Annotated in this window: 48 protein-coding genes and 2 pseudogenes (1 of these 50 running past the window's edge); 20 read left to right on the top strand and 30 right to left on the bottom strand. The window is 70.3% G+C overall.

Annotated features, from left to right (window positions below; translation table 11 throughout):
* The 6 genes in view from FCK90_RS10840 to FCK90_RS10815 are tightly spaced (at most 1 nt apart) and all read right to left on the bottom strand, a layout consistent with a single transcriptional unit that may run on beyond the window.
* A protein-coding gene (locus FCK90_RS10840; RefSeq protein WP_158034316.1) for an ABC transporter transmembrane domain-containing protein crosses the window boundary here: on the bottom strand, window positions 1-1029 show its 5' portion. It extends 675 nt beyond the left edge of the window; 1029 of the gene's 1704 nt are visible here — the first part of the coding sequence; it begins with the start codon at window positions 1027-1029; the stop codon falls past the left edge of the window.
* A complete protein-coding gene (locus FCK90_RS10835; RefSeq protein WP_158034315.1) occupies window positions 1019-3019 on the bottom strand; it encodes a siderophore-interacting protein in 2001 nt (666 codons plus the stop codon). The genes FCK90_RS10840 and FCK90_RS10835 overlap by 11 nt, the downstream gene beginning before the upstream one ends.
* Before the next feature lies 1 nt (window position 3020).
* Window positions 3021-3893 (bottom strand): ABC transporter ATP-binding protein, encoded by an 873-nt coding sequence (locus FCK90_RS10830; RefSeq protein WP_158034314.1) that lies wholly within the window; start codon window positions 3891-3893, stop codon window positions 3021-3023.
* The gene (locus FCK90_RS10825) at window positions 3890-5002 is read right to left on the bottom strand and encodes a FecCD family ABC transporter permease (protein ID WP_246180177.1); all 1113 of its coding nucleotides are present in this window, start codon (window positions 5000-5002) and stop codon (window positions 3890-3892) included. The genes FCK90_RS10830 and FCK90_RS10825 overlap by 4 nt, the downstream gene beginning before the upstream one ends.
* The gene (locus FCK90_RS10820) at window positions 4999-6063 is read right to left on the bottom strand and encodes a FecCD family ABC transporter permease (RefSeq protein WP_158034313.1); all 1065 of its coding nucleotides are present in this window, start codon (window positions 6061-6063) and stop codon (window positions 4999-5001) included. The genes FCK90_RS10825 and FCK90_RS10820 overlap by 4 nt, the downstream gene beginning before the upstream one ends.
* Window positions 6063-7181 carry an ABC transporter substrate-binding protein gene (locus tag FCK90_RS10815; RefSeq protein WP_158034312.1) on the bottom strand — a complete coding sequence of 373 codons (1119 nt, stop codon included), beginning with the start codon at window positions 7179-7181 and terminating at the stop codon, window positions 6063-6065. The genes FCK90_RS10820 and FCK90_RS10815 overlap by 1 nt, the downstream gene beginning before the upstream one ends.
* Before the next feature lie 126 nt (window positions 7182-7307).
* Here FCK90_RS10815 and FCK90_RS10810 point away from each other — a divergent pair, with 126 nt between their 5' ends.
* Complete coding sequence (locus FCK90_RS10810) at window positions 7308-8117, top strand: AraC family transcriptional regulator (RefSeq protein WP_181954291.1); 810 nt, start codon at window positions 7308-7310, stop codon at window positions 8115-8117.
* 85 nt (window positions 8118-8202) lie between these two features.
* Here FCK90_RS10810 and FCK90_RS10805 read toward each other — a convergent pair whose 3' ends face one another.
* Window positions 8203-8985, bottom strand: coding sequence for a helix-turn-helix domain-containing protein (locus tag FCK90_RS10805; protein ID WP_158034310.1), 783 nt, complete (start codon window positions 8983-8985; stop codon window positions 8203-8205).
* 225 nt (window positions 8986-9210) lie between these two features.
* Between FCK90_RS10805 and FCK90_RS10800 the strand changes: the two genes are divergently transcribed.
* The 8 genes and pseudogenes from FCK90_RS10800 to uraH all read left to right on the top strand — a co-directional run bounded on the left by FCK90_RS10800 (window position 9211) and on the right by uraH (window position 15977).
* On the top strand, window positions 9211-10236 hold the full coding sequence (locus FCK90_RS10800; protein ID WP_158034309.1) for an ABC transporter substrate-binding protein: 1026 nt from the start codon (window positions 9211-9213) through the stop codon (window positions 10234-10236).
* Window positions 10237-10402: 166 nt separating this feature from the next.
* Window positions 10403-10636 (top strand): annotated as a pseudogene (locus tag FCK90_RS15885) (siderophore-interacting protein); the annotation flags it as partial.
* Window positions 10637-10654: 18 nt separating this feature from the next.
* Window positions 10655-11992: an SIP domain-containing protein gene (locus tag FCK90_RS10795; RefSeq protein ID WP_281347451.1), complete on the top strand. Its 1338-nt coding sequence runs from the start codon at window positions 10655-10657 to the stop codon at window positions 11990-11992.
* A pseudogene (locus tag FCK90_RS10790) lies at window positions 11989-13053 on the top strand (FecCD family ABC transporter permease). The gene FCK90_RS10795 and the pseudogene FCK90_RS10790 overlap by 4 nt, the downstream one beginning before the upstream one ends.
* Window positions 13050-14081, top strand: coding sequence for a FecCD family ABC transporter permease (locus FCK90_RS10785; RefSeq protein WP_220433320.1), 1032 nt, complete (start codon window positions 13050-13052; stop codon window positions 14079-14081). The pseudogene FCK90_RS10790 and the gene FCK90_RS10785 overlap by 4 nt, the downstream one beginning before the upstream one ends.
* Window positions 14082-14088: 7 nt before the next feature.
* The gene (locus tag FCK90_RS10780; protein WP_425481700.1) at window positions 14089-14946 is read left to right on the top strand and encodes an ABC transporter ATP-binding protein; all 858 of its coding nucleotides are present in this window, start codon (window positions 14089-14091) and stop codon (window positions 14944-14946) included.
* Window positions 14947-15027: 81 nt separating this feature from the next.
* Window positions 15028-15531, top strand: coding sequence for a 2-oxo-4-hydroxy-4-carboxy-5-ureidoimidazoline decarboxylase (uraD, locus tag FCK90_RS10775; protein WP_158034307.1), 504 nt, complete (start codon window positions 15028-15030; stop codon window positions 15529-15531).
* 122 nt (window positions 15532-15653) lie between these two features.
* Window positions 15654-15977 carry a hydroxyisourate hydrolase gene (uraH, locus tag FCK90_RS10770; protein ID WP_158034306.1) on the top strand — a complete coding sequence of 108 codons (324 nt, stop codon included), beginning with the start codon at window positions 15654-15656 and terminating at the stop codon, window positions 15975-15977.
* Window positions 15978-16043: 66 nt separating this feature from the next.
* On the opposite strand, the gene FCK90_RS10765 is transcribed toward uraH, so the two are convergent.
* Entirely contained in the window at window positions 16044-16694 is a 651-nt protein-coding gene (locus FCK90_RS10765) for a helix-turn-helix domain-containing protein (protein ID WP_158034305.1), read from the bottom strand.
* A 140-nt stretch (window positions 16695-16834) separates the two neighbouring features.
* Between FCK90_RS10765 and pucL the strand changes: the two genes are divergently transcribed.
* Window positions 16835-17752: a factor-independent urate hydroxylase gene (pucL, locus tag FCK90_RS10760; RefSeq protein ID WP_158034304.1), complete on the top strand. Its 918-nt coding sequence runs from the start codon at window positions 16835-16837 to the stop codon at window positions 17750-17752.
* A 43-nt stretch (window positions 17753-17795) separates the two neighbouring features.
* Complete coding sequence (locus FCK90_RS10755; RefSeq protein ID WP_158034303.1) at window positions 17796-19316, top strand: nucleobase:cation symporter-2 family protein; 1521 nt, start codon at window positions 17796-17798, stop codon at window positions 19314-19316.
* Between the two features lie 160 nt (window positions 19317-19476).
* On the opposite strand, the gene FCK90_RS10750 is transcribed toward FCK90_RS10755, so the two are convergent.
* The 7 genes from FCK90_RS10750 to galU form a co-directional block, all read right to left on the bottom strand.
* On the bottom strand, window positions 19477-21681 hold the full coding sequence (locus FCK90_RS10750; RefSeq protein WP_246180175.1) for a heavy metal translocating P-type ATPase: 2205 nt from the start codon (window positions 21679-21681) through the stop codon (window positions 19477-19479).
* Window positions 21682-21769: 88 nt separating this feature from the next.
* Window positions 21770-22240 (bottom strand): RpiB/LacA/LacB family sugar-phosphate isomerase, encoded by a 471-nt coding sequence (locus FCK90_RS10745; protein ID WP_158034302.1) that lies wholly within the window; start codon window positions 22238-22240, stop codon window positions 21770-21772.
* Window positions 22241-22330: 90 nt separating this feature from the next.
* Window positions 22331-23779 (bottom strand): TIGR01777 family oxidoreductase, encoded by a 1449-nt coding sequence (locus tag FCK90_RS10740; RefSeq protein ID WP_158034301.1) that lies wholly within the window; start codon window positions 23777-23779, stop codon window positions 22331-22333.
* Window positions 23780-23794: 15 nt separating this feature from the next.
* Window positions 23795-25660 carry a CYTH and CHAD domain-containing protein gene (locus FCK90_RS10735; RefSeq protein ID WP_158034300.1) on the bottom strand — a complete coding sequence of 622 codons (1866 nt, stop codon included), beginning with the start codon at window positions 25658-25660 and terminating at the stop codon, window positions 23795-23797.
* 20 nt (window positions 25661-25680) lie between these two features.
* Window positions 25681-26505, bottom strand: coding sequence for a hypothetical protein (locus FCK90_RS10730; protein WP_158034299.1), 825 nt, complete (start codon window positions 26503-26505; stop codon window positions 25681-25683).
* Window positions 26506-26719: 214 nt separating this feature from the next.
* A complete protein-coding gene (locus FCK90_RS10725; protein WP_281347450.1) occupies window positions 26720-27343 on the bottom strand; it encodes a GNAT family N-acetyltransferase in 624 nt (207 codons plus the stop codon).
* 20 nt (window positions 27344-27363) lie between these two features.
* A complete protein-coding gene (gene galU, locus FCK90_RS10720; RefSeq protein WP_158034298.1) occupies window positions 27364-28278 on the bottom strand; it encodes a UTP--glucose-1-phosphate uridylyltransferase GalU in 915 nt (304 codons plus the stop codon).
* Between the two features lie 214 nt (window positions 28279-28492).
* On the opposite strand from galU, the gene FCK90_RS10715 reads away from it, so the two are divergent.
* The 3 genes from FCK90_RS10715 to FCK90_RS10705 all read left to right on the top strand — a co-directional run bounded on the left by FCK90_RS10715 (window position 28493) and on the right by FCK90_RS10705 (window position 30596).
* The gene (locus FCK90_RS10715; protein ID WP_158034297.1) at window positions 28493-29086 is read left to right on the top strand and encodes a 5-formyltetrahydrofolate cyclo-ligase; all 594 of its coding nucleotides are present in this window, start codon (window positions 28493-28495) and stop codon (window positions 29084-29086) included.
* Between the two features lie 106 nt (window positions 29087-29192).
* On the top strand, window positions 29193-29543 hold the full coding sequence (locus FCK90_RS10710; protein WP_158034296.1) for an FmdB family zinc ribbon protein: 351 nt from the start codon (window positions 29193-29195) through the stop codon (window positions 29541-29543).
* A 336-nt stretch (window positions 29544-29879) separates the two neighbouring features.
* Complete coding sequence (locus tag FCK90_RS10705; RefSeq protein WP_181954290.1) at window positions 29880-30596, top strand: SAF domain-containing protein; 717 nt, start codon at window positions 29880-29882, stop codon at window positions 30594-30596.
* A 258-nt stretch (window positions 30597-30854) separates the two neighbouring features.
* Here the strand turns inward: FCK90_RS10705 and FCK90_RS10700 are convergent, their stop codons facing one another.
* The 9 genes from FCK90_RS10700 to groES form a co-directional block, all read right to left on the bottom strand.
* Complete coding sequence (locus FCK90_RS10700) at window positions 30855-34994, bottom strand: hypothetical protein (protein WP_181954289.1); 4140 nt, start codon at window positions 34992-34994, stop codon at window positions 30855-30857.
* 156 nt (window positions 34995-35150) lie between these two features.
* Window positions 35151-36713: a glutamine-hydrolyzing GMP synthase gene (guaA, locus tag FCK90_RS10695; protein ID WP_246180207.1), complete on the bottom strand. Its 1563-nt coding sequence runs from the start codon at window positions 36711-36713 to the stop codon at window positions 35151-35153.
* A 126-nt stretch (window positions 36714-36839) separates the two neighbouring features.
* A complete protein-coding gene (locus tag FCK90_RS10690) occupies window positions 36840-37442 on the bottom strand; it encodes a DUF3817 domain-containing protein (protein ID WP_158034293.1) in 603 nt (200 codons plus the stop codon).
* Window positions 37439-38422 (bottom strand): SURF1 family cytochrome oxidase biogenesis protein, encoded by a 984-nt coding sequence (locus tag FCK90_RS10685; RefSeq protein ID WP_158034292.1) that lies wholly within the window; start codon window positions 38420-38422, stop codon window positions 37439-37441. The genes FCK90_RS10690 and FCK90_RS10685 overlap by 4 nt, the downstream gene beginning before the upstream one ends.
* 92 nt (window positions 38423-38514) lie before the next feature.
* Window positions 38515-39636, bottom strand: a complete 1122-nt coding sequence (locus FCK90_RS10680; RefSeq protein ID WP_158034291.1) for a GuaB3 family IMP dehydrogenase-related protein — start codon at window positions 39634-39636, stop codon at window positions 38515-38517.
* Window positions 39637-39656: 20 nt separating this feature from the next.
* Complete coding sequence (gene guaB, locus FCK90_RS10675) at window positions 39657-41183, bottom strand: IMP dehydrogenase (protein ID WP_158034290.1); 1527 nt, start codon at window positions 41181-41183, stop codon at window positions 39657-39659.
* 104 nt (window positions 41184-41287) lie between these two features.
* Window positions 41288-43438, bottom strand: coding sequence for an acyltransferase family protein (locus tag FCK90_RS10670; RefSeq protein ID WP_158034289.1), 2151 nt, complete (start codon window positions 43436-43438; stop codon window positions 41288-41290).
* 157 nt (window positions 43439-43595) lie between these two features.
* Window positions 43596-45197 carry a chaperonin GroEL gene (groL, locus tag FCK90_RS10665; RefSeq protein WP_158034288.1) on the bottom strand — a complete coding sequence of 534 codons (1602 nt, stop codon included), beginning with the start codon at window positions 45195-45197 and terminating at the stop codon, window positions 43596-43598.
* A gap of 5 nt (window positions 45198-45202) precedes the next feature.
* Window positions 45203-45499, bottom strand: coding sequence for a co-chaperone GroES (gene groES, locus FCK90_RS10660; RefSeq protein WP_158034287.1), 297 nt, complete (start codon window positions 45497-45499; stop codon window positions 45203-45205).
* Window positions 45500-45928: 429 nt separating this feature from the next.
* On the opposite strand from groES, the gene FCK90_RS10655 reads away from it, so the two are divergent.
* The 5 genes from FCK90_RS10655 (at window position 45929) to FCK90_RS10635 (ending at window position 51248) form a co-directional block, all read left to right on the top strand.
* Window positions 45929-46915 (top strand): siderophore ABC transporter substrate-binding protein, encoded by a 987-nt coding sequence (locus tag FCK90_RS10655; RefSeq protein ID WP_158034286.1) that lies wholly within the window; start codon window positions 45929-45931, stop codon window positions 46913-46915.
* A 108-nt stretch (window positions 46916-47023) separates the two neighbouring features.
* Window positions 47024-48019: an ABC transporter permease gene (locus tag FCK90_RS10650; protein WP_158034285.1), complete on the top strand. Its 996-nt coding sequence runs from the start codon at window positions 47024-47026 to the stop codon at window positions 48017-48019.
* 22 nt (window positions 48020-48041) lie between these two features.
* Window positions 48042-49079 (top strand): iron chelate uptake ABC transporter family permease subunit, encoded by a 1038-nt coding sequence (locus FCK90_RS10645; protein WP_246180205.1) that lies wholly within the window; start codon window positions 48042-48044, stop codon window positions 49077-49079.
* Window positions 49076-49831 (top strand): iron ABC transporter ATP-binding protein, encoded by a 756-nt coding sequence (locus FCK90_RS10640; RefSeq protein ID WP_158034283.1) that lies wholly within the window; start codon window positions 49076-49078, stop codon window positions 49829-49831. Before FCK90_RS10645 ends, FCK90_RS10640 begins: the two co-directional genes overlap by 4 nt.
* Before the next feature lie 55 nt (window positions 49832-49886).
* A complete protein-coding gene (locus FCK90_RS10635) occupies window positions 49887-51248 on the top strand; it encodes a THUMP-like domain-containing protein (protein WP_158034282.1) in 1362 nt (453 codons plus the stop codon).
* A 22-nt stretch (window positions 51249-51270) separates the two neighbouring features.
* On the opposite strand, the gene FCK90_RS10630 is transcribed toward FCK90_RS10635, so the two are convergent.
* Window positions 51271-52677 carry a glycoside hydrolase family 3 protein gene (locus FCK90_RS10630; protein ID WP_181954287.1) on the bottom strand — a complete coding sequence of 469 codons (1407 nt, stop codon included), beginning with the start codon at window positions 52675-52677 and terminating at the stop codon, window positions 51271-51273.
* 120 nt (window positions 52678-52797) lie between these two features.
* Here FCK90_RS10630 and FCK90_RS10625 point away from each other — a divergent pair, with 120 nt between their 5' ends.
* Entirely contained in the window at window positions 52798-53943 is a 1146-nt protein-coding gene (locus tag FCK90_RS10625) for a glutamate--cysteine ligase (protein WP_158034280.1), read from the top strand.
* A gap of 48 nt (window positions 53944-53991) precedes the next feature.
* Here FCK90_RS10625 and tsaD read toward each other — a convergent pair whose 3' ends face one another.
* The 5 genes from tsaD to FCK90_RS10600 all read right to left on the bottom strand — a co-directional run bounded on the left by tsaD (window position 53992) and on the right by FCK90_RS10600 (window position 57622).
* Entirely contained in the window at window positions 53992-55131 is a 1140-nt protein-coding gene (tsaD, locus tag FCK90_RS10620; RefSeq protein WP_246180174.1) for a tRNA (adenosine(37)-N6)-threonylcarbamoyltransferase complex transferase subunit TsaD, read from the bottom strand.
* Entirely contained in the window at window positions 55121-55639 is a 519-nt protein-coding gene (rimI, locus tag FCK90_RS10615) for a ribosomal protein S18-alanine N-acetyltransferase (RefSeq protein WP_158034278.1), read from the bottom strand. Before rimI ends, tsaD begins: the two co-directional genes overlap by 11 nt.
* Window positions 55636-56388, bottom strand: a complete 753-nt coding sequence (gene tsaB / locus FCK90_RS10610; protein WP_158034277.1) for a tRNA (adenosine(37)-N6)-threonylcarbamoyltransferase complex dimerization subunit type 1 TsaB — start codon at window positions 56386-56388, stop codon at window positions 55636-55638. Before tsaB ends, rimI begins: the two co-directional genes overlap by 4 nt.
* Window positions 56389-56521: 133 nt before the next feature.
* Window positions 56522-56791, bottom strand: coding sequence for a hypothetical protein (locus tag FCK90_RS10605; RefSeq protein ID WP_158034276.1), 270 nt, complete (start codon window positions 56789-56791; stop codon window positions 56522-56524).
* A gap of 9 nt (window positions 56792-56800) precedes the next feature.
* A complete protein-coding gene (locus FCK90_RS10600) occupies window positions 56801-57622 on the bottom strand; it encodes a 5'/3'-nucleotidase SurE (RefSeq protein WP_158034275.1) in 822 nt (273 codons plus the stop codon).
* Window positions 57623-57671 lie beyond the last annotated feature (49 nt).

Genomic DNA, 57671 nt, shown 5'->3' with positions numbered 1-57671 from the left:
GCCGATCACGCTCACGCTCAGCCCGGCGACGGTCGCCAGCGCGCCAACGCTGACCTCCCCCCGAAGACCCAGCACGGCCGCCACCGCCACCACCAGGGCGGCGAACAGGGCGCTGACGCCGGAGACCACGCCGTCGAACCGCGCCTCGGTGGACCGCGCCGCCAAGGTGGTGCGCAGGGTTTTACGGGAGACGGCGCCGTATCGTTCGGCCGCCGCGCGCTCCGCGTGCAGCCCGCGCAGCGTGCGCATTCCCTCGAGGGTGTCCGAGGCCGATCCCGCGACTTCCCCCAGGGCCGCCAGTTCGGCGGCGGACCGGCGTTCGAGCGCTTTGCTCATCAGGTTCAGCAGGGCCAGCATGACCGGCGCGCCCACCAGCACCGTGATCCCCAGCGCCGGGTGGAGGAACCAGAGGATCACCGTGGTGGTGAGCAGCGCCACCGCTTCGCCGGGCGGGTAGACCATCACGAACAGCACCCGGCAGGCTCGGGACACATCGGCCGTGACCCTGGAGAGCACCTCCCCGGGCAGCCGGCCGCCGTTGCCGACCGCCAGGGTGCGCGAGATCACCTGCTGGCTCAGTTCGTGCTGGGCGCGCTGCACCCCGTACCAGCCGATCCGCCCGCCGAAGCGCAGGGTCGAGATCATGATCACGTACAGGCCCGCGAAGACGGCCAGCATGATCGCGAGCGCACCCCAGACCTGCTCTGCGGGCGCACCGTCCAGCGCCGGAGCGAAGACCCGGTCCACGACCGCGCCGATGGCCACGGGGATGAAGGTGGAGGCCAGTTTGCCGACGGCGGTCAGCGTGGCGCCCACGCCGACCCACCGGAGACTGGCCCGGCAGATCTGCCGCAGCAGCCCGGCCGGGGTCGCGCGCGGATCGAAGCGCAGCCGCATGGTCGCCGGCGGTGCGGCCGGGGCCTCGAACCAGCCGTACCTGCGCCTGCTCTCCCCTCCTCCCGTCCAAGTGTCGTTCTCCTCCGTCGGTGTCTTCTCCGTCAGTGTCTTCCGCCCCGGTTCAGCTGACATCTCGGTCCAGGGCCTCCGGCGCGGTGCCGTCCCCTGCTGGGTCGGACAGGGAGACGCCGATCGGCGGGTTCTCGTCGGAGGCCCCGGGGCCGGGCCGCAGCAGGTAGAGGGATCCGCCCCAGCCGACCATCCGCGTGCCCGCCAGGTGCAGCCCGGAGACCTCCGCGAACAGGCCCCTGAGCTCGTCGTCGGTTCTGGCCCCGCCTCCGGTCAGGGCGTAGTCGATCAGGTCGTGCTCGAGATCGTGCTCGTCGATGTCCGCCGGGTCCAGGGGACGTTCGAAGACGTAGACCGTTCCCGTCTCCGGCTCCTGGCGCACGCTGCCCGCGGCGCCGGCCAGGATGTGCCGGGCATCCGCGTCGCCCGAGTTCCTGAGCACCCCTGCCAGCAGGACGGCGGAGTACCGTTCCGCCAGCGGTTCGAACAGGCTGGCCACGGCCGTGCCGACGCGTTCGTGCGCGGGGTGGTTCACCGCGTACTGCTCGAGCTCGTCGGGGGTGCCCAGTACGGTGACCCGCACGGCCGGATCGGCTCCGGCCAGGGTATGGGCCAGCTCCCCGGCGGCCGGCCCCGCCACCGCCACCGTGGGCAGCTGCGCCAACGGCAGGGCCCCGGCCAGCGTCGCGGCGATGTACCCGGCGAACTCCTCGGCGTCCGCGATCCGGGAGGCCTGCAGCGCCGGGGTCTGCTCGACGTATTCGCGGTGAGTGGCGCCGTAGTGCCGGACGTGGCCCTCCCCCGTGCCGCGCACGGCATCGAGCAGGGACAGGCAGGCGGCCACCTCCGCATAGGCGTGATAGCCGTCCAGATCGAGTTCCTGCTGGACGTGCTCCTCCTCGAGGATCTGGCCGACGGCGCCCAACCGGTACCGCGTGGTCGTATCGGCCGGCATGCCCTCGTGCCGGTCCGGTGTCCCCTCGGCCTCCAGTACCTCGAGGGCGGCCAGGTAGCGCAGCAATCTGGCCAGCCCGTCCTCGGGCACGCCCAGGGCAGAGGCCAGCTCGGCCGGGGACTTCGCGGCGCCGTCGAAGGCCTCGGCCAGCCCCAGGGTCACGGCGGTCCGGATCGCGAAACCCGGCACGATCTCGGCGAGCTCGTGCAGCCGTTCGGCGGCGCTCTCGGCGTCGGAGTCCTCGGGCAGCTCCGGGTCCTCGGAGGAGGCGGCGACCGCCTGACGACGCCAGTACCCGGTGACCTCGACCTGCTCCCGGTCCAGGCCCCGTTCCCTCTTGAGCCACCGGCGGATGGGCGCCAGGGTCAGCGCTTCCCCGGCCACCCAGGCGAAGGGTGTGCCCTCCCACCAGTCGGCGGCGACGATTGCGTCCTGGAGCAGCGTGGTGGTGCCCGGCTCCGCACCGTCGCGGCTGAGCCAGGTCAGCTCCACGCCGTCGGGGACGGGAAGCTCCGGCTGGCGGTGCGAGTCCTCCGCCACCTCGATGAACACCTGGCCCCGGGCTCCCGCGGGCCACTCCTCGAGCCAGCGCCCGATGGCCGGCAGGGCGGTCTCATCCCCGGCCACCAGGGTCCAGTCCGCCCCTTGAGGGTGGGTCGAGGAGGACTTCGGGCCGGCGATCGGGATGACGTCACCGGGCTGGGCGCGGCGCGCCCAGGTGGTCGCCGCCCCCAGGCCGTGGACCACGAAGTCGACGTGCAGCTCACCGTGCTCCCCGACGGCGGGATCCCAGCGGCGGGCCGTGTAGGTGCGGAAGACCAGGTGCTCGTCGCGCGGCCAGATCACCCGCCCCTCTCCCTGCTCCGGGAACAACGGGGTCTCACGGGAGGGGTGGGTGAAGAACAGCTTGAACTCGTCGTCGAACCCGTCGGAACGGAAGGCGTTGACCGGCAGCCCGTTCGGGGCGGTGTGCGCCTTCATCCCCGGTCCGCCCAGGGTGATCCTGCGCATCCCGGGCGTCACGTCGGTCACGCGGAGCACTTCGACCTCGCGGACGGTGATGGGGAAGATCTCTGTGTGCCGGAGGCTCTGGGCCATGTCAGTACTCCTGTGAATCGTCGGCGAGGGCCCCGGCTTCTGCCGGCGGGTCCTCGGGGGCGAGGGGGAAGACGGCGGGTGTACCCGTCACCGGGTCCGGTACCACCAGGCAGCGCAGCCCGAACACCTCCTCGATCAGCCCGGCCGTGAACACCTCGGCGGGCGTGCCCGTGGCCACCACCTGGCCGTCCTTCATGACGATCAGGGTCGAGGCGTAGCGGGCGGCCTGGTTGAGGTCGTGCAGCACGGCCACGACGGTCCGTCCCTGCGCGTGCAGCCTGCGGAAGAGCTCGAGCAGCTCGTACTGGTGGGCGATGTCCAGGAAGGTGGTGGGCTCGTCCAGCAGCATGATGGGGGTCTGCTGGGCCAGCAGCATGGCCACCCACACCCGTTGTCGCTGCCCGCCGGAGAGCTCGTCCACGAGCCTCCCGGACAGTTCCGTGGTGCCGGTGGCCTCGAGCGCGGCGGCCACGGCGTCGCGGTCCTGCGCGCTCCACTGCCGGAACAGGCCTTGATGGGGGAACCGGCCGCGGGCCACCAGGTCGGCCACGCGGATCCCGTCCGGGGCCAGGGAGGTCGGCGGCAGCAGGCCCATTCTGCGAGCCACCTCCTTGGCCCCGTAGGACTGGACGTCGGCGCCGTCCAGGACCACGCGGCCGGAGGAAGGGGCCAGGATCCGGGAGATGGTGCGCAGCAGCGTGGACTTCCCGCAGGCGTTGGGGCCGATGATCGCGGTGAAGGAGCGTTCGGGAACCGCCACGGAGAGGTGCTCGGAGATCACCCGGGTGTCGTAGGCGATCGTCGCGTCCTCGACGCGAACCGGGGCATCGGCGCCGGCGTGCACGTGAGCAGCGGGGGTCGGTGCAGGGGTCACAGATGCCTCCGGGCTTCGCGGATCAGCAGGATGATGAAGTAGGTGCCGCCGATGCACACGGTCACCAGGCCCACCGGGATCGGCAGGAACCACATGGCCGAGAGCACGGCGATCGCATGGGCGGCGGACAGCAGCAGGGCGCCCATGGCGGCCGACGACGCCAGGCCGACCCCCGCCGTTCCGGCGACGCGGCGGGCGAGCTGGGGCGCGGCCAGGGCGATGAACCCGATGGGCCCGGCCGCCGCGGTCACGATCGCCGTGGTCATCACGCCCAGGACCATCAGCAGCAGGCGGTCGCGGTTCAGGGCGACCCCGTGGGCGCGGGCGCCGTCGTCGCCCAGCTCGAGCTGGCGCAGCCCGGATGCCAGCAGCGCGGACCCGAGGACCACCACCGCGGCGAGCAGCATCGCCGGGACGAGATTGGACCAGCTGGTGCGCGACAGCGTGCCGGCCGACCAGAAGCCCACCGCTATCGCGTCCTGCAGGTTCGCGCGGGTGATCAGATAGGAGTTGACCGAACCGAGCATGGCGGCGACGCCGATGCCCACGATGATCAGCCGGAAGCCCTGGATGCCCCCGCGGAAGGCCAGCAGGTAGACCACGGCTGCGACGACGATGCCGCCGACGATGGCCGCCGTCGCCACGGTCCAGTAGTTGCGGGTGCCGAACACCAGCATGGTCACCAGCACCGCGGTGAACGACCCGGCGTCGAAACCGATGATGTCCGGGGAGCCGAGCGGATTGCGGGTCAGGGACTGGAAGATCGCCCCGCCAAGACCCAGCAGCGCGCCGAAGACCAGGGCGGCCAGGGCGATCGGCAGGCGCCATTCGATCACGATGACCCGGTGGAACTCATCGCCCGTGCCCGCCAGCGCGGCCAGCACGTCGGGGATCGTCAGGGGGAAGTCGCCGATCGCCATCATGGCGATGACGATCATCACCGCGATAGCGGCCATCACCAGGGTCACGGTCAGCGACCTGACGCCGATCCGGCTCGAGAGCCTCCGGGTCGTGAGCTCGAGGGTGGGGGTGCCGAAGTCGACGACGGCGCGCCGGGCTCCGGGTCCGCCCTCCGGCCCCTCGCGGCGCTGCCGCATATAGAGGCTCATAGTCCGCTCGCTTTCTTGCGTCTGACCAGGGCGATCAGCACCGGGGCGCCGACGACGGCGGTGACCAGGCCGACCTCGATCTCGCTGGGGATGACCACCACCCGCCCGAGCACGTCGGCCAGGAGCACCAGCACGGGCCCCGCCAGGGCGGAGTAGGCGATCACCCAGCGTTGGTCCGGGCCGGTGAACCACCGGACCACGTGCGGGACCATCAGCCCCACGAAGGCGATGCCACCGGTCAGCGCGGTCCCGCCGCCGGCCAGGACGGTCACGGCGACGATCCCGAGAAGGCGGGTGCGGGTCACGTGCGCGCCGAGCGAGGTGGCGAAGTCGTCCCCCAGTGCGATCGCGTTGAGCGACCCGGAGATCGCCAGGGCGATGACCAGGGCCACCAGGAGGTAGGGGAGCATCAGCTCCACCCCGCTCAGATCGGTGACCACCACCGAGCCGAGGCCCCAGCGGCGCACGTCGCGGAAGGTGTCCGGGTCGAACAGTTCCATGACCGTGCCGATGCCGCCGAGCACGGCGCTGAGGGCCACCCCTGCGAGCACCAGGGTGGCCGGGGAGGCGCTGCCGCGGCCGCCCGAGCCGATCAGGTAGACCAGCACGGTGGCCACGAGCGCCCCGGCGAAGGCTATCCACAGGAACAGCGGACCGCCCGTCACGCCGAGAAGACCCACCCCCACGGTGACCGCGAACCCCGCACCGGCATTGACGCCGAGGATGCCAGGGTCGGCCAGGGGGTTGCGGGTGATCGCCTGGATCAGCGCCCCGGCGACGGCGAAGGCCGTACCGGCCACCACCGCGAGCACGGTGCGCGGCACGCGGAGGGTCCACACGATCAGCGAGGCCTCCGAGCCGTCCGGATGGACCAGTCCCTGCCAGGTCTCGGCCGGGGTCTTCATGCTGGCCCCGACGAGCAGGCTCAAGAACAGCGCGGCCAGCAGGGCCGCCAGCACGACGACGAGGCCGAGGACGCGCCGCCGCCACAGGAACTGCGGGGCGGCGGTGACGTCCTCGACGCTCGTCGGCGGCTGAGCGAGGGCAGCCGTAGCAGGCATCAGTCCTGGATGGCGTCGCTCAGCAGCGGAGCCAGGGTCTCCGTGGCCCAGACCTCGCCCATCGGTCCCGCGACGTGCAGGGCCCATGCCACATTGCCCTCATGCGCCTCGCCGTCGACCTCGAATCCGTCGATGGTGTTGAGGTAGTCCACCGTGTGGCCGTTCTTGACCACCGGCAGGTTCTTGTAGAGGTCGAGGTCCTTGATCGTGTTGATCGTGGACGCGCTCTCCCCGCGAGCGGAGTTGTCGGAGATCAGCATGACATCGGCGTCCAGTTCGGGGAGCTTCTCGTTGGAGACGGTGGGGTCGTTGACGAACTTGCTCGAGTTGGGGTTCTCGGCGAAGCCCATGTCGGAGAAGACCGCCTCCGAGTTGGAGCCGGAGACGTTGTTGAAGTTCAACCCGGTCTCCGTGTCGTAGTAGACGGCGTAGGTGATGGTCTTGCCGTCGAACTCGGGGTGATCCTCGCGCACCTTGGCGACGGTCTCCTCCTGCTCGCCGATCTTCTCCTCGGCGGCGGCCTTCAGGTCCAGTGCCTCCCCCACGTCGGTCATCCGCTGCTCCCAGGTCTCCCCGGCCTCCGGCTCGCCGTTCTCGCCCGAGACGGTGGCCACCGGCGCAATGGTCTTGAGCCGGTCGTACTTGGACTGGTCGATGTTGAACGTGGCCACGATCAGGTCCGGCTTCGCCGCGGCGAGCGCCTCGTAGGGCGGCTCGTTCCAGTCCACCTCGGCGGTGTTCTCGATCTCCTGCGGGAAGGCGTCCTGCATCCAGACCATCTCCTCGATGTCCGAGGGCGCGAAGACGGGGGTCACCCCGAGCATGGAGAGGTACTCGCCGTCGTGCTCACCGGCGAGCACGGCCACCCTCTCCGGCCGCTGCTCCAGGCTGGTCTCGCCCCACGGGGAGTCGAGGGTCAGCGGGTACTGGGTGGTGCCCTCGGCCTCGGGAAGGAGGGCGCTGCCGCCGTCGGCGGAGGTGCTGGAGTCCCCCGAGCCGGATCCGCCGTTGCCGGAATCGCCGCAGGCGCCCAGGCCGAAGGCGAGGACGACAGCGGTGGCCACGGCGGCGCCGGTGCGCAGGCGGGGCGCCTGGAGGACGGAGAGCTTCTTGTTCATGGAGGGGAGGACCTTTCAATCACGGCACACGACAGCCCCCAATGGCAGTCGAATTTAGCTAAGGCTAACCTTCGCTATTCTGGGAGGGCGTGCGCGATGCGTCATCGTGCGTGCAGGATGCGTCAGATGGGAAACGCCGTGGGAGTAGCAATGGCCGCCGTCGGGCCGGTACACGCCGGATCGGGTGAATCGGGCGCGGGACTGGGGATCCCCTCGATCCGGGTTCCCGAGCGAGTGCACGGGGACTGCCACCTGCTGCTGTGGCAGCACCGCGGCTCCACCGATCTGCACCTGAACGGGGTCGCCCACTCGCTCGCGGCCGGGCACGTGTGCTGGGTGCCCGCCGGCGTGCGGCACCGGCTCAGCGTCGGCCCGGAGTCGGTGGTCCTACCGGTGTTCGTCCGCCTAGGCCTGCCGGTCGGGCATCTGAGGGCCGGAGCCATGTGGCCGGTGGACGACGACTTCGCGACCCTGCTGCTGGCCATGGTGCAGCATCAGTTCAGCCCGGTGCTCAACGCCGGAGCCGACCTGGAGGTCCAGCTGGTCGACCGGATCACCGGGTGGCGCCAGCCCGGCCGTCCTCCCCTGCCGCGTTCCCGGGAGGCTCTGGAGGTCGCCGCCCTCCTCTTAGCCGACCCCGCCGATCCCAGGCCCTTGCGCGACCTGGTGGCGGGAGTCTTCGTGTCCCAGCGCACGGTGGAGCGGCAGTTCCTGGCCGAGACCGGGCTGACCCTGCAGCGGTGGCGCAGTCACCACCGGCTGGCAGAGGCCCTGAACCGGCTGTGCGCGGGCTGCCCGCTGGCACTGGCCGCGCAGAGGGCGGGATACCAGGACGTCACGGCGTTCCGGCGAGCCTTCAAGGCCAGGTACGGGGTGCCGCCGAGCCGGTTCGACGAGGTCGCCGACCGGTTCGAGCAGGTGACCGCCGCGAGCTGATGCAGCCGTGACGTGCATCTGACCGTTCCGCACGGGATCCGACGGTCAGAAGCACGTCAACGACGTCGCCGGAGGCCGAGCATCCCTACGAGGGCCTCCCCTGCCCCGCCCGCTCGGCGGTACGGGTCTCGGGGAGCCAGCCCAGCGGGTCGGCCCGCAGGTCGTCGAGCGGCACACCGGATTCCCGGCTGAGCGCCCGCAGGAGGGTGGCGCTCGTGGCGAATCCCGCCGTCTTGGCGGCGCTCACGTTGCTGGCCCCGCCCCGCAGGCTGCGCACCGCGCGGCTCAGTCGGCGCCGCGTCCGCCAGCGCGTGAACCCCATGCCCGTCTCCGCGGCGAAGATCCGCTGCACCTGCCGTTCGCTCATCCCCACGCGCTCGCACAGCATCGCCAGGGTCGCGGCGGAGTGCACGGAGGCCTCCGCGATCCGCGCCACGATCGGATGGGCGGGCACGGGGGCCGCGAAGACCTCCGCGCACTGCTCGAGGAGGATCTCCTCGAGACCCCGCGTGAACACGTCGGCCTGCTCGTCCGTGCCGGGTTGGGCCGCCAGGCGGGCCAGCATGAGGTCGGTGATGGCCGGGACGACGCCCAGCACCTGGATCCGGCTCGCCGGGGCGGCCGCCGGGGACATGACCGGGCCCAGGGCGATCGAATGCCCGTCGAGCGCCAGGGAGTGCGGCACCTCGGCCTGCAGCCACACGGACGTGCGCGGTTCGAGGACGATGACCCGGCCGTCCGCTGTGAACTTCCCCCGGCCCATCACCATGTGCACCAGGTGCGGCAGCTCATGGGTGTGCTCGGGGTGCCCGGTGAAACGCACCGCGTTCTCCGGCACGGCCATGGCCAGCTCTCTCCTGAAACCCACGTCCTACTCTCCTCCGCCCCTCATCCGTCCGGTCCCTCGGTGCGGCCACCGGCCGCACCGCCGGCGATCGTGCGCGCAGCCCGGCGAGCCGGCCAGGCCTACCGGCCGCGGATGTCGCTTCCGGACCGCTCGCATGTCGCATCAGGACGACCGCTGGACGATCCGTCCCTTATGTTCGTCAATTGGCATTATGTAAGGCTAACCTAAACACCGCCCGGAGGATCCATGAGCCGTCTGTCACTGCCCCACCGCACCACCCGTTCGCTCGCCGCGGTGACCCTGGCCTCCGCCATGCTGGCCCTGGCCGGCTGCGGCTCGGGTGGCGGCGACGCCGATGGTCAGGACTCCGGGAGCAGCGCGGCCTCGGAGACCCGCACCGTCTCCACCCCGAAGGGCGACGTCGACGTGCCCGCGGATCCGAAGCGCGTGGTCGTGCTCAACTACGCCCTGGCCGGCTACCTCTACGACATGGACGTCCCCGTCACCGCGACCATCCCCGAGGACGCGGACCAGGAGGCCGGCGAGTTCTCCGAGTTCTGGGGCGACGCCCCGTCGGAGGACGGCACGGAGTTCCTGCCCTGGTCCCCCGACGGCTTCGACCTCGAGGCGATCCTGGAGGCCGACCCCGACCTCATCATCGCGGGCGGCTGGGGCTTCCCCAACTTCCAGGCCGATGCCGCCTACGACGACCTCACGGCGATCGCCCCGACCGTCATGGTGGACAAGAGCTTCGCCGACTGGCAGGACCAGGCGGAGTTCCTGGCCGTGGACGTCTTCGACAAGCAGGAGGCCTACGACGACATGGTCTCGACCTACGAGGCACGGGTCGAGGAGGTCGGCGACGCGATCGAGGTTCCCGCTCAGCCCACCTCCTTCCTCTCCGTGACCGGCGACGGGACCCCTTACCTGGTGTTCGAGGGCACCGGCCTGCCGCTCATGTTCGACCAGCTCGGCTTCGAGACCAACGACCTGGTCGCGCAGCACGGCCTGGAGCCCTACCAGCCCGGCGGTGACCTGGCGGAGCTGTCCACCGAGCAGCTGGGCCAGATCGTCGACAGCGAGAGCCTGTTCGTGCTCGGCTTCAACGCGGACACCACCTCCGTCGAGGCGCTGTCGTCCGAGCCCGCCTACGGCAGCCTTCCGGCCTTCCAGTCGGACAACGCCTTCGACCTGCCGTACTGGGCGCTGCGCCACGACTACGACGAGGCTCTGGCGCTGCTGGACATGGTCGAGGAGGAGTTCGGCAAGTGAGCCTGCAGGGCCTGGTCATCCACCCGCTGGTGGTCCGCACCGTGCACGTCGTGTCCGTGGAGTCCGTGACTCCACGGATGCGGCGGGTGCGGTGCGGCGGTGACCAGCTGGGCGCCTTCTCCCGCGACGGGCACGACCACCCGGCCTTCGCGGCACCCGGTTCGACGACCACGTCAAGCTGCTCTTCGCCGACGGCGGTCCCGTCGAGACCGCGCTGCCGCTGCAGCTGGCCGACGGCATCGAGTGGACGCCGGCGCCGCACCGGGCCGCCCGGGACTACACCCCGCGCCGCATCGACCCCGCCACGGGCGAGCTGGTGCTCGACTTCGTCATGCACGGAGACGGCCCCGCCGCCGCGTGGGCGCAGAAGGCCCGGCCCGGTGACCGGCTCAGCTTCGTCGGACCCAAGTCGTCGCTCGTGCTGCCGGAGGAGATCAGCTCGATCGTGCTGGTGGGCGACGAGACCGCGCTGCCGGCGATCGGGCGCTTCTTCGACGAGCGGCCGGTCCGGGTCCCCGCGCACGTGCTGGCCTTCGCCGCCGATGCGAGCGCGCATCAGCACCTCGGGGAGGCCGCGGGGGACTCCGTCCGCTGGGAGCTCATGCCCCGGCCGGACGGGGAGCTGATCGCGGCTGCCTTCGAGCGCCTCGCCGCCACGCACGACCTGGGCGAGAACCCGTTCGTATGGGCTGCCGGGGAGGCGGCCTCCCTCCTGCCGCTGCGCAGGCTCATCGCGGGCAAGGTCCCGCGTGATCACCGCAGCATCATCGGCTACTGGCATGCGGAGAAGGAGGAGTCGGCGGGCGCGGTCGCCCCGGCGCTCCCGGAACCGCCCGTGGCGTGGTTCGCCGTGCGCACCGCCCTGCAGCTGGGGCTCCTCCGCGCCCTGGCGGACCGGCCGATGACCGCCGGCCGGCTGAGCCGGGAGCTGGGCCTGCCCGGCCAGCGCCTCGACCCGCTGCTCGGCGCTCTCGCCTCCCAAGGGCTCGTGACCCGGGAGGCTGACGATTGGGCGGCCGCTCCTGCCGCCCGGGATCTGCTCGACGACGAGCACTCCCAGGAGGAGTTCGTCGGCCCGGAGGCCGAGCAGGTCCTCTCCCTGTCCCGCCTGGACGATGCCCTCCGCACGGGATCGTCGGCCTGGGAGCTCGCCAGCGGCTCGTCCTTCGCGGACTCGCTCGCGGAACCGGCCATGGCCGAGCACCTGGAGCACGAATCCGAGTCCCTCGTCTACCTGCAGCACAGCATCGTGCACGCCCTGGGCGATCTGCGGGCCGATGAGATCACCGTGGTGGGCCCCGGCGCCCCGGTCCTGCTCGAGGTGGCGGCTCGCGGCGGCTACCCGGGCAGCCTGAGCATCGGCACCACCGGCACCGGCGCTGTGCCCGGCTCGGGTTCCGGCTCGGGTTCCGGCTCCGGGACGGAGCCCGCCGACGTCGCGATCTCCGCCTTGCTGCTCCACCACCTCGACGACGACGGCGCCCGTGAGCACCTGCGCGCTCTGGCCGGTCTCGGCCGGCGGGCGCTGCTGCTCGACGCACCGGCGCCGGACGCCCTCTCCCCCGCCGCCGCGCTGCACGGCCTGGTCGGGTTCGCCACGACCGGGGTTCCCGCGCGGACCTGGGAGCGGATGGCGGAGCTGGCGGAGGAGACGGGCTGGCACGCGCATGAAGCGCGCGGACTGGGCTGGGGGCTGGTCGCCGTCGAGCTGACGCCCCGGGAGCCCGCCGGGGAGCGGGAGCCACACCGGGAATGATCGGCTCCTCGTCCGCGCAGCAGCCGCGCGTCCGCGCCGGCCACGGGCACGTCCCGCGCCGTCGTCGCCCGGGCGTGCTCCTGCTCGCGCTGCTCATCGCCTGCGCGGTCCTCGCGTTCACGGCCGCCCTGAGCCTCTTCATCGGCTCCGCGGCCCTGTCACCGGCCGACGTCCTCGCGGCGCTCTTCCATCCGGACGACCTGATCGCCCAGGTCACGGTGGCAGACCTCCGGCTGCCGCGCACCCTGCTGGGCGTGGTGGTGGGGGCCGCGCTGGGGACCGCGGGGGCCATGGCCCAGGCGGTGACCCGGAACCCGCTCGCGGACCCCGGGATCCTGGGCGTCAACGCGGGCGCGTGACTCGCCGTCACCCTGGCCGTGGCCTTCCTGGGACTCACGCGCATCCAGGAGTACCTGTGGTTCTCCTTCGCCGGCGCCCTCTGCTCCTTCGTGCTCGTCTACGCGATCGCGCTGCGCGGCCCCCACGGGGCGACACCCGTGCGGCTGACCCTGGTGGGCGTCGCCGTGACCGCGGTCTTCACCGGGGTCAGCCAGTCGCTCGCGCTGCTGCGTCCCCAGGTGTTCGACCAGATGCGGTTCTGGGGCGCCGGATCGCTGGCGGACCGGCCTCAGGGCACCCTCGCGGTCATCGTGCCCTTCGTGCTCGCGGGGGTGTTCTTGGCCCTCCTGACCGGACGGGCGGCGAATGCGATGGCCATGGGCGACGAGCGGGCGAAGACCCTGGGGGTCCCCGTGACCGCGGTGCACGTGCTCATGACCGTGGTGATCACCGTGCTGTGCGGTGCCGCGACGGCGGCGGCGGGCCCCATCGCGTTCGTGGGCCTCATGGTCCCGCACGCCGTGCGCGCCCTGACGGGACCGGATCAGCGCTGGGTGCTCGCCTTCTCCGTGGTCCTGGCCCCGGTCCTCCTGCTGGCCGCCGACATCACCGGCCGGCTCCTGGTCTGGCCCGCCGAGCTCCAGGCGGGCATCGTGACGGCCTTCCTGGGCGCGCCGGTGCTGGTGCTCCTGGTCCGGCGGGCGGAGAGGGGCGGGCTGTGACCCAGCGGAGCCCCGTACGCATCGGGCCGTTCAGCCGCCTGGTCTCGTGGCGGGATGCGGCCATCGCCTGCATCCTGATCGTCCTCATGATCGGACTGGTCCTCGCAGCGCTGTCCTTCGGCGAGCGAGACATCCCCCTGGGCAGGGTGCTGGCCGCGTTCCTGCCCGGTTCGGAGGCCCTGGACCGCATGGTGGTCGTGGAGTGGCGGGCACCGCGAGCGCTGGGCGCCGCGGTGTTCGGGGCGTGCCTGGGCGTGAGCGGGGCGCTGTTCCAGACCCTCACGCGCAATCCGCTCGGCAGCCCGGACATCATCGGGCTGAACACCGGCGCCTATACCGGGGTGCTCGCGGTGATCTGGCTGGGAGGGACCGGGTACGCCGCCTTCGCCGCCGGCGCGGTGACCGGCGGCCTCCTCACGGCGGCCCTCGTCTACCTGCTGGCCTACTCCGCGGGTCTGCAGGGCTTCCGGCTCATCATCGTGGGTATCGCCGTGAGCGCGTTCCTCAGCTCCGCCAACACCTGGTTCGTCGTCAAGGCGAACGCGGACGAGGCACTGCGGGCCGCCGTCTGGGGCGCGGGCACGCTCAACGGCATCCGCTGGCCGCAGGTGCTCTCGGCGGGTGCGGCCGCGATCGTCGTCGCCTGCGTCCTCCCCTGGCTCGCGCGCAGGATCAGCCAGCTCGAACTGGGCGAGGACGCCGCCCGGGTGCGCGGTGTGCCGGCCGAGCCCGTCAAGGCCATCCTCGTCCTGGTGGGCGTCGCCTTCACCTCCCTGGTCACGGCGGTCACGGGACCGATCGCCTTCATCGCCCTGGCCGCACCCCATATCTCGCGCAGGATCCGCCGCCGGACGAGTGGTTTCGACGCCGTCGGTGCCGCCCTGACCGGCGCGGTGCTGCTGGTCGGCGGCGACCTCATCGCCCAGCACGCGCTGCCGTCGTCCAGCCTGCCCGTGGGCGCCGTCACCGTGTGCCTGGGCGGCGCCTACCTGATCTGGCTGCTGTTCACAGAGGACCGGAGGAGCTGACGTGAAGATGTCCGCCAAGAATCCCGCCAGGAATCCCGCAGGGGATCCGGGGATGGAACCGGAAAGGGGCCTCGGCGACCGGCCGGGCACTGCCGGCGCGCTCACCGCGGAGGGACTCACCGTGGGCTACCGCGCCGAGTCGGCCGTGCTGGAGGACGTGTCCGTCTCCGTGCCGCGCGGCGGGTTCACCGCGATCATCGGTCCCAACGGCTGCGGCAAGTCGACGCTTCTGCGCGCGTTCACCCGCCTCCTCCCGCCCAGCAGTGGGAGGGTGCTCCTGGACGGGCGGGACATCGCGGCCGTGCGGACCGCGGAGCTGGCCCGCCGGCAGAGCCTGCTCCCCCAGCAGTCACCGGTGCCCGACGGCATCCGCGTCGAGGAGCTCGTGCGCCGCGGCCGCTATCCGCACCAGAGCCTGTTCGCGCAATGGACGGAGGGCGACGAACGGGCCGTTGCCCATGCGATGCGGCTGACCCACGTCGAGGAGCTGTCCGACCGACTGGTGGACACCCTCTCAGGGGGCCAGCGGCAGCGGGTCTGGATCGCGCTGTCGCTGGCCCAGGACACCCCGTTGCTCCTGCTGGACGAGCCCACCACCTTCCTGGACATCGCGCACCAGGTGGAGACCCTCCGCCTGCTCGACCGCCTGCGGGCCGAGGGCCGGACCATCGTGGCGGTGCTGCACGACCTCGATCACGCCGCGCGTTTCGCGACCCACATCATCGCGATGAAGGAGGGCCGAGCCCTGGCCGCCGGTGCCCCGGCCGAGATCCTCACCGAGGACCGGATCGCACAGGTCTTCGGGCTGGCCTGCAAGGTGATCGCGGATCCGGATACCGGAACGCCCGTGGTGCTGCCCCGCTGAGCGGATCCGGTCGCCCGGGCCTTCCAGCCGGCGGCGGACCGGTAAACCTGACGGAAATATGGGCGCTGTACGATCCGCGGCATGGATCTCGCCGGATTCAATCGAGCCGAACCAGCCGAGGCCAAGGCCGCGGCGCTGGTCTGGGCGAACGTTCCCGCCTGGGCCGAGGCCGTCGTGATGCTCCGGCCTTTCGCCTCCGTCGAGGAGGCTGCGGCCGCCGCTGCCTCGACGTCCTCGTCCTGGGACGCCGCGGACCTCGATGCGGCGCTCGCGCATCATCCCCGGATCGGGCAGAAGCCCGTCGGCTCGGGCACCGAGGCCGAGGCCTCACGGCGTGAGCAGGCCGCGATGAGCGACGCCTCCGCCGATGTCACCACGGCCATGGCGCAGGCCAACGCCGACTACGAGCAGCGTTTCGGCCGGGTCTTCCTCATCCGCGCCGCGGGCAGGTCGCCCGAGGACATGCTCGCCGAGATCCGGCGCAGGCTCGGCAACGACGACGGGGCCGAGACCGCCGAGGCCATCGGCCAGCTCCGTCAGATCGCCCTGCTGCGCCTGCGCACAGAGCTCGCGGCAGCCGGATAGCCCAGGCCGGGCTCGATCCGGCGCCAAGGGCCTGATACGAGCCGCCCCACATCCCCCGTCCCGTCCAGTCACACCAGGCAAGCCAGGACCGCGGTCCTGGGAACCCGTAGAAGGAGCACATCATGAGCGCCCATCTCACCACCCACATCCTCGACGCCGCCTCCGGCGCCCCGGCCAGCGGCATGGGGGTCGCCCTCGCCACCCTGGAGGGGGAGCAGATCGATCGCGGGGTGACCGATGCGGACGGGCGCCTGGCACTCGGCCCGGAGACCCTCGTTCCCGGCGACTACGCCGTGGTCTTCAACACCGGATCGTACTTCGAGGCCAAGGACGTCGAGGCGTTCTACCCCGTGGTCACGGTGACCTTCACCGTGAGCAACAGCTCGCACTACCACGTGCCGCTGCTGCTGAGCCCCTTCTCGTACTCCACCTACCGCGGCAGCTGAGGCGGTCCTCTCCTCAGGGGCACGCCCCTTCAGCCACGCCCCGGTCGCCGGGAGCCGGTAGGGCACTCAGTGCCCGAACTCCGCGCCTCCCGGTGCCTGGGGCGTATTGCGCAGTGTCAGCCAGATCGCCGTCGCCGGCTCATCGGGCGATTCGTTGACGACGCGGTGAGGGCGGCTCGCCCAGAAGGACAACGAGCCACCGGGACCGAGTTCCACCGTGCCCTCGGTGAACTCGAAACGCAGCGTGCCGCTGATCACGTGACCGACGTCGAATCCGCTGTGCACCAGCATGGCGCCGTCGATACTGGATGAGGTCAGCGGGGGATACACGGTCTCGTACAGGTCGACGCCCTCCACCCGTACCGGGGTGAGCCTCTTGTAGACCACGCCCTGGCCGAGCACCGTCTCCGAGCCCGCTCCCACGGAGGAGACCGTGATGCCGGGGATCGGCTCGGTGGTCTGCCCGCCTTCCAGGGGCACGGGGCGCAAGACGTCGTTGTCGTCGAAGATCGCCGAGACGGGGACGCCGAAGACGCTGACGATCTCGATGAGCCGGTTGACCGACGGCTGCATGACCCCCTTCTCGATCTGGGAGAGGGCGCTCGAGGAGATCCCGATCGTCTCCGCGACGGAGCGCAACGACATGCCCGCTTCAGTGCGCAACTGCCGCAGCCTGGCACCGATCTTCTCGGCGGACGCCGCTCGTTGCTCTGACACTGGGGCTCCTTATCCCATCGTCCGCACCCGGAGGCCCCGGGAGCTGAAACGCGATCTTCACATCACTGAAACCACCGGTGGATCCTTAAGCAATAGCTTTATTCCTCAAGCGCAAGCTTAACAAGCGAGAGGAACGAAGCATGACCGACGTAAGCGTAACCCTAGGCGCCAACAAGTACGGCAAAGCCGAGAACCGGGTGGTGCGCATCAAGCGCGACACCGCCCGCCATGAGATCACGGACCTGAACGTGACCTCCCAGCTGCGCGGGGAGAAGCTCGTCGACTCCTACCTGGCCGGTGACAACAGCCTGGTGGTGGCCACCGACACGCAGAAGAACACGGTCTTCGCCTTCGCCAAGGAGCACGGGATCGCTTCCCCCGAGGAGTTCCTGCTGACGCTCGGGGAGCACTTCACGAGCGAGTTCGAGTGGATCGAAGGCGGTCTGTGGCAGGCCGAGCAGTACGAGTGGGAGCGGATCCTGGTCGATGGCCAGGGCCACGACCACTCCTTCGTCCGCAAGGGACAGGGCACCCGCCTGGCCACTGTGCAGAAGGTGGACGGCGAAACGCACGTCACCGGCGGCGTCAAGGACCTGGTGGTGCTCAAGTCCTCGGGCAGCGAGTTCGCGGGCTTCCCCCGGGACAAGTACACCACCCTGGTCGAGACCGACGATCGCATCATGGCCACCTCGGTCACCGGCCGCTGGCGCTTCCTGCCCGAGGCCGTCGAGGCAGGCATCGACTACAACGGCCTCTACACCGAGGTCTCGGGCGTGCTCCTGTCCACCTTCGCCTCGGTGCACTCGCTGGCCCTGCAGCAGACGCTCTTCGAGATGGGACGAGCCGTGATCGAGGCCCGCCCCGAGATCGCCGAGGTGCGGTTCGCGATGCCCAATAAGCACCACTTCGTCTACGACCTGAGCCCCTTCGGCCTGGAGAACCCCAACGAGGTCTTCATCGCCGCGGACCGTCCCTACGGTCTCATCGAAGGCACCGTCGTACGCGACGGCGCCCAGCCCGCCCCCGCCGCCTGGACAGACGTCCCGACGTTCGTCTGAACCATCCCGCCTAGGCGCGGATGGGATTCGCAGGAGAAGACAGATGACCATGACCCACTCCACCCATGACAACTCCGTGGCGCCGTCCCCCGTGGACATCCGCCCGGAGGACGAGCGCCTCGGCCTCGGCAAGACCTTCGGCTACGGCGTGCAGCACATCCTCGCGATGTTCGGCGGGGTGATCGCCGTACCCCTGATCGTCGGGGGCGCGGCCGGCCTCGAACCGACGGAATCCGCGCTGCTCGTCGCCTGCGGCCTGTTCATCAGCGGCCTGGCCACGATGCTGCAGACCATCGGCGTGCCGTTCTTCGGTTCGCAGCTCCCCCTCGTCCAGGGCACCTCGTTCGCCTCGGTGTCCACGATGCTGGCGATCATCGGCGACCGGGGTCAGGAGGGGATCCAGCACGTCTTCGGAGCGGTCATCGCCGCCTCGGCGATCGGGCTGGTGATCACGCCCTTCTTCTCCCGCGTGGTGAGGTTCTTCCCCGCCGTCGTGACCGGATCGATCATCACGGTGATCGGCCTGTCGCTGATGCCGGTGGCCGCCGGCTGGATCACGGGCAACGCCATGATCGAGGTCGAGGGCCAGATGGTCGAGAACCCCGACTTCGCGGCCTTCGGGAACATCGCGCTGGCCCTGTTCACCTTCCTGGTGGTGATCGTGCTCAGCAAGATCGCGGTGCTCTCGCGTCTGGCCGTCCTGCTGGGCCTGGCCATCGGCACCGTGGTCGCCCTGATCCTGGGGATGGCCGACGCCTCCGTGATCGGCGAGTCGGCCCCGTTCGCCTTCCCGCAGCCCTTCGCGTTCGGTATGCCGCTGTTCGAGATCGGCGCGATCATCTCGATGTTCATCGTCATCCTGGTGATCATGGTGGAGACGACCGCAGACGTCCTGGCCGTCGGCGAGGTCGTGGGGACCAAGGTCGACTCGCGCAGGGTCGGCGACGGCCTGCGGGCCGACATGATCGCCTCCACGGTGGCCCCGCTGTTCAACGCCTTCCCGGCCTCGGCCTTCGCGCAGAACGTCGGCCTGGTGGCCCTGACCGGGATCAAGAGCCGCTTCGCCGTGGCCGCCGGTGGCGTGATCCTGGTGCTGCTCGGGCTCTCCCCCATGGCGGCAGCGGTGTTCAGCCTGATCCCCGGCCCGGTCCTGGGCGGCGCCGGCATCGTGCTCTTCGGCACGGTCGCGGCGAGCGGTGTGCGCACCCTCTCGAAGGTCTCCTACAAGGGCAACAACAACCTGGTGATCGTCGCCGCCTCGCTCGCCTTCGGACTCATCCCGGTGGTCTCCCCGGACTTCTGGCACTCCTTCCCGAGCTGGTTCGTGACGATCTTCCACTCGGGGATCAGCTCGGCGGCGATCGTGGCGGTGCTGCTGAACCTGTTCTTCAACGTGTTCCTGCCGGGACGCCCCGAAGACCCCAGTGACTTCGCCGCGGCACCTCCGCTGCGCGTGCAGACCACGGAGACCAACGTCCTCCGTAGCGGTGGCATCCTGGATGCCAGCTCCTACGAGACCGACGTCCGCTCGGACGGCACCCGAGCCAAGGACCTCAACCACTGAGGCCGAAGGCGACCCTCAGCCTTCCCGGCTGACCGACCACGAAGCCCCGGCGGGCAGGACACGTCCTCCCTGCCGGGGCTTCGTCATGCCCAGGCATTTTCAACACGGATAAGTGCATGCAGCGCCCTCGGATATGCACTTTTCCGTGTCCGGAACGCCTTCACTGCCTGTATGCCCTCGCGCTGGCCTCCGGGGAGAGGTCCAGGCGGCGCAGCAGCTGGGCGTTGAGGGCGACCACCACGGTCGAGGCGGACATCAGGATCGCGCCGACGCTCATGGGGAGAACGAACCCGATCGGCGCCAGAACACCGGCGGCCAGGGGCACCGCCGCCAGGTTGTAGCCGGCGGCCCACCAGAGGTTCTGCTTCATCTTGCGGTAGGTCGCCCGCGAGAGCTCGATGACCGACAGCACGGACCGGGGGTCCGAGGAAGCCAGGATCACGCCGGCGGACCCGATGGCGACGTCGGTCCCCGCGCCGATCGCGATCCCCACGTCGGCCCTGGCCAGAGCGGGTGCGTCGTTGACGCCGTCGCCCACCATGGCCACCTTGCGGCCGTCCGCCTGGAGCTGCGCGACCTTGGCGGCCTTGTCCTCCGGGCGCACCCCGGCGAAGACACGATCGATGCGCAGCTGCTCCGCCACCGCATCGGCGACCTCCTGCGCGTCTCCGGTGATCATGACCACCTGCACGCCCGCGGCATGCAGGGCGTCCACGGTCTCCTTCGACTCCGGCCGGATCTCGTCGGCCAGGCGCAGGGCGCCTATGACCCCGCCGTCGACGACGACGTACAGGACGGTCACCCCGTCATCAGCGTCCCGGTCGCCGACGGTGAGCTCCTCGGTCTGCCGCCGGCTGAGCAGATGCGGCCCGCCGACCTCGACGAGCCCGCCGTCGACGGTGGCCTTCACCCCTACCGCGGGCGAGGAGGAGAAGTCGCTCGAGACCGGCACGCTGAGCTCCCGGCTCCGGGCGGCCGCGACGATCGCTCGAGCCAGCGGGTGCTCGCTGTCGGATTCGGCGGCGGCGGCCAGCGCGAGGACCCGGCCCTCATCGTCTGGCTCAACGGGCTCGACGCCGATCACGGCCGGCTCGCCCTTGGTCAGGGTCCCCGTCTTGTCGAACAGCACGCTGTCGACGGTGCGCATGGACTCCAGCGCGAGCCGGTCCTTGACCAGGACGCCCCCACGGGCGGCGCGCTCCGTGGCGATGGAGACCACCAGCGGAATGGCCAGTCCCAGGGCGTGCGGGCAGGCGATCACCAGCACGGTGATGGTCCGCACGACCGCGCTCTCCGGCAGCCCGAACAGCGTCCATACCAGCGCCGTGATCAGCGCGGCTCCGAGCGCGTACCAGAACAGCCAGGCAGCCGCGGTGTCGGCGATCCGCTGCGCCCGGGAGGACGAGCCCTGGGCATCGGCCACGAGCTTCCGGATCCCGGCCAGGGCGGTGTCCTCACCCGTGGCGGTCACCCGGATCCGCAGGCCGGAGTCGGTGGCGACGGTGCCGGCCACCACAGCGTCCCCGGCCGACCGGTGCACGGTCTTGGACTCGCCCGTCACCATGGACTCGTCCATGTCCGCGGCACCGTCCACGATGTCACCGTCGGTGGGCACCGAGGCACCCGGGCGCACGACCACGAGGTCGCCGACCACGAGGTCCTCGGGCGAGACGGTCACGATCTCGTCGCCGTCGAGCTTCTCGGCCTCGTCCGGCAGCAGCGCGGCCAGGGAGTCGAGGGCCGAACTGGTCTGGGCGAGGGAGCGCATCTCGATCCAGTGGCCCAGCAGCATGATCACCACCAGCAGAGCCAGCTCCCACCAGAAGTCCAGCTCGTGATCCAGCAGGCCGATCGTGGCGCCCCAGGAGGCGACGAAGGCGACCGTGATCGCCAGGGCGATCAGCAGCATCATCCCGGGTTTACGGGAACGGATCTCCCCCCAGCCCCCGGTGAGGAACGGCCTCCCTCCCCAGAGGTACATCACCGTGCCCAGTACCGGCGAGATCCACCGGGTCCACGAACCACCGGGTACGCCGTAGCCGATCAGGTGGGCGAACATCTCGTTGAAGGCCACCACGGGGACGGCTATGGCCAGCATGATCCAGAAAAGCCGCCTGAACTGCGCCACATGGCCCGCGTGCCCCGCATGACCGGAATGCCCTGCATGTTCACCGTGGTCATGGGCAGCATGCCCGGCATGCTCCGAGTGATCGGTGCCGCCGTGACCATCGCGACCACTCTGACCGCTGGAGTCGCCGGGGCCGGCGCTGGGGACGCCCGGGTGCTCGTGCTCCATGAGCTCCGAGTGCTGGCCGTGCGCGGACCGCCCTCGCGAGCCTTCGTACTGTTCCTCGTCCTGACTCATACATCGACCGTATACCCTCAGGGGGTATATGTGTACCCCCTGAGGGTATACGGTCAGATCTTGATCCCGTCGCGCCGACCGGCCGGGATCATTCCTCCAGCCGCGGGATGTGGCGGGCGTCGATCTCCGCCACCTTGCCCACCCGGCGAGCGTATTTCTCCTCCGTGGTGCCCAGGTACTCCGTGCTCATCCAGGTCTTGACCACCTCGAGGGCCAGTGCGGAGCCGATGATCTTGCCCCCGATGCACAGCACGTTGGAGTCCGAGTGGGACCGGGCCAGACCGGCGCAGAACGGGTCCTGGGCCACCGCGGCGAAGACTCCGGGGAGCTTGTTCGCGATCATCGCGCTGCCGTAGCCGACGCCGTCCACGAAGATCCCGCGGTCGGCTTCCCCGCGGGCCACGGCCAGCGCGGCGGGGTAGACGAAGTCCGGCAGGTCACAGGCCTGCTCGTCGAAGGTGCCGATGTCGAGCACCTCGTGCCCGTGCTCTCTCAGCCATCCGGCGATCTCGGTCTTCAGGGCGAATCCGGCGTGGTCATTGGCCATAGCGATTTTCATGACCTCACACTAGCGGCACGGGTCACGGGAACCACAGGCCTCCCGCCCGGGTTGCCAGAGGGCTGCGATCATCCGCGCCCGGCTCGCCGCCTATCGGGACGGCAGGGTGAAGGCGAGGGCCTCGTCGAGGTGAGGATGACGGAAGGGGTACCCGGCGGTCACGAGCCGCTCCGGCGCCACGCGCTGGTTCGCCAGGGCCAGCTCCTCGGCCCCCTCCGAGCCGAGCAGTACCGCGGGACCGGCCTTGGGCACGGGCACCACGGCCGGCCGACGCAGGGCCCGCCCCAGGGTCTTCGCGAACTCCTTCTGGCGCACGGGCTCCGGGGCCACCGCGTTGACCGGTCCGCGCACCGAGGCGTCCATCACGGCCCACGCGTAGATGCTCGCGATATCGTCCAGGGAGATCCAGGAGAACCACTGCCGGCCGTTGCCCAGCGGCCCGCCGGCGCCCACCAGGTAGAGGGGCAGCTGGAGCTTGAGCACTCCGCCCAGGCTGGTGAGCACGATCCCGGTCCGCACCGAGACCCGCCGCATGCCCAGGTCCTCCACCCGCGCGGCCTCGGATTCCCACCCCCGGCAGACCTCGGCCAGGAAGCCCTCCCCGGTAGCGGCGTCCTCCGTGAGCACCTGGTCCCCCCGGTCCTTTCCGTAGGCGCCGATGGCGGAGGCGCAGACGAAGGCCTCGGGTCGGTCCTCCGGCATCAGGGAGGCGCAGGTGTCCGCGATCAGCCGGGTGCTGTCGATACGGGACTCGAGGATCCGCCGCTTGTTGGCGGCCGTGAAACGCGTGGCGATGGAGGCGCCGCCCAGATGGATCACGACGTCGGCCCAGGCCACTTCCCCCGGGTCCAGCCGTGACCGCCCCGGGTCCCATTCCACCTGATCCTCGCGACGTCGGTCTCCGCGGACCAGGGTGCGGACCTCATGGCCCGCCGTGGACAGCAGGGCGGCCACCTGGGCGCCGACCAGGCCGGAGGCACCTCCGATCAGGATGTTCAGCCTTCGGCCGTGGGCCACGGCTCCCAGGCTCTCCTGGAACTCCAGGTCCGCCTTCAGCCTGGCGGTCCGGTCCGCGAAGGTCTTCCGGAGCATGGACTCCATGGCCTTGGCGGTGAAGGCGTCCGTGAACCGGCCGGCCCCACGCAGCCGCTGCGGGAGCACCTCGTACTCGATCCGGTCGTGGACGATGCAGGACTCGCCCGCCTCCCGCTCCGATCCGGTACCGGAGGTGGGATCGGCGAACGTATGCGTGTGCGTCCAGGAGGCCAGGGGGCCCTTGACCATGCGGTCGACGAAGGATCTGGGGACGGGACCGTCCGCGTGCTGGGACACGAACGGCACCCTCACCGTTCCGGCAGTCCCCGGCACAGAGGTGCGCAGCCGGGCCCGGGTGCCCGGTGCCAGCGGAGGATAGGACTCCTCGATCACCGTCTGCGCCCACTCAGGACTCAGGCGGGTCAGCGCTCCCGGGCGGCGGTGCCACGCGTAGACCTGTTCTGCGGGGTACTCCACGCGCTCGGCGGACTCGAACAGGGCCATGACGGGCTCCCTCGATCAGACGTCGGGTGTCACTTCCGACAGTAGCCTGTCGATGACCTCCGGGGCACGCCGTTCGTAGTCCTGGATCCGTGCCCGCTCGTGTCCGTGCAGCAGCCCGACCACGTAACGGTCCCCTCCCGTACGGATCAGGGAGCGGGCCGCCGAGGCGAACCAGGCGTCCATGACGGCCGAGTCCATGATGTCGCTCAGCTCCCCCTGGATCTCCTCGGTGCCGTCCAGGAGGTGACGCCACGACTTCTTGGGTTCCAGGCCGGGGACCCCGGCAAGGCCTTCCATGCCGTAGCGCAGGTTCCGCAGGGCCTTGCGGTGCAGATGGACGCTGTCCAGGACCCGCAACGGGGTGGTGTCGGCGATAGTGGCGGTGTCCTCGACGCCGAGCTGCGCATCGGCATCCGACAGGGTCTCGTGCCAGCGTTTGACGGCCCGGGTGGCCACCTTCTTGCCGGACAGCGCGCGAGCCGCATCCGCGAGCCTGAGCTCGTCCTTCCACGAGTTCAGATCGGCCAGCAACTGCAGGTGCGCCTTGCCGTTGAGGTAGCGCACCGCGGCCGACCGGGTGGACTCGCGGTTGCCCTGCGCCAGGGTCCGGAGCTGTCCGAGCCCCGCGTTGCTGACCTGCTCACCGACGACGGCGGCGCGCAGCGGCAGCAGCTCGGCCACCACCTCCGCGTCACGGGCCGCGGACAGCTGCCCGCTGAGTGCCCAGAGCCGCTCCGAGAGCTCGAGGTGATCCGTCCCCGCGACCTCTTGGCCGACTCCCTGGATCAAGGCGATCAGGCGCCTGGCCGACACGCGCACCTCGTGCACGCCTTCGGGATCCCCGATGCGCAGCCGGAAGTCCGCGTAAGCCAAGGCGTCGGCCGAGGCGCTGATGAGGCTCCGGATCCGGTCCTCGGTGCTCTGCTCCGCCGGATGCGGGACCGCCTCGTCCTCGCTCCCCCTGTCCGGAGCCTTCTCGGGGTCCTTCGCCAGGGTCTTCGCAGAGGCCTTCCCAGCGGATTCCTCAGCGGGTTCCTCGCTTGACTTCTCACCGGACTTCTTGGCGGACTTCTTCTTGTGCTTCTTCCCGGACGCCTTCTGCTTCGCAGACTTCTTGCCGGACTTCTTGCTCGTTTTCTTGCCCGTTTTCTTGCCGGATTTCTTCTCGCCGGGCTGCTCGCCCTCGGCGCCCGGCTCGGCCACGGGCTCATCGGGAGAGGCGGCTTCCCGGACCGTTCCGTCCGGCTCTACGACGGTGACCGCGGGGGCGTCGTCGTCGGCACCCAGGGCGCGGGCGATCTTGGCCGCGGACTCCGACGGCGTCAGGCCGCCCGCCAGCAGCACCTGTTCCAGCTCCTCGAAGACCCGCGCCCCGTCTGCGCCCGAGTCGTTGACCAGCTCCACTTCGTACTCGGCCCAGGATCGCCGGACCCCGGTGCGCTCCGCGACGGTGGTGACGTCGTCGATGCAGATCTCGGCCACATGACCGAGGTCCGGATGCATCACGTTGAGCACCCGCCGGTCGGTGCGCACGGTGGCCAACGGGGCCAGTTCCTGTCCGGCCAGAAGCCCGGCGACGTACTGCTTCATCTGCGCAGGCAGGCGGTCGGAGGTCTTGAGCAGCGGCACGTGCAACTCGTGCTTCCCGAGCTCGTCCCGGTACTTGAGGTGCCAGCCGGCGTCGGGGCCTCCCCTGCGACGGCGCAGCGCGATCCCGAACCCCGCCAGGCGGTCCGAGCCGGTGTCGTAGTAGACCGCCTCCAGTGCGCGGCTGTCCACCTCCGGCTCCGTCGTCAGCGTGGGCAGCGCGCTCCAATCCGGCTCAGCGCCGGGAGGCACCTCGTACTTGCGCTCGATCTCCCGCTGGACGTTCGGTGCCATGAATTTCCTTAAGGTCGGGCTCAGGCGCGGCGACGGTTCAGCACGTCGTCCAGGTCGATGCCTGCGGCCTTGGCGGTCTGGGGTTCGGGAGCCTTGGCGGCGTCCTTGAGGCTCTGATCACGGGCGGGTGCCGGGACCTTGGGCACCACCAGGGCCTGGGGCTGCTCACGGTGCGCGACGGCGGTACGGGCGTAGGTGGGCTTGGGCACGGGAACGGGCTCCCAGGTCGTGCCCGAGGCCTGCGCGGATTTCACGGCGACCTTCCTGGCCGCCGCTACCAACTCCTCGTGGGTGGGGACGTCGCGGGCCACCGCGACAGGCTCCCTGGTGGATTCCAGCTCTTCCGCGCTGAGGTGCTCGGGCAGCTCGGCCGGAGCCTGGGCACCACGGGGCACCTGGTATTCGGCGTCCTCCGAGTCCTCGGCGAACATAAGATCGTCCAGGAACACGTAGTCCTCCGGCAGATCCAGGTCTGCGAGCTCCTGCTGCTCGCGGCGGAGCGATTCCTGCTCCACGTGCTCCTCGTTGTCGAACACGGACGCGGTCTCGCCGGACTCCGCGGGTTCCGCCGCTGCATCGAGCGCGCCGTCACCGGCTGCTGCCCCACTGCGCTCATGACGATCCTGCACCGCCAGGTAGCGCAGCGCTGCGATGGAGCCGGCACCGAGCAGCAGCAGGAAGACGGGCCACGGCCAGGTCACCGCCGCGGTCAGCGGCGCCAGGATCCCCGTCACGAGGGCCAGGAGGAGGGCGGCGCAGCCGAGCAGGAAGACTATGGTGCGATCCCACTTGATGTTCAGGCCCTCGAGGGCACCGGGCACCTTCGAGGTCACTCTGATGGCCATATCCTGACTCCTTGGAGGTCATCAGACACGGGCTCAGGTCTACCCGTGCTGGTCATGTACGAGATCTCGGCGTGGGTGGGAAGTGGAACAGATCGTCGAACCACATGTGCCGTACTCGGAAACCACCCCAGCGTGGTCCACGATATCCGAGAAGAACACACGTGTAATGCGCGGGCTCAGGCGTGTCTGCACCGAATCGGTCCCGGCAACGTCCTCAGACGAGCCTTCCCCCGCTCCAGCTGACGGAGGTGGCCGTGCCGGTGAACGGCCGCACCAGGCCTTGCGGCACCTCGGGCGCCGTCAGCGCGAAGCAGCGGTGATCGGCCCAGGCCCCGGCGATGTGCAGGTAATCCCGCGAGTACCCCTCCTCCCGGAACCCGAGTTTCTCGACGACGCGCAGGGACGCGGCGTTCTCCGGACGGATGCTGATCTGGATCCGGTGCAGGCCGGCCGGGCCGAAGCAGTAGTCCGTGGCCATCGCGACGGCCATGGGGGCGATCCCGCGGCCGGCCTGCCGCCCGTCCACCCAGTACCCGATGGACGCTGACTGGAACGCCCCGCGGGTGATCGACGAGACGGTCAGCTGGCCGATCAGATCCCTGCGGCCCGTGGCCGGATTGCGCTCGGTGATCAGCCAGGGCAGGCCACCGCCCGCCCTGGCATCCCTGTTCTGATCGCGGATGAACCGCCCGAACGATTTGGGCTGCTCGGACGGTTCCGGATGAGTCGCCTCCCAGGGAGCCAGCCATTCCCGGTTGTGCCATCGCACCGAATCCCACTCGGCACGATCCTGGCGACGCATGGGCCGCAGAAGCAGGTCTCCCCAGGACAAGCTCACGGGCCAGACGGCCCCAGCGGTCACTTGGCGTCGAGGCCCTTGGTGAACTCGACCAGCCACTCGCGCAGGCCGGGGCCGAGATCCTCGCGCTCGGAGGCGATGGTGATGTTGGCCTTGATATAGGACAGCTTGTCGCCGGTGTCGTAACGCCTGCCGCGGAAGATCACGCCGTAGACGCCGCCCCCTTCGCCGTCGCGAGCGGCCAGTTCCTGCATCGCGTCCGTCAGCTGGATCTCGCCGCCGGCCCCGGGCTCGGTGTGCTCGAGGACCTCGAAGACATCCGGGTGCAGCACGTAGCGGCCGATGATGGCCAGGTTGGACGGTGCTTCCTCGGGCTTGGGCTTCTCGACCAGCCGGTTGACCTTGACGTAATCCTGGCCTTCGACGGGGGTCACGTCCGCGCATCCGTAGGCGCTGATCGATTCCTGCGGGACCTCCATGAGGGCGATCACCGTGGCACCCGTGGACTCCTGGACATTGATCATGTCCTTGAGCAGGGTCTCCTTCTCGTCGATCAGGTCGTCGCCGAGCAGCACGGCGAAGGGCTCCTTGCCCACGTGGGTCTTGGCACGCAGCACGGCGTGACCGAGGCCCTTGGGGTCGCCCTGGCGGAGGTAGTGCAGATCGCCCAGGTCGGACGCGTGCTGCACGGCCTCGAGCAGCGCGTCCTTGCCGGACTCGGTCAGCTGGGCCTCAAGGGTGGGGACACGATCGAAATGATCCTCCAGGGCGCGCTTGGAGCGTCCCGTGATGACCAGCATGTCGTCCAGGCCGGCGTCGACGGCTTCCTGGACGACGTATTGGATCGCGGGGCGGTCGACGACCGGCAGCATCTCCTTGGGCGTGGCCTTGGTAGCCGGGAGGAAACGGGTGCCGAGGCCCGCTGCCGGAAGCACTGCCTTGCGGACGGTACGATGCGTATTCTCTTGGGTCATGGCCCGAGGATAACGGACCGATCCGGCCTGGCCGAGAGGGTCCGGGTCTCCATCTCCACGGGACGGCCTACAAGGCACCGCGCACCGCCGTGGGCCGCCGCAGACCGCCCCACCGTAACCACGCTCGATGATGCCGCGCCTGTGAGCTGCGACCCAGGCGAGGACCGGCGTCGTCACCCACTCTGGGGACGAACCCCCGCGGAGGAAGTTGTTCATGAACGTTCATCCCGGAACCGCCGCCGGCAAGGACGATCTCCGGCGCCGGATCCGCCGTGCCCGCCGGGAGCTGAGCGCACCCTTCCGGGAGCAGGCCGCCCAGGGGTTCCGGAGGGCCCTGAGCGGCCTGGCCCACGAACATCCGCACGGTCCGATCCTGGCCTTCCTGCCCACTGCCGAGGAGCCGGGGTTGGAACCCGGGCTCCGCGACCTGCTGGGAACGCGCGAGGTCTGGCTTCCCGTGACCCAGCCGGACCGCCACCTCACCTGGTCCCGGTGGGAGGAGGGCACCGGCTTCCGGGCGACCGGACCCGGCGGCCTCCTGGAACCTGAGGGGGACCGCGTGCCCGCGGCGATCCGCCCGGCCTTCGTCCTGGTTCCCTGCCTGGCGGTGGACGGCCGCGGCATCCGGCTGGGCATGGGCGGGGGTTTCTACGACACCTTCCTGACGGGGCTCGACGAGTCCGTCGAGCGAGTGGGCTGCATCTTCGCCAGGGAGCTCCTCCCCGCGGGCGCACTGCCCGCGGATCCCTGGGATGCCGCTGTTCACCGGGTGCTGACCGAACGCGGGATCCAGCGGCCGGCAGCGTAGAATCTCCAGTCGGGCCCGGCCGGCGAACCGGCGAGGAAGCGCAGGACCGCGTCCGGCCCGATCCGCCCTCATCTGTCCCGTCCTCATCTGTCCCAAGGAGCTTTGCGTGCCCGTCTACGCCTACAAGTGCAAGAACTGCGGCCACCAGTTCGATGTCCGCCAGTCCTTCACGGACGACCCGATCAAGCACTGCGTGGAGTGCGGCGGCGACGTGCGCAAGCAGTTCAACTCCGTCGGCGTGGTGTTCAAGGGGTCGGGTTTCTACCGGACGGACTCCCGCTCCGGCTCCGGTGACGCGCAGCGCTCGGGTGGTTCCGCAGGCGGAGCATCGGAGACGAAGAAGTCCACCTCGGACGCCCCTGCCTCGGCGTCGTCGTCGAGCGCTCCGGCCGGCTCCTCCGCCCAGGCCTCCTCGAGCAGTTCGGGACCGTCCAGCACCTCGGCGCCCTCAGCCTGAGCGGACGCGCAGGAGCGAACGGGCAGGGCAGGCTCCACAGCCACCTCTTCCAGGCAACTAGCCATTGACTGCCCACAATCCACGCTGAGCACCGGGCGACGACGGTCGCGCCCGGCCTAGCGTGCGTCCATGCGGCTTCCAGGACGTACACGGTCTCTCCCCCGATCAGCGCCAGGTCCGGCCTTCGCGGGCTCCGGAGCGCCCCGCAGGGCCCGGGGCTCCGACCGGACGAGCCGTCGGGCCCCGGGGAAGCCCCCACGACGGGGCAGACAGCGGCGGCCCTCCTATCCCCTGGCGCTTCAGCTCCGAACCGCGATCTCCCGCAGACGGCGTCTGGTGGCCGCCGCCCTGCTGAGCGTGGCGGCCGCCGTCCTGGTTGTGCAGATCAGCCCCGCCGGCCGCGAGACGACACCCGTGGTCGTGGCCGCAGGCTCGCTCGGGGCGGGTACGGTGCTGTCCTCCGCCGATCTGCGGATCGCGGACTATCCGGTCGCTCTGGTCCCCTCACCCGCGTCCCCCGATCCGGGAACGGAGGGCACGGGCGGTGACCCGGCGTCGATCGACCACTGGGTCGGCAGGACCCTGTCCACGGCCGTGGTCGAGGGGCAGCCCCTGACCGGCCCCGGGGTGGTCGGCCCGGACCTGCTGACGGGACAGCCGGCGGGTTCCACGGCCGTGACGGTCAGGGTGGCCGACCCCGGTGCCCTGACCCACGTGCGGCCGGGCCAGCGCGTGGACCTGGTGCAGCCCGGAACCGGCTCCGGCATCGACGAGGATCCCGAGCCAAAGGACAGGGAGAAGGTCGTGGCACGTGCTGTCACGGTGCTGTGGGTGGCCGGTCCGGCAGAGCCCGATCCCGGCCTGCTCTCCGCCTCCTCCGCCGGTTCGGATCGCGATCTGCTGGTAGTGGGCGCGGACACCCGGACCGCCCAGTCGATCGCGGGCAATGACAGCCATCAGCTGGTCCCGGTCCTCGTCTCGGCCGGCGATTCTCCAGCCCCCGATTCTCCAGCCCCGGGGCCTAGCCCCAGTGCGGCGGACGCTGAGCCCTGAGCCAGTCGGCTCGTTCGTCCCAGCCCTCCGCCTCCCCGGGGGCCTCCGGTGCGGCGGCTGCCTCCCACCCGGCGAGCGCCGGCTCCGGTTCCCCCGACCGGGGTCGTGGCCGGTCCTGGCTCCCATCGGTGGAAGCGGAGGCGCCGCCGCCCGAGGCGCGGCGTGTCCCCCGGGAACGTCGTGCTCGCGGGAGCTCTCCGGAACCGGGGGCGGCATGCGTCCCTTCGCGGGGATCAGGGCCGGAAGGCGATGCCATGGCTAGTCCCGGCCGGTTCCCGGACGGGACTCCTCAGCCCCGGCCCGCTCGTCGTCGGCGGGCAGGCCCAGGTACCGGCGGATCAGCTCGGCCACGGTATCCGGATCCGTGAACACCTCGATGGTCCAGAGGGTCAGGTAGTTCCAGCCCGCTCGTTCCAGATTCTGCGGTCGCAGGCGGGCCCGCTCGCGGACCGAGGTGACCGCTGCCTCAGGGGAGCCGTCCGACTCCACCGCCACCGGGATCCGCAACGGCTGCCCCTCGGCACGACGGCGTCCGCTGACCACCGCCCCAGCGGACATGGACTCGGCGGTCTCGGCCCAGGCCACCAGGTCGATCGTGTCCTGGAAATGATGGCGGACCACGGCGCCGCGTTCCACCAGGCGCCGGGAGAGGTCCTGCACCAGCGCATCCTCGTGAACGGCGGCGTCGGCCAGGTCCATGGGATCGTGCACCACCGTACGCGCCGGGGCAGCCGTGCCCGCATCGGGCTCCTCACCGGGCGCCGCCACGGCTCCGGGGGAGTCGCTCGTGTCGTCTCTCTCCCCGCCGGCGGCCTCGTCGGGGCTCGTGGGGGTGCGGCTTATCGCGGGTTCACCGGATTCGTCGTCGCGCACCAGCGACAGCACGGGGCGGAAGCTGCCGGTATCGGTGTTCTCCGCCTGCTCCGGCGGTGTCTCCCGCTCGGCAGGCTCCGCGGTCCCGCCGTCGGCCGGCACGGGCTCGTCCCCGGCGGGTTCCCCCGCCGGGACCAAGGGCGCCAGGGCGACAGCCTCGCGCACGTGCCCCGCCCTCTCCATGCGCTCCAGCAGCCGGTAGAAGTCCCGGGCACCGTGATGGAGTGCCTGGGGTTCGATGTCGTCGGGATGGACCGCCGAGACCACCAGCGTCTGGTGCCGGGCCCGGGTCATGCCCAGGACGAAGTTCTGCCGCCCGCGGGCCTCGGAGAGCTCGCCGAAGTAGGGGGCCACCACCCCGTCGTCAGTGCGGCCGAAGCCCAGGCTGAAGATGACGGTGTCCCGCTGCAGGCCCACGGCCCGGTGGATGTCCACCACGCGGAACGACTCGCTGCCCGCCTTGAAGAACCCGGCCACCTCCGGGTGCTGGGCCAGCACCGCGCGCACTCCCTGAGCCACCCGGGCGGCATGCGCGGCACTCGGGGTCACCACGGCCAGTGAGCGGTCGGGGGTCTGGCTCGCATGGCGCAGGATGAGCTGCACCACCCGCCGGACCTCGGCATTGGGCGACTGCACTCCCTGGCGGCCCGCCGTCTGGGCCCCCACGCCATTGGCGACGTACTCGACCTGGAGCATGGGCAGTCCGCCGACCACGGCGTCGGCCGTCGGCATGCGGGTCAGCGCGGAGTCGTAGAAGTCCTCGTTGAGCTGTTCGAACAGCTCGGTGTCCATGTCCCGGTACATGGTGGAGAGCACCCGTTCGGGGACCACGCGGGCGAGCGCGTCATAGGCCGAGTCCACCTCGGCGGGCGCGGTGCGCTGCGGCGAGGTCATGGGAGCCACCGTGAACGGCTGGGGGCTGCCGAGGGCGGGGTCGCCGAAGGCCACGACCTGCCGCGCCCGCGTCACGGCAGGGAGCACGGAGGCCAGCGGCGAGGACTCGCCGTCGAGCACCACCACGGCGTCGACCTCGGTGTCCTCCGGCAAAACGGCCGAGAGCACCAGCGGGCTGGCCGTCCAGACGGGCACGAGGGAGGGGACCAGGGGCTCGCACGCACGCAGGAGCTGGTGCAGCGGTGCGGAACCCTGCCGGAGCATCTCGCGCAGCTGGCCCGCCGCGTCGGGGCGCTCGGCCACGGCCCGGTGCCAGCGCTGGGCCAGCGACCACTGCAACCGCGAGGGCCCCGAGGAGATGTGCATCCAGTCGGCACGGCGGAACTGCTGCTCGGCGGCGCGCAGGGACGGCCCGTCGGTCATGGGCAGGAAATCGTCGCCCGAGACCATGGCCTCCAGGATCGACTGCCACCACGCCAGATCGAACTCGTCGGAGACCTTGTCCTTGGGGGTCCGGTGCTTGATGAGGTTGTCGATGAACTCCCCCAGGCCGCGATCCCGCAGGCCCTCCAGCAGCAGGATCCGCTCGGGGATGGTGGCCAGGTTCTCCTCGTCGTCGATCAGGTCGTTGAGGATCTCGCGCAGGGATCCGGCGTCCTGGTCCGCCAGGCCCCGCCCGGTCTCGGAGCCCTCGAGGGCGATGGCAAGACCCTCCAGGTCCTGCATGAAACGGTCGTGGATCGCGGCGATGTCATCGACGTCGGCGGAGACGGTGGGCTGGATCAGCTTGGAGGACCATGCCCGCCAGCGGTCGCGCTCCGACTGCACCTTCACCAGCGCCGAGTGGAGGTCGTTGAGGTGCACCCCGGGCCTGATGTACTCCTTGGCGGCCTTGCGCAGCCGGGAGCGCTGCAGCCCGGACATGTCGATGGCATGGTCCTTGCGCCACGAGGAGCCGGCCGTGGCGGCGATCAGGTCCGTGACGGGGCGGTCGAAGATGTCCGGGGTGAAGCGCTCGAGGGAGTCGCGGACCTCCTGCAGCAGCCTCAGCTGCTGCCCCCACTCGGGCACCGTCGCGGCCGGGGCGAGGTCGGAGACGGCGAGCACCTTGCGCATGCCCGTCTCCAGCGTGGTCAGCTCCAGCAGCAGCGACTGCGCCAGATGCCGGGCCTGACGGGTCTCCTCGTCGTTGATCAGGCGCGCCCCCTCCCAGGGGCCCTCCAGCGTCTCGTGTTCGAAGGCGCCCAGTTCGGCGGCCCGCTCGAGCTGGCGGGTGATCTCCTTGCGGTGGGCCGAGGCGTCGAGGACCCCGCGGGAGAAGCGCACCTTGGTCCGCGGGCCGTCGGCCCGGGAGGTGAGGTCCGCGAGTGCCTGCATGGCCTGATAGGGCGAGGCGCCCCAGCGCGGGCGGTGGGCGTGCAGCGACCGCACGTGCTGGGAGAGCTTGGCCCGGACGGAACGCAGCTGCTCGTGCATCTGGCCCAGGTCCGGCTCCTCGGCGCGCTCGTTGCGGCTGATCGCCTCGATGAGCTGGCGGGCGACGTCCTCCCCGGTCAGGTGCGACCCCAGCCGGAGCACGGTGGAGCTCAGTCCCAGCATCTCGAATCCGCGATGGAAGTCCGCCAGCGTGGACCGGCGTTCGGCCAGCACGAGCACCGACCTGCCCTGCGCCACGAGGGCGCCGACGGTGTTCACCGCGGTGCCGATCTGACCGGTCCCGGGGGCGGACCTGACCACGAACGAATGGCCTTCGGTGGCGAGGTCCACCACCTCCTGCTGGGAGGAGTCGGCATCCAGCAGGAGCAGCTCGTCCTCGGGATCGCGTTCGTCCAGAGGGGCGGCGGACGAGGCGATCGGCTGGACCACGGGCTCGGGAGCCCCGGGCTCCATGAGCCGCGCCAGGTCGCGTACGACGGCGGTCCCGGTCGGAACCCGGTCGTCGGCGGGACGGTCATGGAGGTCCGCGAACGTGGAGACCAGCAGCCGGTGCTCCACGTGCATGCCCGGCACGGAGGCGGCCACGGCACGCAGGTTCTCCAGGACGGGGGCCGGGTCCAGGCGGCGGGTGCCGTAGGCCAGGCGCGCCATCTCCCCCGTGCTCAGATCGAGGTCGTGGTCCTCCAGCAGGCGCCTGACCAGTGCGGGGTTCAGCCGTGCGGGGCCCACCAGCTGGAGATCGAAGTCGTCGTGGTCGCTACGGGGCTTGATCGTGATCGGCGCCAGCAGCACGGGGGCGATGAAGCGCTTCTCCGTCCCGCCCTGCGCCGATCCCCTGGGCCCTTTCCCCCGCGGTCCCTGGTACAGCCATGACGCGGTCCCCGCGGCGAAGTAGGCGGCGTCCAGGCCGTGCTGCGTGGACAGCTCGTGGACCTTGGTCCGCAGCGCCTGGGCCGCGGCGGCCGCCCGGGCGAACTCGTGCGGTTCGCGCACGATCGTGGACAGCCGGGTCGGCCGGCTCATCAGGAGCTGCGCCTGCCCGGAGGAGTTGGCCTCCGTCAGGTCGATGCAGACGTTGTCCACCTGGTTGAAGTCCAGCAGCGTATCCGGGCCCGTGTATGCATCCATCTGCCGGGTCCAGGCGTGCAGGGAGACGGTGCCCGGGGTGGAGGACGGGTTGGACGAGGGGGACAATTGTTCTCCTGATGAATTCGACGCGTGAATTCGGCGGTGAATGGGGCGGGTGCGGTGGATCGCGTGGGGCCCGTCAGACCGGACGGGGCCGCGCGGGACGGCGGTTCATGCCGTGGGCGTCCCGCGCGGCGAGCGATGGGGGCCGGCCCCCGCCGCTCATTCCCACTCGATGGTTCCGGGAGGCTTGGACGTGACGTCGAGAACCACCCGGTTGATCTCCTCGACCTCGTTGGTGATGCGGTTGGAGATACGGGCCAGCAGCTCGCTGGGCAGCCGCGACCAGTCCGCGGTCATGGCGTCCTCGCTGGACACCGGCCGCAGCACGATCGGGTGACCGTAGGTGCGGCCGTCGCCCTGCACGCCCACCGAGTGGACGTCCGCCAGCAGCACGACGGGCATCTGCCAGACCTCGTCGTCCAGGCCGGCAGCGGTCAGCTCCGCCCGTGCGATGGCGTCGGCCCGGCGCAGGATGTCCAGCCGGTGCTCGGTGACCTCGCCGATGATCCGGATGCCCAGGCCCGGACCGGGGAAGGGCTGGCGCCCGACGATGGTCTCGGGCAGGCCCAGCTGGCGGCCGACCTCTCGGACCTCGTCCTTGAACAGCTCGCGCAGGGGCTCGACCAGCTCGAACTCGAGGTCCTCCGGCAGCCCGCCGACATTGTGATGGGACTTGATGGTGGAGGCGCCTTCGCCGCCGCCGGACTCCACGATGTCCGGATAGAGAGTGCCCTGGACCAGGTAGCCCACGCGGGCGCCTTCGGACGAGGCTTCCAGCAGCACCTGGGCCTCGGCCGCCTCGAAGGCCCGGATGAACTCGCGGCCGATGATCTTGCGCTTGGTCTCCGGATCGGTCACCCCCGACAGGGCCCCGAGGAACCGGTCGGCCTCGCGGGCGATGTGCAGGTTCACCCCGGTGGCCGCGACGAAGTCCTGCTCGACCTGCTCGACCTCGTCCTGGCGCATGAGCCCGTGGTCCACGAGCACGCAGGTCAGGCGATCGCCGATGGCCTGCTGCACCAGGGCCGCGGCGACGGCAGAGTCCACCCCGCCGGACAGGCCGCAGATGGCGCGGCCCTCCCCCACCTGCTCTCGGATCCGGGCGACCTCGCGGTCGATGATGTTCTCGGTCGACCAGGTGGGCTTGAGCCCCGCGATCCCGAACAGGAAGTTGCGCAGGACCTGCTGGCCGAACTCCGTGTGCCGGACCTCCGGGTGCCACTGCACGCCCGCGAGCTTGCGGGTGGCGTCCACGAAAGCCGCGACGGGCGCGCCCGCCGACGAGGCGAGCACCTCGAAGCCGTCCGGGGCCGCGGTCACCGAATCGCCGTGGCTCATCCACACGGTCTGGCTGGCCGGGGTCTGGTCCAGGATGGACGCGGGCTCCGCGCCACCGGTCACGTCCACGGCGACGTCGGTGGAGCCGTACTCGCGCATCCCGGTCTTGGCCACGGTCCCGCCCAGGGCCTGGGCCATGACCTGGAAGCCGTAGCAGATGCCGAAGACGGGCACCCCGGCCTCGAACAGGGCCGCGTCGCGCTGCGGAGCGCCCTCCGCCCAGACCGACGAGGGTCCCCCGGAGAGGATCAGGGCCGAGGGGCCCTTGGCCAGGATCTCCTGGGTGGACATGGTGTGCGGGACGATCTCCGAGTAGACATCGGCCTCACGCACCCTGCGGGCGATCAGCTGGGCGTACTGGGCGCCGTAGTCGACGACGAGCACGGGCCCCTGCGCGGGGGTCGCCTCGGGGTTCTCTGGGGAAAGATGGTCCGGATGATTTGGCTGGGATGTCACGGCGGACATTCTAGGCCACCTGGGCCGCCGACTCGTATCGCGCGGCCGGCCGGGTCAGTAGCGCTTGGCGGCCTTGGGGTTGGCCGCGAGCTCCGCGGTGGTGGTCCGGTGGATCTTGCGCTCGACCACGAAGGACAGGAAGGGGACCACCCCGCCCAGTGCCATGACGATCAGCTGCGGGAACGGCCAGCGCATGAACAGCCAGATCCGGAAGCACGAGAACAGGTAGACCACGTAGAACCACCCGTGGATGATCAGGATCCAGGTGGAGACGTTGACGCCGCCGTCGATGGTCATGAGCTCGTTGTCGCGCATGCCCAGGATGTTCGCCTCGCCCGTGGCCGCCCAGGTGCCGCCCGCGATGAGGTCGTAGCCGAAGCCGTAGCGCGTGATCATCTCCGCCACGAGCAGCAGCAGGAAGGACCCCGAGACCCAGGCGCAGACCATGTAGAACCACAGCGCGCCGCGGATCTGGGACTCCGTGCCGCCGAAGCGGCGCCGGGTGCGGATGGCGGCCGCATCCGGGCCGCCGGGCTGCGCCGCCTTCGAGGGGTCGGCGCCGGCCGGCACGGGCACCCGCACGCCGTCGGTGCGCTCCTTCGGCCGGGGGGTCTCCTCCGGTGCCGGATGTCCGTTGCTGTCGGCGGGTTGAGTCATCGCGTCTGATCGCTTTCTGTGCGCGTGGCCGGATCAGGGGCGGCCTGCGTGGCCGGGTCCACCTGGTCGTCGAAGAAGTAGTAGGTCCGGGCGGCGGGATCGTAGTAGTAGTAGCGCCCCGTCTCCTCGTCCCAGAAGTAGGGGGTCTCCTCTCCCCCCAGCACGAACCAGGACTCGGGGTCGGTGCGGCGCCGGTAGTCGTCGAGGACCGACCGCAGCCAGATCCAGATGGCGAAGCCCGCGAAGACGATCCACTCGACCGCGTAGAACAGGTTGAGCCAGTTCACCGAGGTGTCCGTGGGCTGCTGGTCGACCTGCACGACATCCAGGTCCTCGCTCAGCAGCGTCCCGTCCTCCGGCAGGGTGCCGTCGTCGCTGATCTGGGAGGGCTCGCCCGCCATGGTCTCGGCATCGGCGGTGACGAACCCGGAGTACAAGGGAGCCTCCCACACATTGGTCAGCTGCGCCGGGGACAGGGTCCGGTAGACCCCGGGGTCCTGGTCCTCGGTGGCCAGCGGCCCCTCGGGCGGCAGGTAGCGGCCGAGGACGACGACATCGCCCTCCGGCACCTCCGCGTCCCATCCCTCGCGGGGATCCGCGGCCCAGCCGCGGACCACGGGCAGGACGAGGTCCCCTCCCGCGTCCGTCCACTCCCCGGCCGTGTCCGTGACGGTGAGGGCGGTGACCACCCACCAGCCGCTCTCGCCGTCCTGGAGCCGCCCCTCCACGAGCACCGTGGAATCCGGGACGTAGGTGCCCGTGGCCTCGACCGCCTGGTCGGCGAAGGAGGCCAGCGCCGGCTCACCGGCGGGGATCGCGTCCTGGACGGATTCGACGACCTCCTTGGCGGGGTCGTAGGTGACCCGGCCCTCGTCGCTGGAGTTCAGCTGCCAGCGGCTGAGGAGCACGAAGACTGTCGCGATGCCCAGACATACCGCCAGCACGGCGAGCGATTGGGGTCTGAGAGCGGTCCGAAGCACCGTGCCAGTCTAGTGATCACCGGGCCACCGGATCGAATCAGCATCGAAGCAGGAACGGATCGGCCTCGCATCGGCGCTGGATCGGCCCTGGCTCAGCCGCGGACCACGACCTCGGAACGCTGGAAGGACTTCAGGTCCGTGTAGCCGGTGGTCGCCATGGCCCGGCGCAGTGCGCCGATCAGGTTGGAGGAGCCGTCCACATGGTTCGACGGGCCGTGCAGCAGCCGCTGCAGGGGAGCCACGACGTCCACCGAGGTGCGCACGCCGCGGGGCACGTCGTCGTGATGGGCCTCGGCGCCCCAGTGGTAGCCCTGCCCCGGCGCTTCTTCGGCACGGGCCAGCGCGGTGCCGAGCATGACGGCGTCCGCCCCCATCGCCAGGGCCTTCACGATCGACCCCGAGGTGCCGAGGCCGCCGTCGGCGATCACGTGCACGTAGCGCCCGCCGGACTCGTCGAGGTAGTCGCGGCGGGCCGCGGCCACGTCGGAAATGGCCGAGGCCCCCGCGGCGTGGATGCCCAGGACCTGTTCCGTGCGCATGGCGGCACCTCCGCCCAGGCCCACGAGCACCCCGGCGGCGCCCGTGCGCATCAAGTGCAGCGCCGGGGTATAGCCGGCGGCGCCACCGACGATCACGGGAACGTCGAGGTCGTAGATGAACTTCTTCAGGTCCAGGGGCTCCTGGGCCTGGGAGACGTGCTCCGCCGAGACCGTGGTCCCCCGGATCACGAACAGGTCCACTCCCGCGTCCAGCACGGTGCGGTAGTACTCCTGGGTCCGCTGCGGGGTCAGGGCGCCGGCCACGATCACACCCGCCTCGCGGATCTCCCGCAGCCGCTGCGTGATCAGCTCCGCCTGGATGGGCTCGCGGTAGATCTCCTGCATGCGGCGGGTGGCGCCGGGCAGGTCCTCGGTCGCCAGGTCCGCGATCTCGTCCAGCAGCGGCTGAGGATCCTCGTACCGGGTCCACAGGCCTTCCAGGTTCAGCACGCCGAGCACGCCCAGCTTGCCCATGGCGATCGCCGTCGCCGGGGAGGTCACCGAGTCCATGGGCGCCCCGATGAAGGGGGTGTCGAAGGAGTAGGCGTCGATCTTCCAGGTGGTCGACACCTCCCGGGGGTCGCGCGTCCGGCGCGAGGGCACCAGCGCGATCTCGTCGAGCGAGAAGGTGCGGCGGGCACGCTTGGAACGGCCGATCTCAATGTCGAGGTTCATATTCACGATTCAGGTCCTGATCAGCGCTTGTAGTTCGGTGCTTCGACGGTCATGGAGATGTCGTGCGGGTGCGATTCCTTCAGGCCGGCCGGGGTGATCCGGACGAACTGCCCCTTGTACTTGAGTTCGCCGATGTCGGAGGCGCCCGTGTAGAACATCGTCTGGCGCAGCCCGCCGTCGAGCTGATGCAGGACCGAGGCCAGCGGGCCCCGGTAGGGCACCTGGCCTTCGATGCCCTCGGGGATCAGCTTCTCGTCGGAGGAGACGTCGGCCTGGAAGTAGCGGTCCTTGGAGAAGGATGTGTTGCCGGCACGCGTCTGCATGGCGCCCAGCGAGCCCATCCCCCGGTAGGCCTTGAACTGCTTGCCCTGGACGAAGATCAGGTCGCCCGGGGACTCGTCCGTTCCGGCCAGGAGCGAGCCCACCATCACGGAGTCGGCGCCGGCGACCAGGGCCTTGCCGATATCACCGGAGTGCTGCAGGCCGCCGTCGGCGATCAGCGGGATGCCCGCGGGGATCGCGGCCTTGGCCGATTCGTTGATCGCGGTCACCTGGGGAACGCCCACGCCGGCGATGATCCGGGTGGTGCAGATCGATCCCGGCCCCACGCCCACCTTGATGGCGTCCGCACCCGCGTCGATCAGCGCCTGCGCCCCGGCTCGCGTGGCCGCCTGGCCGCCGATGACGTCCACGTGGTCGACGGCCGACTCCTTCTTGAGCCTGGCGATCATGTCCAGCACGCCCTGGGAGTGGCCGTTGGCGGTATCGATGAACAGCGCGTCCACGCCGGCCTCCACCAGCACCATGGCGCGCTCCCAGCCGTCGCCGTGGAAGCCCACGGCCGCGCCGACGCGCAGGCGGCCCTCCTCGTCCTTGGAGGCGTGGGGGTACTGCTCGGCCTTGGTGAAGTCCTTGATCGTGATCAGGCCGGCGAGGCGCCCCTCGTCGTCGACCAGGGGCAGCTTCTCGAGCTTGTTGGAGGCCAGCAGCTTGAAGGCCTCTTCCTTGTCGATGCCCACGTGCCCGGTGATCAGCGGCATGGGGGTCATGATCTCGCGCACCGTGCGGCCCTGGTAGTCGGCCTCCGGGAGGTAGCGGATGTCACGGTTGGTGATGATGCCGACCAGGCGGTCGCCCTCCTCCACCACGGGCAGGCCGGAGACCTTGTAGTAGCCGCACAGCCGATCCAGCTCGGCGATCGTGGCGTCGGGGCCCACGGTGACGGGAGCCGTGATCATCCCGGATTCGCTGCGCTTGACCCGGTCCACGTTGTCGGCCTGGTCCTGGATGGACAGATTGCGGTGCAGCACGCCCATGCCGCCCAGCCGGGCCATCTGGATGGCCATCTTCGACTCGGTCACCGTGTCCATGGCCGCCGAGAGCAGCGGCACCTCCAGGTCGATGCGCCTGGACAGCCTGGTCCTGGTCGAGGCCTCGGAGGGGATCACGTTCGTGTTCCCGGGCAGCAGCAGAACGTCGTCGTAAGTCAGGCCGGTCAGCCCGAAGGGATCCTCGGACAACGCGGTGGGCACGGGGGTATCGGTCACTACGGCACCTCTCGGGATAGTTCGGTCGGGCTCATTCTATGGCCGTGATCAACCTGCGCAGCACCGGAGCGCGTCACCGTCACGGGCCCGGCGGAGCGGCCGGTTCAGAAGTGGGTGGGATCGCTCGTGGGGTTGCGGCTGCCGGCGGCGTCGGCGGGCAGGGACCATTCGGGCTGGGCGGGGACCTCCACGCCGTCGGAGGCCAGCGCGGCCGTGAACCGCTGAGCGAAGACGGGGGCCAGCGAGCGGGCGTACGGCACCGTCAGGTGGCCGCCGTCGCGCTGGACGTAGATATTGCCGACGGCGGGACGGCACTGCTCGTCCGGGCAGATCTGGTCGAGCAGGTCCACCTGCGCGAAGAGGGGGTCGGCGGCCGCCACCTCCCCCATGGGGTCCGGGGTCCCCAGCATGGGGTGCGTGACGGTGCACGAGGGGGCCTCCGGGTCGCCCTCGCCCAGGGCGCACTCCATCAGGGACTCCTCGAAGCGCGGAATGTCGCGGATGCCGACGATCCGGCGGCCTTCGCCGGTATAGCGCTGCATTCTGTCCACGAACCCCGCACGGTCGTATTCGTCCCAGGGGTTGGTGAAGGTGGACTGGGTGACGAGCAGATCGGGGTCGATGGCCTCGATGATGGGGTCGACCCCGTCCAGCCACGGGAGGCAGTCGTCGAAGGCCTGGTCCTCGGGGCTCGTGATGAAGCAGCCGGGACCGATGTAGGTCACGATGCGCCAGCGGTTGGCGTCCGCCAGCGGGCGCAGCGCGTCGAGCCAGTGCTCGGTGTGCGAGTTGCCGATCAGCAGGATCGTCTTCTCGGGGTCCTCGAGCGACGGCGAGGCGTTGGTGCACTGCGCCCTGGCCTGCTCGGGGATCCCCCACTCCTCCGGGCAGGCGGGGCCGCGGTTGGGCGCCTGCCAGTCCAGCTGCCCGGTGACCGGGATGGTCAGGGCGCGGGGGTTGCCGGTGAACTCGAAGCCCGGCTGGAGGACGTAGGCGCCGGGGTTGTCGACGGTCGGGCCAACGGCCGCGTTCTCGACCTGCCGGGTCAGGCTCTGCTGCCAGGACACGGCCGGGGCGATCCCCGCCACCAGGCACACCAGCACGGCACCGGCCAGGCGCGGGTTGGTCCGCTCGGGCCAGTTCCAGGTCTTCAGAGGCTTCTCGATCAGGGCGGTGGCGAGGATCGCCGCTGCGAGGGAGATCAGGATGAGCACGACGCCGGAGAGAGGACCGGCCTGGGAACGACCCGTGACCACCAGGTAGGTGATCAGAAGCGGCCAGTGCACGAGGTACAGGGCGTAGGAGGAGTCGCCGAGCCTGACCAGGGCCCTCGATGCGAGGATCCGGTCCAGGCCGAAGGGCGAGCCCGTCTGGCCGGCGACCATGATCGCCGCCGCGGAGAGCAGTGGCCACAGCGCGATCCAGCCCGGGAACGCCCCCTGGACGTCGACCACCAGCCCCACCAGGATCATCGAGACCATTCCGGCCCACCCCAGGGCGATACGCAGCCACCGGGGCGGGGACAGGTACGGGATGGCCAGGGCCAGGAGGGAGCCCAGGGCGAACTCCCACAGCCGCGTGCGGGTGTCGAAGTAGGCGAACTCCTGCTGGGTGGCGGTCGTGTGGATCGAGAAGACGAGGGAGACCGCGAAGACCAGGCCGAAGACGACGGCCAGCACCGGCACCGGGCGCAGCCTGGAGCGCCGGGTCACCAGCCAGGCGAGACCGAAGACGAGCGGCCACAGCAGGAACACCTGCCCCTGCACGGACAGTGACCAGAAGTGCTGCAGGGGACTGGCCGTGGAGCGATCGAGGGCGTAGTAGTCCACCTGGGCGAAGGCCAGCACCCAGTTCTGGATGTAGGTCACCGTGGCCACGGCCTGCTCGATCACCTTCTCGTAGCGGGAGGCCGGGAAGAACACGGCGACCAGGACCAAGGTGCCCAGCACGGTCAGGACCGCCAGGGGGAGCAGGCGCTTGAAGGTGTGCAGCCAGTACCGGCCCAGCCGGATCGGGCGACCGCCCTCGAGCTTGCGCACGAAGGAGAGGGTCATGAAGAACGCCGAGATCAGCAGGAAGATGTCCACGCCGCCGGAAACCCGGCCGAGGAAGATGTGGTAGAGCACCACCATGAACACGGCCACGGCGCGCAGGCCCTGGATCTCGGGCCGGAAACCGGAATACCGCGCCACCCGGTCGACGACCTCACCGGCGGGGTCGGGCCGGCGCCCCCACGGAAGCTCTCCTGATGCCATGCGTTTCCTCGATCGCTGTGCCCGGGCTCGGAGCGGTCCGCCCACGGACCGTACGAGGATCGAACCTATCAGCGCGAAGCGCCCCGTCTCCCGGGGCCGGGAGACGGGGCGCTTCTGGGAGGCCTGACGGCGGCCTCATGACCTCACGGTCGGCGGCTCAGTGCTTGTGGCCCTGCTCGCCGTCGTCCAGGGGCTTGTCGGTGACCAGGGTCTCGGTGGTCAGCACCAGGGCCGCGATGGAGGCGGCGTTCTGCAGGGCGGAACGCGTGACCTTCACGGGGTCGATGATGCCTGCCGCGAGCAGGTCGGTGTACCGGTCCTCCTTGGCGTCGTAACCGTGGCCAGGCTCCTGCACCGCCACGCGGGACACGACGACGTAGCCGTCCTGGCCGGCGTTGGCGGCGATCCACCGCAGCGGCTCGCGCAGGGCGCGCCGGACGATGTCGACCGCCACCAGGGCGTCACCGGTCAGGCCGAGGTCGTTCTCGTCGAGCACCTTGGCAGCGTGCACCAGGGCGGAGCCGCCGCCGGCCACGATGCCCTGCTCCAGGGCGGCACGGGTCGAGGACACGGCGTCCTCGATCCGGTGCTTGCGCTCCTTCGCCTCGACCTCGGTGGCGGCGCCGACCTTGATCACGGAGACACCGCCGGACAGGCGCGCCAGGCGCTCCTGCAGCTTCTCGCGGTCCCACTCGGAGTCGGTCTGCTCCGCCTGCGAGCGGATCAGCGCGACGCGGTCCTGGATGGACTCCGCCGTGCCGCCGCCGTCGACGATCGTGGTCTCGTTCTTGGTGACCGTGACGGTGCGGGCCGTGCCCAGCTGGTCCAGGGAGACCTGGTCCAGTGAGATGCCAAGCTCCGAGGTCACCACGGTGCCGCCGGTCAGCGCGGCGAGATCCTCGAGGATCGCCTTGCGACGGTCCCCGAATCCGGGGGCCTTCAGCGCGACGACGTCCAGGTTTCCGCGCAGCTTGTTGACCACCAGGGTGGACAGCGCTTCGCCCTCGACGTCCTCGGCGATGATCGTCAGCGGCTTCTTGGCCTGCAGGACCTTCTCCAGAAGCGGCATGATCTCGGCGGCCGAGGAGATCTTGCCCTGATAGAGCAGGATGTGGCCGTCGGTCATCACGGCTTCCTGGCGCTCGGCGTCCTTGACGAACGACGGCGACAGGTAGCCCTTGTCGAACTGCATGCCCTCGGTCACGTCGAGCTCGATCTCGGTGCCCGAGCCGTCCTCGATCGTGATCACGCCGTCCTTGCCCACCACGGAGAAGGCACGGGCGATCAGCTCGCCGATCTCATCCGACTGGGAGGAGATCGCGGCGACCTTGGCCGCCTGCTCCCCCTCGACCGGACGCGCATCGTCGAGAAGGCGCTGCGAGACGGCCTCGACGGCGGCCTCGATGCCCTTCTTGATCTGCGAGGGAGCGGCACCGGCCGCGACATTGCGCAGGCCTTCGTTGACCAGGGCCTGGGCCAGCACGGTGGCGGTCGTGGTGCCGTCGCCCGCGACGTCGTTGGTCTTGGTCGCCACTTCCTTGGCCAGCTGAGCGCCGAGGTTCTCGTAGGCGTCCTCGAGCTCGACCTCTCGGGCGATGGTCACGCCGTCGTTGGTGATGACGGGAGCGCCCCACTGCTTGTCCAGCACCACGTTGCGGCCGCGGGGGCCCAGCGTGATCTTGACGGTGTCGGCCAGCTTGTCGACGCCCGCCTTCAGGTGGTTGCGGGCGTCCTCATTGAAGATGAGCTGTTTGGCCATTCAGATCACTTCTCGACGACGGCGAGGACGTCGCGGGCCGGGAGCACCAGGTACTCCTGGCCGCCGTACTTGACCTCGGTTCCGCCGTACTTGGAGAAGATCACGATGTCGCCTTCCTTGACATCGACGGGGAGGCGGTTGCCCGCCTCGTCCCAGCGGCCCGGGCCGACGGCCAGGACCTTGCCCTCCTGGGGCTTCTCCTTGGCGGTGTCCGGGATGACCAGACCGGATGCGGTGGTCTGCTCAGCCTCGACCACCTGGACGACGATGCGGTCCTCGAGCGGCTTGATGGAGATCGACACGATATTCTCCTTTTCATGGACTCACGAATGGGTCACGTTTGAGTTCTTGTGCTGGTCACGGTCCGCCGCCCGGGCTGCTGCTCCCCTCGTCAGCCGCCGTCGAGGCGGCTGCATCGGGGATCCCCGGCGGATACGGGCCTGTGGGTGCGCCAACCGTCGTCGCGGTGCCGATCGGCCGAATCCCTTAGCACCCTCATGGGGAGAGTGCCAACGATCACTGTATGAGGCCGTTAGCAGTCGGTCAAGGCGAGTGCCAGTCGGGGCGGGACGGGTAGCACATCGCCAAAGCCTCTGCAATTAGGTCATGATCACATGTCGTAATGCCGCTCCGAACCTGAACGACAGCTCCTAGTTAAGTTAGGCTTCCCTGCGTAACCGGCGCGCACCACACTCCACCGGCCCTCCGGCCGATCACCCGAAGGGATATACATGCTCTCCTCACGCACACGCTGGGTTGCCGTCACCGGCGCTCTCGCCCTCTCCCTGACCGCCTGCGGAGGTGGTGGCGCGGATACCTCGGAGGGGGAGACCTCGGCCGCCTCCACCGTCGAGATCGAGGACAACCACGGCACCCAGACCGTGGACGTGCCGCCCGAGTCGGTCGTGGCCACCGACAACCGCATCTTCGAGACCCTGCAGGACTGGGACGTCGAGCTGGCTGCCGCGCCTCGCGCCCTCATGCCGGACACCATCTCCTACAAGGACGACGAGAACATCGTCGACCTGGGCAACCACCGCGAACCGGATCTCGAGGCCGTCGTCGCCGCCGACCCCGATCTGATCATCAACGGCCAGCGCTTCGCCCAGTACTACGAGGACTTCCAGGGCCTGGTCCCCGATGCCTCGATCGTCGAGCTGGATCCGCGCGACGGCGAGGAGTTCGACAGCGAGCTCAAGCGCCAGACCTCCGCCCTCGGCGAGATCTTCGACAAGACCTCCGAGGCGGACGAGCTCAACGGTGACCTCGACGCCGCGATCGAGCGCGTGAAGTCCGCCTACCAGGAAGGCGACACGGTCATGGCCGTGAACGTCTCCGGCGGCGAGATCGGCTACATCGCCCCGGGCGTGGGCCGCACCCTGGGCCCCCTCTTCGAGATCCTCGGGCTGACCCCGGCGCTCGAGGTCGAGGGCTCCACCGATGACCACCAGGGCGATGACATCTCGGTCGAGGCCATCGCCGACTCCAACCCGGACTGGATCCTGGTCATGGACCGCGACGCCGCCGTCGGCGCCGAGGACGAGTACACCCCGGCACAGCAGGTGATCGAGGACTCGCAGGCCCTGCAGAACGTGACCGCGGTGCAGGAGAGCAACATCGTCTACATGCCCGAGGACACCTACACCAACGAGGGCATCCAGACCTACACGGAGTTCCTCAACTCGTTCGCTGACGCGCTCGAGGCGATGAACAACTGATACAGCACCTCGTATGACACCGTCAGCGGTGGTCAGATCGGTTGACTCCGGCCTGACCACCGCTGACGTGTGTGAAAGGCATCCCAGCATGAAACTGCAGGTCATCCCATGACCCCCGGCTCGACCGCACTGGCGGAACCGGCACCACCGGCCGGGAGGAAGCTCTTCAACTGGAAGCTCCTCCTGGGCGTCATCGGCGTCGCAGGGCTGCTGGGGCTGTCCCTGCTCACCGGCGTCTACGACGTCTTCGGTGCCGACGACGGCGACCAGATGTTCGCCATCACCCGCATCCCGCGGACCGTCGCACTGGTCCTGGCCGGAGCGGCCATGGCCATGTCGGGGCTGGTCATGCAGCTGCTGACCCAGAACAGGTTCGTGGAGCCCACCACCACGGGCACCACCGAATGGGCGGGCCTGGGGCTGCTGCTGGTGCTGATCGTCTTCCCCTCGGCGTCCATCATGGAACGGATGGCCGGGGCGATCATCGCCGCGTTCGTGGGCACGATGGTCTTCTTCCTGTTCCTGCGCCGCGTCTCCCTGCGCTCCTCGCTGATCGTCCCGATCGTGGGCATCATGCTGGGCGCGGTGGTGGGCTCGGTCTCCACCTTCATCGCCCTGCAGACGGACATGCTGCAGAGCCTGGGCGTATGGTTCGCGGGCTCCTTCACCTCGGTGCTGCGTGGCCAGTACGAGGTGCTGTGGATCGTCGCCCTGGTGGCGGTCGCCGTGTTCCTCGTGGCCGACCGGCTGACCGTCGCGGGGCTCGGGGAGGACATCGCCACCAACGTGGGGCTGAACTACAACCGGATCATCCTGCTCGGCACGGGGCTGATCGCGGTCGCCACCGGCGTGGTGACCGTCGTCGTCGGCAACCTGCCGTTCCTGGGCCTGATCGTGCCCAATATCGTCTCCATGTTCCGGGGCGACGATCTGCGCAGCAACCTGCCGTGGGTCTGCCTCCTGGGCATCGCCATCGTGACCGTGTGCGACCTGATCGCCCGGACCCTGATCATGCCCTTCGAGATCCCGGTCTCGGTGATCCTGGGGATCATCGGCGCCGTGGTGTTCATCTACCTCCTCCTCAGGCAGCGTCGCCGTGCTTGAGCCCACCGTGTCCTCCCCCGGAATCACCCCCGCGGCCGCCGCTGGGGACCCCGCCCCGCGCCGCGGCGCCGGCGCCTTCCCCACCCGGCGGGCACGGCGCAGGTACATCCTGATCCTGGGCGTGCTGGCCCTCGCGGCCGTGGCCTTCGCCTTCGGGCTGCTCGCATGGAAGAACCCCATGCCGGTCGGCTCCGCCGGTTTCTGGCGTATCGCCGAGCTGCGGGTGACCAACGTGACGGTCATGGCGATCGTGGCCTTCTGCCAGGCGATGGCGACGGTCAGCTTCCAGACCGTGACCAACAACCGCATCATCACCCCGTCGATCATGGGCTTCGAGTCCCTGTACGTGGCGGTGCAGACCTCCACCGTCTACTTCCTCGGTGCGACCGGGCTGGTGGCCTTCGCCGGAACCCAGCAGTTCCTCCTTCAGGTGGCCCTGATGGTGGGCTTCGCCCTCGTGCTCTACGGCTGGCTGCTGTCCGGGAAATACGGGAACATGCAGGTCATGCTGCTGGTGGGCATCATCATCGGCGGTGGCCTGGGGTCCGTCTCCACGTTCATGCAGCGCCTGCTGACCCCCAGCGAGTTCGATCTGCTCTCGGCCAGGCTGTTCGGGTCGGTCACCAACGCGGATGCCAGCTACCTGCCGTACGCCATCCCCATCTGCCTGGCGGCCGGCGGCGCCCTGTGGCTCAACGCCCGGCGCCTGAACCTGGTCTCCCTGGGCCGCGACTCCACGGTGAACCTGGGGCTCAACCACCGCTTCGAGACCATCAAGGTGCTGTTCTTCGTCTCGATCCTCATGGCCATCTCCACGGCCCTGGTGGGTCCCATGACCTTCCTGGGCTTCCTGGTGGCCACGCTGGCCTACCAGTTCGCGGACACCTACGATCACCGGCTCGTCTTCCCCATGGCCTTCCTGACCGGATTCGTGGTCCTGACCGGCGCGTACTTCGTGATGAACCACATCTTCTACGCCCAGGGCGTGGTCTCGATCATCATCGAGCTGGTGGGCGGGTCCGTCTTCCTCTACGTCATCCTCCGAAAGGGGCGCTTGTGATCACGCTGAGCAATGTCCGCAAGAGCTACAACAGCGAAGTCAGCATCGGCCCGGTGGATCTGCAGATCCCGGCCGGCGGCATCACCGCCCTGGTCGGGCCCAACGGCGCGGGCAAGTCCACGCTGCTGACGATGATCGGGCGTCTCCTGGGACTGGACGAGGGCACCATCGAGATCGGCGGGTACGACGTCACGACCACCAAGTCCAAGGACCTGGCCAAGATCGTCTCGATCCTGCGGCAGGAGAACCACTACGTCACCCGGCTCACGGTCCGCCAGCTCGTGGGGTTCGGGCGCTTCCCCTACTCCAAGGGGCGCCTGACCGTCGCCGACGAAGAGGTGATCAGCCGCTACATCGACTTCCTGGACCTGAGGGCCCTGGAGAACCGGTACCTCGATCAGCTCTCGGGCGGTCAGCGGCAGCGGGCCTACGTGGCCATGGTGCTGTGCCAGGAGACCGACTACGTGCTGCTCGACGAGCCCCTGAACAACCTGGACATGCGCCACTCCGTGCAGATGATGCAGCATCTGCACAAGGCGGCGCGCGAGCTGGGGCGCACCATCATCATCGTGCTGCACGACATCAACTTCGCCTGCCACTACGGCGACCGGATCTGCGCGGTCAAGGACGGCCGGATCGCGGAGTTCGGGACTCCCGAGGAGATCATGACCGACGACCTCCTCACCCGGGTCTTCGAGACCCCCGTGGAGTGCATCAACGGCCCGCGCGGACGTCTGGCCTGCTTCTACTGAGCCCGTCGTCCTCCCGTCCCCGGGTCCGGCGCGCATGCCCGGTACCGTGGTGACCGTGTCTACTTCCTCTTCCCCGGACCCCGGGGCAGCCGCCGGCGCCTCCACCGCCCTCGCCAAGCTGCTGACCCCGGAGGGCATGCGCCTGCTGGATTCCCTCGGCCCCTATCGTGAGGACCAGGCCCTCGGCACGCTCACCCGGCTGCGGGCCGAAGGCTTCGACCCGGAACTGGTCTCCGAGGCGCTGACCCAGTCCCGGCTGCGCACCGCCGGCGCGGAGAAGTTCGGGGAGTTCGCCGCCCGCATGCTCTTCACCCAGGCGGGGCTGGAGCAAGCGACCCGGCTGCCCGTCTCCGCCCTGCACGCCGCCCGCTTCCGGGGCGCCGGCATCGGTTCGGTGGCCGATCTGGGCTGCGGCATCGGCGCCGATTCGATGGCGTTCGCCGCACTGGGCCTGAGGGTCGTGGCCGTCGAACGCGACGAGACCACTGCCGCCGTCGCCACCGTCAACCTGATGCCGTTCGGCAACGCCGGGGTCGTGCTGGGCGATGTCGAGTCCCTGCACCGCAGCGCACTGCCGGGAGGCGAGCCGGAGTCCCTCTGGCTCGACCCCGCCCGCCGCCATGCGGACGGCAAGCAGCGGTCCCCGGGCAGCCGCAGGATCTTCGATCCCCAGGACTTCTCTCCCCCGCTGTCCTTCGTGGAGGACCTCGCGACCACGGGGGTTCCCATGGGCGTCAAGCTCGGACCCGGCCTCCCCCACGACGCCGTTCCCGCGCGATGCGAAGCGCAATGGATCTCCCACCGCGGTGACATCGTGGAGGTCGTGCTGTGGTTCAACGCCCTGGCCCGCCCCGGCATCCGGCGAGCGGCCCTGATCCTTGACGACGACGGCACCCGCCACGAGCTGACCTCCCCTCATGACTTCCCGGATGCGGAGGAGCCGGGAGAGGCGGAGGAGGCCGATGCGCCGTTCGAGCCCGGCCCCGGGGACTGGCTCTGGGAGCCCGACGGCGCGGTCATCCGCGCCGCTCTGGTCCAGGACCTGGGGAAGCGGCTCGGAGCGCAGCCGATCCACCCGCGGATCGCCTACCTGGTCGGCTCACCGGCCGAAAGGGGGCCCGCCCCGGATCCCGGAGCCGTCCAGACCCCCTTCGCACGCGCCTACCGGATCCGCGAGGTACTCCCCCACACCGTCAAGGTGCTCAAGGCCTGGGTGAAGGAGCACCGGGTGGGCACGCTGGAGATCAAGAAACGCGGCACGGACGTCACACCGGAGCAGCTGCGCAAGCAGCTCAAGCCCTCCGGCCCGAACCGCGCCACGCTGATCGTGACCCGGGTGGGCGGCGCGGAGCGGGAGAAGCGCGTGGTCCTGGTGGTGGATCCGGTGAAGAGCACGGGGGCCAAGGCCACCGGCTAGCTCCGGCGGCCTTGACCCGCGATCACTGCGAGCCGGCCGCGGTTCCGGCTTCCTCCACGATCCGGTCCACCACGTCCTGGTGGCTGCCGGGCTGACTCGCCGGGACCTCGGCATCCGCCGCTGCACCGGCCTGGATCATCTGCAGGGCCACCACCCGTGTGGCAGCGTCGTCGAGTCGTTGCTCCGGGATCGCCCCGGAACCCACGGCCTGGACGATGTCGGCATGGGCCGCTTCGTCGTCGCCGGGCATCAGCAGCAGGTCGGCGCCGGCCTGCAGCGCCGCGCCCGCAGGCGTGGTGACCCCGGTGTCGACGGGCAGGCCCGGGCCCACGACGCCCGCGAGCGCGCCCATGTCCAGGGCGTCGGTCACGATCACCCCGTCGAATCCCAGGTCCGTGCGAAGCGCCTCGTAGGCCTGCGGCTCCAGCGTCGCGGGCACCTCGGGATTCCACTCGGCCACGGCGATGTGCCCCATCATGACCGTGGGGATACCGGCGTCCACGGCGGACTGGAACGGGACCCAGTCGGATTCCCTGAGCTGGTCGATCGACAGCTCCTGCAGCGGGAGGCCGACGTGCGAATCCGTGGTCACGGACCCATGGCCGGGAAAGTGCTTGGCCGAGGAGACCAGGCCGGCGTCGCTGTGCCCCTCCACGGAGGCCACCACCTGCTGCGAGACCCGCTCGGGGTCCTCGCCGTAGGAACGGTCCAGGATCACGGCGTCGCCGGGCGTGGTGACATCCGCGATGGGGGCGTTGTTCATGGTGAACCCGACCCCGGCGAGCTCTGACGCGAGCCCCGCGGCGGCCTCCCGGGTCAAGCCGGGATCGTCCGCGGCGCCGATCTGCGAGGTCATGGGCCACTCCGTGAGCGGCGACCCCAGCCGGGTCACCGTACCGCCCTCCTGGTCCACCGAGACGATGCCCGGCCAGTCCTGGTCCTCGTGGACCTGGGACAGGGCCTCCTGCATGGCCTGGTTCTGCTGGGTCATGGCCGCCACGTCGACGTCCTGGGCCCCTCCGAGAGGGCTGTCCTCCTGGGTCTGCCCGGCGCCGCCCGCCGTGGGCACGTTGCGTCCCATGACGATCACCCCGCCCAGGTGGAGGCGCTGGATCTGGTCGATCTGGGCATCGACGGCAGCGGCATCGGAACCGTCGAAGGTGGCCACCATGACCTGACCGGCCTTCTCCTCGACCGTCATCCCCTCGACCGCCTCCTGCGCGGCGCTCCAGGTGGCGTCGTCGATCTCCCAGGGGCCGGAGCCCGGCCCGTGGCTCGGGGTCTCCGGGTTCGCGGTGGCACCGGAGGTCGTCGCCTCCTCGCCGCCGCCCGGCTCCTCCGCGGACGTGCAGGCGGGCAGCAGGAGCAGCAGGGCGCTGAGCAGGAGGGGAGCTGCCAGCCGGGAGGGGGAGGTTGGGTTACGGCGCATGTCCACCAGGGTAGACAGCGCGGCCCTCATCGGCAGCCCGGTCCCTAAACTAGAGTGTGTCTCTCACGGGAACCGACCCGTGATCCGCTCTCCATCGGCCCTGATCGCCAGCGAGGTCCCGTGCACATCAATTTCGCGCACTCATCCCAGTCCTCCATCGGGCTGGAGTGGGAGGTCGCCCTGGTCGACGCGCAGACCGGCGCCCTGGTTCCCCGGGGGCAGGAGGTCATGAAGGCGGTCCATGCGATCCTTCCGGACAGGGCCGAGGGACCCGACACCGGGCCCACTCTGACCGGGGAGTTCCTGGAGAACACCGTGGAGATGGTCACCGGCGTGTGCTCCACGGTCTCGGAGGCCACCGGCCAGCTCCGGGAGCTGCTGGGAGAGATCCGCGACATCGCCGAGCCCCGCGGTCTGCGGGTCTTCGCCGCCGGGACGCACCCATTCTCACGGTGGCAGGAGCAGTCCGTGGTGGCCAAGGACCGCTATTCCACCGTGGTGGATCGCGCTCAGTACTGGGGCCGGCAGATGGTGATCTACGGGATCCACGTCCACGTCGGAGTGGATTCCCAGGCCAAGGCGCTGCCCGTCCAGGACCGGCTCCTGGCGCACTATCCCCACCTGCTGGCCCTCTCCGCCAACTCGCCGTACTGGAACTCCCAGGACACCGGCTACGCCTCCCACCGGGCGCTGATCTTCCAGCAACTGCCCACCGCGGGGATTCCCTACGCCTTCAGGGACTGGGCGGAGTACGAGCAGTATCTGGACGATCTACTGGTCACGGGCGTGGTCGACGACATCAGCGAGTCGCGCCTGGACGTCCGGCCGGTGCCCCGCTTCGGGACCATCGAGATGCGGTTCTGCGACGCCCCTTCGAGCCTCCGGGACATCGGCGCGATCGCCGCCCTCACCCAGTGCCTGGTCGAGGAGACCTCACGGATTCTCGACGACGGCGGCCAGGTCGAGCAGATGCGCCCCTGGCTGGTCAAGGAGAACAAGTGGCGGGCCGCCCGTTACGGCCTGGACGCGATCATCATCAAGGACAACTCCCTCGAAGAGCCGCTGGTCACCGATCATCTGGCCGAGATCGTGGACCGCCTGGAGCCGATCGCCCGGGATCTGGGATGCTCTGAAGAGCTCTCCTGGGTCAACGACATCATCGCCGAGGGCGCCGGCTATCAGCGGCAGCGCTCGGTGGCCGGAGCGCATGGGGGCGATCTGCGCGAGGCCGCCCTGGACATCGTGGAACGGGTCCGCGAGGGCTGAGTCCCGCAGGGCGGGCTCGATCAGGTCCAGCCGGTGCGGCCCGGCCGCTCACCGGAGGGAGACCTGGGTGACCGGCAGCCCGGGGTCGGCCGCGAACTCCAGGCCCGTCGGGGCGATGCCTCCGGAGACCAGCCGCGCTCCGAGCGCGGCCACCATGGCTCCGTTGTCCGTGCACAGGGACAGAGGGGGGACCACCAGGCGGATGCCGTGCTCCGCACAGCGCTCCTCGGCCAGCTCGCGGAGCCGGGAGTTCGCCGCGACCCCGCCGCCCAGCAGCAGCGTGTTCAATCCGTTCTCGGTGGCCGCGAGCACGGCCTTGCGAGTGATCACGTCCACCACGGATTCCTGGAAGGATGCCGCGATATCGGCTACGGGGATCTCCTCGCCCTCCGCCTCGTAGGCTTCGACCACGCGGGCCACGGCCGTCTTCAGCCCGGAGAACGAGAAGTCGTAGCGGTGCTTGCCCGGCTCCTCGGCCGATCCCATGTACTTGGCGTTCGACAGCCCCCTGGGGAATCTGAAGGCGGCCGGATCCCCGCCCTGGGCGGCGGCGTCGATCGCCGGTCCGCCCGGGTAGCTCAGGCCCAGCAGGCGCGCCACCTTGTCATAGGCCTCACCCGCGGCGTCGTCGATGGTGGCCCCCAGCAGGGCGACGTCGGCGGCGAGGTCCCCGACCCGGAGGATCTCGGTGTGCCCGCCGGAGACCAGCAGCGCGCCGAGACCATCGGCCGCACGGCCGTCCGCGTCGAGCAGCCCTCCCGCCACCGCGGCGCCGTCGTGATGCAGCAGGCCCACGGAGACGTGGGCGACCAGATGGTTGATGCCGTACAGCGGCTTGCCCGTGGCCAGGGCGAGCGCCTTGGCGGCCGAGACCCCGACCATCAGCGCCCCGGCCAGGCCGGGCCCCGCCGTCACGGCGATGGCGTCGAGCTCCTCGAGCGTGACCCCCGCGGTCTCCAGCGCCTGTTCGAGGGTGGGGACGAACGCCTCCAGGTGCGCCCGGGAGGCGATCTCCGGGATCACGCCCCCGAACCGGACGTGCTCGTCCATGGAGGAGGACACCGTGTTGGCCAGCAGGTCGCGACCGCGCACGATCCCCACCCCGGTCTCGTCGCAGGAGGTCTCGATCCCGAGGACCAGCGGAGCGTTCGGTGCTTCAGCGTTCACGGGCTGCGCTTCAGTGTTCACGGGCTTCATCCATGTGGCTCGTCAGGTCGGTGGTGGTCGGTTTCCTGGGCGGAGCCAGCTCGGCACGCATGATCAGGGCGTCCACGCCCCCGGGGTAATAGCGGGGCCGCACCGCGAGGTCGGCGTACCCGAAACGGCGGTAGAGCCGCTGGGCGCGTTCGTTGTCCACGCGGACCTCCAGCAGCACCTCCCGAGCCCCCCGCTCGACGGCGACCTGGTGCAACCGGCTGAGCAGCGCGGTGCCGATCCCCTGCCCTTCATAGTCGGGGACGACGGCGATGTTCTGCACGTCGGCGGTCTCCGCCACGACCATGACCCCGGCGTAGCCGATCACGCGGTCGTCTGCCGTGGCCACCCAGTAGCTGCGGGTCCGATGGGTGATCTCCGACAGGATCATCTCCAGGGACCACGCGTCCTGGGGGAACAGCTTCTGCTCGAGGGCTTCGAGGTCTGCCGCATCCGCGGCGGAGGCGGGACGCAGCTGCCAGCCGGCCGTGCCCAGGCTCATGCGGTGGCCTTCTTCCGGGGCCCCGGCACCTTCGCATCGGACTCCCGCAGGTAAAGAGGTGCCGTGTCCTGGGAGAGCGTGCCTCCCGCGTTCACCGTGGCAGCGGCGGCCAGGCCCAGGAATCCGGCGTGCGGCTGCCACTCCGCCGGGGAGCCCGTTTGGAGCGCTCCGGGGACGACCTCCTTGACGGGCTGCCGGAGCCTGTCGGCGTACAGCCCGGCGCCCCGCCCGAAGACGGGCAGGCCGGGGACATCCTCGGCCGGCCCGACGAACGGCCCGTCGATCAACCGGGCACTCTGAACCCCGGCGGGATCCGCGGAGGATGCGTGGAGGTCGGAGGAGGCGGAGTAGACGGCCCAGTAGACCTCACGGCGGCGCGCATCGCTGGCCACCACGAACTGCGGGGGACGCGATGCGGCAGGCAGGCGGGCCACGACGTGGGCGATCGCGGCCAGGCTGCACATCCCGTAGCACGGCAGGCGCCAGGCGAACGCCAGGGTCCTGGCCGTGGCCAGGCCCGCGCGTAGCCCGGTGAACGGACCGGGCCCGGTGCCGACCAGCACCCCGCCCAGGCCGCCGGGCGCCACCTGCGCCCGGTCCAGGACCGTGTCCACGGCCGGGGCCAGGACCTCGGCGTGCGCGCGGGTGTCCGGGGTCTCCCAGCTGGCGAGCACCCGGGGCGAGCCGGCATCCGTGTCGACGACGGCGACCGAGGCAGCGGCAGAGGAATCCAAACACAGCAAGAGCACCGCAACAGTCTAAGTCGAGTCGCCCCGGGCTGCTCGGTGACCGGAGCAGCCCGGGGCGGCGGACACGGATCGGCCCCGCACCCGTGGGGTGCGGGGCCGATCTCGGCGGTGATCGCCGGAATGCTCCGGGCGATCAGGAGATCGGAGCCGGAGCCCCGTTCGCGACGTAGGACTTCAGCCGGTCCAGGTCCTCCTGGCCCTTGACCTCGGTGCCGTAGGTGCGATCAGGGTTGATCGCGGTGACGCCGATGTGGTTCTGCTGGTAGACCGCCTGCCAGTCGGCGGGGTTCTTGGTCTCGGGGCACAGCTCGGTTCCCTCGCAGATCTCAATGTCGATCTCATAGGTGCCGTCGCCACGAGCCGTGTAGTTGTGGTACGCGAAGGTCCCGGTTCCGACCTCCACGTACTGCGCTTAGCCCGCCGGGGTGCCTTCGGAGATGTTCGGGTAGTTCACGCTCACCGCGAACTCGTGCTGGTCCAGCAGCCCCTCGGAGCCGAGGCCCTCGATGAACTCCACCGCCCACTGCGAGGTGGCCGCGTAGTTCTCCTGGGGGAAACCGCTGTTGTCGTTGTATCCGGCGGTGCTGAACGCCACGACGGGCACGTGGCTCTCCAGGGCGGCGACGGCGGCACCGATCGTGCCGGAATCCGTGACCGACGAGGCGAGGTTCAGACCTGAGTTGGGCCCGGTGACCACCAGATCAGGACCTTCGGACCAGCCGACCAGGTTCTCCAGTCCGCCGCGCATCGAGAACTTCACGGTGTCGGAGGGAGTCGCGCTCGCTGATTCCGCCGTGCAGGGGCCATCCTCGAGGCACAGGCCGAAGACCGCACCACCGGCGTCGGCGCCGCCGCAGTCGTTCGTGTACTCCTCGGGGATGGCGGGGGCCTCGGCCGGGGTCATCGTCCCGGAGTTGGTCACCGCGGTGCCGCGGCCGCTCTGCACGGCCCACGGGGCGACGATCACGACGTCGGCGCCGGCCTCGCACAGTGCCTTGCGCATCTCGTAGAGCCCGAGACCGTCGGAGTTGTTCTCCCGGCTCGCCTGCATGGAGTCGTCGTTGGTCATCAGGATCTTCATGCCCTCGAGGGACTCGCCGGTCGAGGTGGACGGGCCTTCGCCTGGCCCGGGGTCCGATCCCACCGGGACCCCGGCGGTCAGGGTCACCCCCGCGAGAATCATGCCGGCGAGACCGGCGGTGATCTTGGCAGCCGCGACGTTGCGTCTGAACATAGTGCTGTACCCCTTGACAACTAGTGTCGCGTGTCGTTAGTTCCTGAAT

This window comes from Kocuria coralli, from assembly GCF_008831305.1.
Lineage (GTDB): Bacteria > Actinomycetota > Actinomycetes > Actinomycetales > Micrococcaceae > Kocuria > Kocuria coralli.
This window is presented reverse-complemented; position numbering and strand designations above follow the sequence as displayed.

Bases quoted from the DNA above. Each gene is read 5' to 3' on its own strand.
- FCK90_RS10835 (WP_158034315.1), bottom strand. From the start codon at position 3,019: ATGGCCCAGAGCCTCCGGCACACAGAGATCTTCCCCATCACCGTCCGC.
- FCK90_RS10825 (WP_246180177.1), bottom strand. From the start codon at position 5,002: ATGAGCCTCTATATGCGGCAGCGCCGCGAGGGGCCGGAGGGCGGACCC.
- FCK90_RS10820 (WP_158034313.1), bottom strand. From the start codon at position 6,063: ATGCCTGCTACGGCTGCCCTCGCTCAGCCGCCGACGAGCGTCGAGGAC.
- FCK90_RS10815 (WP_158034312.1), bottom strand. From the start codon at position 7,181: ATGAACAAGAAGCTCTCCGTCCTCCAGGCGCCCCGCCTGCGCACCGGC.
- FCK90_RS10810 (WP_181954291.1), top strand. From the start codon at position 7,308: ATGGGAAACGCCGTGGGAGTAGCAATGGCCGCCGTCGGGCCGGTACAC.
- FCK90_RS10800 (WP_158034309.1), top strand. From the start codon at position 9,211: ATGAGCCGTCTGTCACTGCCCCACCGCACCACCCGTTCGCTCGCCGCG.
- FCK90_RS10780 (WP_425481700.1), top strand. From the start codon at position 14,089: ATGTCCGCCAAGAATCCCGCCAGGAATCCCGCAGGGGATCCGGGGATG.
- uraD (WP_158034307.1), top strand. From the start codon at position 15,028: ATGGATCTCGCCGGATTCAATCGAGCCGAACCAGCCGAGGCCAAGGCC.
- uraH (WP_158034306.1), top strand. From the start codon at position 15,654: ATGAGCGCCCATCTCACCACCCACATCCTCGACGCCGCCTCCGGCGCC.
- pucL (WP_158034304.1), top strand. From the start codon at position 16,835: ATGACCGACGTAAGCGTAACCCTAGGCGCCAACAAGTACGGCAAAGCC.
- FCK90_RS10755 (WP_158034303.1), top strand. From the start codon at position 17,796: ATGACCATGACCCACTCCACCCATGACAACTCCGTGGCGCCGTCCCCC.
- FCK90_RS10750 (WP_246180175.1), bottom strand. From the start codon at position 21,681: ATGAGTCAGGACGAGGAACAGTACGAAGGCTCGCGAGGGCGGTCCGCG.
- FCK90_RS10745 (WP_158034302.1), bottom strand. From the start codon at position 22,240: ATGAAAATCGCTATGGCCAATGACCACGCCGGATTCGCCCTGAAGACC.
- FCK90_RS10740 (WP_158034301.1), bottom strand. From the start codon at position 23,779: ATGGCCCTGTTCGAGTCCGCCGAGCGCGTGGAGTACCCCGCAGAACAG.
- FCK90_RS10735 (WP_158034300.1), bottom strand. From the start codon at position 25,660: ATGGCACCGAACGTCCAGCGGGAGATCGAGCGCAAGTACGAGGTGCCT.
- FCK90_RS10730 (WP_158034299.1), bottom strand. From the start codon at position 26,505: ATGGCCATCAGAGTGACCTCGAAGGTGCCCGGTGCCCTCGAGGGCCTG.
- galU (WP_158034298.1), bottom strand. From the start codon at position 28,278: ATGACCCAAGAGAATACGCATCGTACCGTCCGCAAGGCAGTGCTTCCG.
- FCK90_RS10715 (WP_158034297.1), top strand. From the start codon at position 28,493: ATGAACGTTCATCCCGGAACCGCCGCCGGCAAGGACGATCTCCGGCGC.
- FCK90_RS10690 (WP_158034293.1), bottom strand. From the start codon at position 37,442: ATGACTCAACCCGCCGACAGCAACGGACATCCGGCACCGGAGGAGACC.
- FCK90_RS10680 (WP_158034291.1), bottom strand. From the start codon at position 39,636: ATGAACCTCGACATTGAGATCGGCCGTTCCAAGCGTGCCCGCCGCACC.
- FCK90_RS10670 (WP_158034289.1), bottom strand. From the start codon at position 43,438: ATGGCATCAGGAGAGCTTCCGTGGGGGCGCCGGCCCGACCCCGCCGGT.
- groL (WP_158034288.1), bottom strand. From the start codon at position 45,197: ATGGCCAAACAGCTCATCTTCAATGAGGACGCCCGCAACCACCTGAAG.
- FCK90_RS10655 (WP_158034286.1), top strand. From the start codon at position 45,929: ATGCTCTCCTCACGCACACGCTGGGTTGCCGTCACCGGCGCTCTCGCC.
- FCK90_RS10650 (WP_158034285.1), top strand. From the start codon at position 47,024: ATGACCCCCGGCTCGACCGCACTGGCGGAACCGGCACCACCGGCCGGG.
- FCK90_RS10630 (WP_181954287.1), bottom strand. From the start codon at position 52,677: ATGCGCCGTAACCCAACCTCCCCCTCCCGGCTGGCAGCTCCCCTCCTG.
- rimI (WP_158034278.1), bottom strand. From the start codon at position 55,639: ATGAGCCTGGGCACGGCCGGCTGGCAGCTGCGTCCCGCCTCCGCCGCG.
- FCK90_RS10600 (WP_158034275.1), bottom strand. From the start codon at position 57,622: ATGTTCAGACGCAACGTCGCGGCTGCCAAGATCACCGCCGGTCTCGCC.